This is a genomic window from Bacillus cereus (assembly GCF_007678085.1).
Classification (GTDB): Bacteria; Bacillota; Bacilli; order Bacillales; family Bacillaceae_G; genus Bacillus_A; species Bacillus_A cereus_BE.
This window is the reverse complement of the sequence record NZ_VEDW01000001.1, coordinates 461,372-519,042: the sequence shown is the minus strand read 5'-3', so window position 1 is coordinate 519,042 and position 57,671 is coordinate 461,372. Positions and strand designations below refer to the sequence as shown.

Sequence of the window (57,671 nt, the reverse complement as noted above, 5' to 3'; positions counted from 1 at the left end):
GCAAAAATAACACATCTATATTTGACAACTTTATAACAAAATCAAATCGGAATGATTATTATTTATTGCAACTTTATAAAAGATGTATTATACTAAGTTCGCAAACTAAAACGTAATTATTCCGTTTTGTATTAAAATGATATTTTTCTTCTATAATTGGGGAAAATATATCCGTAAAAAAGAAAAGAGGAGAACTTCATGCCTAAAAGATTGACTATATTTTCATTCTTACTTATTTTCACTTTAATTTTTACTGGCTGCTCAAATAAAAAAGAAGGTAATGCCAAGAAAGACGGAAAGCTAACTGTTTATACAACTATTTTTCCTCTTGCAGACTTCGCCAAAAAAATTGGTGGCGACTATGTAACTGTTGAAGCAATTTACCCACCTGGTGCAGATTCTCATACATTTGAGCCAAGTCAAAAACAAACAGTACAAGTTGCAAAAGCCGATTTATTCGTTTATAACGGTGCTGAATTAGAACCATTTGCTGAAAAAATGGAAAAAGCATTGCAAAAAGAAAATGTTAAAATTGTAAATGCATCAAAAGGTATAGAACTACGTACTTCTACTGAAGAAGAGCATCATGATCACGGAGACGGCCATAAAGAGGATGAACATCATCATGATAAAGACCCGCACATTTGGTTAGATCCTACTTTAGCAATGAAACAGGCAGAAAAAATTAAAAATGCACTTGTAGAATTACAACCTGACCATAAACAAGAATTCGAAAAAAACTTCGCAGCACTTCAAACAAAATTTACTGATTTAGATGATCAATTTAAAGCAGCTGTTGCGAATGCAAAAACGAAAGATATTTTAGTTTCTCATGCGGCTTATGGATACTGGGAACAACGCTATGGCCTAAAACAAATTGCTATTGCTGGCATTTCAGCTTCAGATGAACCATCTCAAAAACAGCTTGCTGACATTACAAAAACAGTAAAAGAACATAATCTACAATATATTTTATTTGAAACTTTCTCTACTCCCAAAGTAGCATCTGTAATTCAAAAAGAAACGGGTACAAAGATTTTACGCTTAAATCATCTTGCTACTATTTCTGAAGATGATGCGAAGAGCAATAAAGATTACTTCACTCTAATGGAAGAAAACGTAAACACATTGAAAGAAGCTACTAATTAATCATTTTTTTAAAGAAGCTGCATATGTCATGCAGCTTCTTTTTAATTTGTTCTTACTTGACTTGACCAAAATAACAAGTAAAATTATCCATATTAGCTTTTAAGCTATATTAATTTAGAAGGTGAGTTGGAATTATGGCCCTTCACATTTGTGAAGTAACAGAAAAAAATTGGCGTTCGGTAGCTGCTTTAAACGTCGCAAAAGACCAGCAGCAATTTATTGAAAGCAATGCGTTTTCTCTAGCAGAATCATTATTCGAAGGAAACGGAACGTCAGTAGGTTTATACGATGGAGAAACACTTGTAGGATATGCAATGTACGGATGGTATTGGGAAAAACGTAAAAGCGTATGGTTAGACCGCTTTATGATTGACGAGCAATATCAAGGAAAAGGATACGCAAAACGTTTCCTTCGCCTACTCATTCAAGTCTTACAAGATAAATTTGAATGTAAAATAATTTATTTAAGTTTACATCCAGACAACAAACTCGCAATGGGATTATACGAGTCATTCGGCTTCCGCTTAAACGGAGATATTGACGACGAAGGCCCAGTTGTAGGTGTTGTAATGGAGTTACTATTAGACGAACATACAAGCCTGTAAAAACAGGCTTTTTATTATCCTTCGTTTTTTTTGCAATCTAGCATTTTCCCATAAAGTACTTAGTTAATTCAAAAAAATAAGCCTGCAATATATGCAGACTTATTTCACGCACTCCTCAAAATGTTCTTGGAACCATTCTTTATTAATATCTTTTCCGATAAATACGACTTCACTCACTCGTTCTTCGTCCTCTTGCCACTCTCTATCATATGATGCAGCAAACAGTGTATGCACACCTTGGAAAACGATACGTTTATCTACTCCATCAATCGATAAAATTCCTTTGTATCGATATAAATATTCACCTAGTTCTTGAACGACAGCTGACATCCACTCGTTTAGTTTTTGTAAATCTAACGGACGCTCTTCGCGTAGTACAAACGATTTTACACCTTCTAGATGATTATGCTCTGTATGAGGATAAATTTGTAACGTATCTTTCGTTTTAAACGTTTGAATTTGTAGTAACGATGGAATATCCACATCACAGTTAGTGGCCTCGATTAACTTTGCAGTTGGGTTAATACCTTGCAGTTCCTGCAATAGATTTTCCTTTTCACTTTCATCCACTAAATCTAATTTATTTACTAAAACGACATCAGCAAATGCAATTTGTTCCTTTGCTTCTAGTCCTTTTTCAAAATGTTTATGTATATGGTAACTATCTACTACTGTTACAACACCGTTAATTTGGTATGCAGACTGAATAACAGGATCTAAAAAGAATGTTTGAATAATCGGACCTGGATTTGCAAGACCAGTCGTTTCAATTACTAATCCATCAAAGTCCATTTTACCTTCTGCTTTTACGTCCAGTAATTGTTTTAAAGCGACGAGTAAATCTTCACGTACAGTACAACATAAACATCCATTCGTCATCTCCATAATCTCTTCTTCGACATTCATAATCAACTGATTATCAATACCAATTTGCCCGATTTCATTTACAATCACTGCTAATTTCTGACCGTGATTCTCTGATAAAATGCGATTTAATAATGTCGTTTTCCCTGATCCAAGAAAACCAGTTAATATTGTTACTGGAATCATTCCTTACATCTCCTTATAGCTATATGTTTCTACATTATAGCATATAGAGAAAATCGTTTTTGTAGCAAAACATATTTATTGTATGTATGACACTGTAACTATATAATAATATGTAGTAAGAAAGCCTTTTCAAAATATTATTCATTCATCAAGGGGGTACATATAATGGAACGAGTTCAAATGGCCGAAAAACTAGAATTTTCTCGGATTATTCAAGGTTTTTGGCGTTTAGCAGAATGGAATATGACAAAGCAAGAATTACTTACTTTTATTGAAGCTTGTATGGATATGGGGATTACTACTTTCGATCACGCTGATATTTATGGCGGTTATACGTGTGAAGGACTGTTCGGAGAAGCATTACAACTTAAGCCTTCCTTACGCGAAAATATGCAAATTGTCACAAAATGTGGAATCGCTCCCCCATCACCGAAATTTCCAGAACGATATGTTGCGCACTACAATACGAGCGCGGAACATATTATAAAAAGCGCGGAGGATTCATTACAAAACTTACATACAGACTATATTGATGTATTACTCATTCATCGACCTGATCCATACATGGATCCAAATGAAGTAGCAGAAGCGTTCTCACGCTTAAAGCAAGAAGGAAAAGTCCGTCACTTCGGTGTATCTAACTTTTTACCTTCACAGTTTAATATGTTAAGTTCCTATTTAGATTTCCCGCTCATTACAAATCAAATTGAAGTATCGGCGATGCAGCTTGAGCATTTTGAAAAAGGGACCATTGATTTATGCCAAGAAAAGCGAATCAATCCTATGATTTGGTCACCTCTTGCTGGCGGAGAAATCTTTACTGGCCAATCAGAACGTGCCGTACGTTTACGTGAAACATTACAAAAAGTCGCTACTGAACTAGGTGTTACTAGCATCGATACGGTTATGTATGCATGGTTGCTTGCTCATCCAGCTAACATGATGCCAATCGTTGGATCTGGTAAATTAGATCGTGTTAAAACAGCCGCTCTTGCTACAAAAGTTAATTTAGATCGTCAACAATGGTTTACAATTTTCGAAAGCTCTAACGGACATCCTGTACCATAATACTCAAAAAGAAGAGCTATTTCTTTACAGCTCTTCTTTTTTATATGTATTTCTAGTCATGGCAAATACACACATATCCCTTAATCCATTTCCATCTACTGCAACACTCGCACTTTCTAATGTACCTTCTAACTTAAAGCCTAATTTCTCAGGTATCGCTCTACTCTTCTTATTTAAAGAATCGCATCGAATTTCTACGCGGTTTGCTTTCAGTTCAGTGAAAGCGAACTCCATTATACCTTTTGCAGCCTCTACCATATAACCCTTTCCACTAAATCTCGAATCGATCCAGTACCCAATTTCAAATTGAGGTATATCCCAATTAATACGATGTAATCCAGCTGATGCAATAAACTCACCTGTTTCTTTCGAAAAAACTAGTAATCTTAAATCCTCACGCTGCAAAAATTGAATATGTGATTTTCTAATGCTCACTTCTACTTCTTCCTCTGTTTGCTCTTTTTGTGCAAAAACCATCCATGGTTTTAATTCTTGCATAGAAGCTACAATTGCATCATAAACAACTTTACCGTCACCAGGTTTTGGCATTCGAATAAATAGCCTATCAGTATAAAACTCAGAAGGAAAATCAAATAATAACGGATTCACTTTCAACACTCCCCATATTTCTTTTATATATAATAATATCCATCTCAAGTTACACAGTAAAGAAATTTCTGAATCTTAAACCTTTTATTCATTTACCTCTACCGCTACACGCACACCAGATTCAATGGCACCTTGAATCCATCCGTGATATAACGTTGTATGATCTCCGGCAAAGTATAGTCTCCCCTCTGGTTTTATAATCGCTGGTTGTAGCTCAGATTCTTGCCCTGCCTGAAATAGCGCAAATCCTCCAAGTGCATATGGATCCAATGTCCAACTTTTTGATATGCCAGACATGAACTCATCATATACTTGACCGCCTAATATTGTCGCTAAATTTTGTAGTGTGTAATAGATACGATCACCTTTTGATAACCCATCCCATAACAACGCATCATAAGACCATGTATAACTACCTAACATCATAGCAGGTCCTTTCTCTCCAATTCCATGACTTGGATAATACGCATAACGTATAGGAAGATCTGTAATAATTCTTCCACCTAATTGTCCTTGTTCTTCCCAAAATCGAGTTTTAAATTGAATTCCTATTTTTGTCGCTGGCATATAATGCAATTCACGGATTGCTTTCCATTTTTCATGAGATATAGAATCAAAGGGGTCTACTTCGACAAAACGCATTGTCGAAAATGGAATTGTAATAATAACTAAATCCCCTGTAATACTACTGTATTCAAAAGTTTCCTCGTTTCGATAAAAAGCTGTCACACCGTTATCATGCTGATGTAGCTTCATTAATTTTTGATTATATATAATATTTTCTTCTAATTGTGGTAAAAAGGACTTTGGTAATCTATCATTTCCTCCTACAATTTCACAAAATCCACTCTCCTCTTGCATAATATATAAAAAGCGTAACGTTTCTACAAATGACCTTTCCAAAAAACCTTCTAAATCTAATAGAACACCAATCATCTCTATTGTTACTGGCGAGAAATACGTATTATATTGATAAGGATGATACTTTAAAAATTGTCCTGTAGAATATCTCCCAAAATCCTTTACTACAATATCCCAATTTTTCTCTGGGTTCTTTTTTATAAAATTTATAATAGGCTGCACCGCTAACAATAATAGCTCCTCAGACGTTTTCCCGACTTCATTCATTTCTACAGGATACTTTAATATACTTGGATCTTTTTCATATTGTTTTAATGTCGTTTTCCGGCCATTTACGTAAATAATATCCGTTTCATTCCTATTAATAAAAGGGCTCACCTGTAGCCCAAATTTTTTGATATATGCCATCGTTAATGTGTGTGAATACGGAATTCTCATTGCCCCTACATCTAAATATAATCCGGTATCTTCCATTCTAACTGTCTCTACGCGGCCACCTACCCGGTTATTCGCTTCAAAAACCTTCACTTCATGTCCTGCAGCTTTTAATAAAGATGACGAAACCAACCCAGCCATACCGGCCCCTACTACTATAATTCGCTTCGGACGAGTCGTCTTCTTTAAACCTTTATTTATAACTTTTAACGTTTCATCCATTTCAGTGTTATACATAATATCTTTCTGCACAATTCCACCCCTTACTTCATAAAGTGAAACTATAATCAGTGGGGGATTCTTCCCCACTGATTATTAGTTGAACCAATCGGGCTTTTATGGGCAGTTAATCTCCCACCTATCTTCTTTGCTCCAGCCGAATTTTGAGGTGGGAGTTTTACCGCCCGTTAATGCGGGATAAAATGGGCATTAGTGGTTTAGTGCATTTTATTCATAAATTCCCATAAACATAACAACATGGAAAGAGGAATATTCACTAAAAGTACATAAGAGTTAGCTTTCACACCTCTTCACGCCTCGTATAATATAGCAACAGCAAAGAAGGAGTGGTTGAAAATGAAACAAACTTACGACTACCACGCTACAAAGAAGTATTTAGAAAAAAAGAAACAACAACTATGCAACAAACTTAGTAGTATGCATCTATCTAAAAAAGAGCGTGAACAACTAAAACTTGAGATTGATAACTACGATTATATTTTAAATTTAGTCGAAATGAATCATTATGAACGAGGCTTTTCTCGTTAAATATAGATAGGTGGTTTATCCACTTTTAATTTTGAGCATTTTATTACGCATTTTTCGTAAGTAAATATATAATAGGATGTACATTAAGATTGAGAGGTATATTCTATGATCAAATTAAGTGTGTTAGACCAATCCCCTATTTCAGATGGTAGTACAGCAGCACAAGCTTTTTCTCATACTGTTACACTTGCACAAGAAGTTGAAAAACTAGGATTCACACGTTTTTGGGTATCTGAGCATCATAATTCCGTCAGCCTTGCTGGTTCAAGTCCTGAAATACTTATTTCTCATATTGCAGCAAAAACGGATCGTATGAGAGTTGGTTCAGGTGGTGTTATGTTACCGCACTATAGCCCGTATAAAGTTGCTGAGAATTTCCGCGTTTTAGAAGCGCTTTATCCAAATCGTATTGACCTTGGTGTCGGCAGAGCACCTGGTGGTATGCCAATTGCAACTCGCGCACTACAAGAAGGAAAGATGGTCTCACTGGATCAATATCCAGAACAAATTGCAGATGTTGCAATGTACTTACATGATCAAGTACCAGAAAACCATCATTATGCAAACTTAAAGGCTACTCCTGTCATTCCAACATCCCCCGAGATGTGGATGCTCGGTTCTAGTGGAGAGAGTGCGATGATTGCTGCAAAACAAGGTGCTTCTTTTGCATTCGCACAGTTTATTAACGGATACGGTGGCCCTGAAGTAATGAAGGCTTATCAGGAACAATTCCAACCTTCCTATTTAGGAGACCACCCAAAATCAATCGTCTCTATTTTTGTTATTTGCGGAGAAACAAATGAAGAGGCGGAAAAAATTGCTTCTAGTTTAGATTTATCAATCTTATTACTAGAGCACGGAAAGCGAACAACTGGTACTCCTTCTATCGAAACTGCACAAAATTATTCATACAGCGCTTATGATTTATTCCGTATAAAAGAAAATCGTCAACGTATGATCGTCGGTGATCCATCTTCTGTGAAAGAACAAATCATAAACTTAAGCAAAGCGTACAATACTGATGAATTTATGATTGTTACAATTACTCATCGATTTGAAGATAAATTGAATTCTTATCGCTTACTAGCAAATGCTTTTAATTTATAAATATAAAAGGGAGATACATCAATTATGATGCATCTCCCTTTCTTACTACTTATTACTTTTGTCGTTTATATATGCAATAGCTTCTTTTAATAGCTCTTCAAAATCCTCAGGATAATCATGATTTAAATTGGGGACAACTTTATACTTATGTTCTATATTCTTATCTCTTAATAACTGTACAAATTGCTGCGTACATTCAAAACAATCTTCATCTTGATCCCCGCACACAATATATCCCTTTATATGTTTATCTTGTAGCACTTCCAATAACTCATTCCATTCTTCAATCTCTGGAAGCCACGGCGCCATAAAAATAAAACCATCTACATCTATATCTTTTTGTAAAATCGTATACAAAGCTACTCTTGCACCAGCAGAAAAACCACCAATTATTACACTTTCTACCGAATGATTTTCTTTAAACGTAACGTAATGCTCTTTTAATTCTTCTTTTCCTCTATGTATATCATCCCAAACAAACCCCTCTGAAAACTGAATTTGCGAAGACTGCGGTAAAGCTAACGTATAATCTTGTTTCAAAACAGATTTCCAATATGGTTCTACTATTCCTATATTTTCTTGATCACCGTGCATTGCAATAAATAGTTTTTCTTTTTTCTTACTTTCTATATATTTCACCTCTGCTCGTTCTGTTTTCTTCGCTAATTCTTCTCTCTCTTTACATAATTGAACCATTTTATGAAACTCTTCAAATTTATGTAGTTGTTTTAAATCATCGTCGGAAATCAAATATTCATTTCCATACCAAAAACCCTTTTCTATAATGGCTTTCTTCATTAAATGCATCGCTTCTTCTTCAAGTCCGGCAGCACCCGCTAGTGCATATTTGAAATTATATATTTGCGCCTCATTTCCCACTATGCCTTTCGCATGCTCCATTATATAGGTGTACGCTTCCAAACTTCCTTTATTTGCATAACGATTTAATGTTTCATTTAATAATTGAATGTAAGTCATACTATTTTTCATACACCCATTCCCCCGTAATCTTTTATCATATTTATTTCTCAAACCTTTATACCATTCTGTAATCACTGTATGTAACTTACGCTAACAATACTTAATCATGACTCCTATTCGTCCAATAAATTTATTATAAGGTTAATAAACTGAAAAATCTATATTTTTAAAACCAAAAAAAGACAACAATATATTTATTGTTGTTTTCCATACATCTATCCACTTTTTTGTTTTTTTCTGTCTGGTTTACTTGAAACTAAATAATGTTTTTCTGAAATATATAAGTCTCTTTTTAATATACGATTTAAATACGGTCCTAATTTCATCCCGCATATAAGACGCTCTTCACTACCTTCAACAATCGGAAACATTTCTTTTTCTGTTACGTACTGATCTACTGCTTTTTGTACGATATCAATTTCTTTAACTAGGTTTAGATTTTCTTCTGTATGTTCAAATACCTCAAGCGTTTCCTTCGTAATAAGAAAACTATTTGTTGGAAATGCAAGTAAATATGGCTTTAACAAATCATAATTTACTGTATAATCATCATTTACTAATACTGTATAAACGATATTAGCATTCTTTTCTAGAAACTTAGCCATCGCTTGTTCTAATTCATCTTTCGTAATTTCACGCTCTTCTTTTCCAGTTCTGAAAAAGCGAAACATCGCATCGCCTCCTTTTTACTATATTATAGCATAAAAGAAAACTGAAAAATTACAAAAAAAGTCATTGAAAGAATTTTTCAACGACTTTTTCTTTATATACTTATATTTATTTTAAGAACGCACTTAACATCCATACGTGTTGTTCTAATGTAGTATGAATTGCTAATAACATGTCCGCTGATGTTTCATCGCCAGCTTCGCCAGCAACTTCCATACCTTCTTTTAACTCTTGAATAAGCGCAGAGTAATCATTCACTAATGTTTGCACCATTTCTTCTGCAGACTCCTTGCTTGTCCCTTCATTCACACTAGATGTTGCAAGATATTCTTTCATTGTCGCTAGCGGTTTACCTTCCAACGCTAAAATACGTTCTGCTAATTCATCAATATTTGTTCCAGCTTCATTATAAAACTCTTCAAATTTCTCATGTAATGTAAAGAAGTGTGGTCCTGTCACATACCAGTGATAATTATGTAATTTCACATATAACACATTCCAGTTTGCTACCTGCTTGTTTAATACTTCAACAACATTTGTTTTCGTACTCATACAATCCACTCCTCTTATCATTTCATAATGTTTATCTTTTAATAGCCTAGTTACATGTTACCATACATTTCCTTTCCTTTCGAAAGATTGGCTCATATGTAACAAAGTTTTAACACCTTTAATACTTCCCTAATATCTTTTCATTCATGTATGTTTTCTACTACTTCTTACGTCTAATTGTCCAAGCTCATACATATGCATAATAGTAAAATCAAGCTCATCGTAGTAGAAAGAGGGATAACATGGACAATCAACAATGGCAAGTAGCAAAGAAAGTCGCTGCTACTTATATTGGAACAGTCGTTGGAGCTGGATTTGCTACTGGACGAGAAATTGTTGAATTTTTTACAGTGAACGGATTATATGGAACCATTGGCATATGTGTAAGCGGATTTTTTTTTATTTGGCTTGGCACAAAGATGATGTTACTTTCATCACAAATCGGTGCATTTTCAGCGCAAGAATTTAACAAATATTTATTTGGGGATGTATTTGGAAATGTTGTAAATACACTATTATTGCTCGTATTATTTGGTGTAACGAGCGTTATGTTATCAGGAGCTGGGGCGGTATTTGAAGAGCAACTTCGCTTACCAAGACAGCTTGGTATTTTCATTACAGTGATCGCCTGTCTCATTATAGGTAGTCGTGGATTACAAGGGGTTTTTGAAGTGAATACACTTGTCGTACCTATTATGATGATTTTTATTATCGGACTTGCTATTACAACTTTTTTTCACGGTACAACTCCTATTAGTAACACTATTCCTGCAGAAAGCTGGAATATGAAGTGGATTACTAGTCCTATTACATATGTCGCCTTAAATCTTTCGCTCGCCCAAAGCGTTCTCGTCCCGTTAGCCAGTGAAGTAAAAGATCGAAAGGCCATTTTATGGGGCGGTATTTTAGGGGGGGCAGGACTTTCTTTAATTTTATTATGTAGCCATTTAGCTATCTTATCAGTCGATCAATTTTATCAATATAATATCCCAATGGCTGAAGTCATAAGAAAGTTTAATGCGACTTTTCACTTTTTCTTTGTTCTTATCATTTTCGGTGAAGTGTTCACCACTTTAGTTGGCAATGTGTTCGGAATGACAAAACAAATGCAATCTATCACCGGATGGAAAAATAACAATATTATTTTCTTTATTTTACTAATTAGTTATTGCTTTAGTTACGTTGGATACAGTGAATTACTCCACATTCTATATCCTATAATCGGATGGGTCAGCATCATTTTACTTCCAATTATTGCTTTTAAACAACTTCAAAAAACATAAAAGAAGCATCCATGTTATTGGATGCTTCTTTTATGTTCATTCACAGTCATTACATACTTCCCAGTACGGCCCCATTTCGAGTGCTAAATATGGCTTTAGTTGCAAGCGAATCATCCGACTAGGCATACGTTCTAAAACGAATTGAATCCCTTCTTCCTCTTCGTCTAATTCAACTTTTGAAATCGCAATTCTTTGCATAGTAGAAATAGGCATTCCATCTTTATATAAAGTGATTTTCACCTCATCATATTCATTAAAATACAATTCAACACTCATTTGATTTTTTAACAGTTCATCAACAATTTCATATTTATCATTTTGTTCCTGGATTATATATTTCCAGCCGCCTCTACCTTCTTCTTTCGGAGCTGCTTGAAATAATGTCATCAAATCCTCGTATAGCATAAGATAACCCCTCTCTTACTAAAAAACGATGGGTATTTTATATACCCTTTATCTCTATCACTATCCATCTGTATTGTACCATATATCACCGTTCTTACCGTATTCATTTGCTTCATAATTACATGTAAACCACCTGATCCTCTTCATTATTATATGAATTGTCTCTTATTTCATTTCTTAATACTTTTTTAAGGCTTTCAAGTCATATCAAACTTAAATAAATGTATTATCCTCCACTTATTATTTGATTGCAACAACAAAAAAGAAGAGTGACTTATATCACTCTCCTTAAAAGAATTTCCCAGTAGCTGCTAACGCTAATACTAGTATTAAAATTGTAAATAATAATGATACAATGAAACTAAAAATAGGTAATGCTTTCTTTTCATTCTTCTTAAAGAGTAACTTTAAACTAAGAACGATGTTTACTGGTACAAGTATAAAATAAAAATATTTAACAATTTGCACCGAACTATTCGAAAGTGTTTTTAAAATAAACACTTCAATTAGAAAAACGATAAAAAATGAAATACTTAACCAAAATGAGACATAACTAAGCCAAGAATGTCTTTTGGTCCCCCAATAAACTCCCATAGTAATCTCCTTTATTTGTATTCTATATGATTATAATTATACACAAAGTTAACAAATACCTCTATTTTTCGACAAATATTATACAAAATATACCTTTCAATATTATAAAGATACTCTCCACCCCATTTAATTTTTCATAATAAAAACAGACTACTCCAATAGCATACTGCTATTTTGGAGATAGTCTGTCCTATGTTAAACTTTAAATCTTTCAATTAACCCTTGTAACTCTTCAGCCATTTGAGATAATGTACCAGCCGCAGAACTAATCTCCTCAATGGAAGCTAGTTGTTCTTCTGCTGATGCTGCAACGTTTTGAGTACTCGTCGCATTATTCTGTGCTGTCATTGCAATTTGACCTACTGAAATAGATACTTCATTTGCACCTTTTGACATTCCATTAGCCGTTTCAACCATCGTTTTAATTTGATCTACAATTTCATTTGTAGATTGTAAAATCTCAGTAAAGTTTTGCTTCGTTTCATTCGCAATAACTAGTCCAGATTGAACTTCTTCATTTACATGACTCATAGATTTTACCGTCTTACTCATGTCATCTTGTATTTCACATATTAATTTACTAATTTCACTAGAAGATACGCTAGACTTCTCCGCCAATTTACGTACTTCATCTGCAACGATTGCAAATCCTCTTCCATGCTCTCCTGCTCTTGCAGCTTCAATTGCCGCATTTAAAGCTAGAAGATTTGTTTGATCTGCAATATTTTGAATTACTTCTAGTATGTCACCAATTTGTTTTGATTTATTATTTAATAACTGTATAACTTCATCTGATTGCGAAACAGATTCTGCAATAGACTGCATTTGATTTACTGTTTTTCCTACCAGTTTCTCGCCATCTTCTGCTTTTTCACGAGTATGAGCAGAAGCCATATTAATTGATGATGAACTATTTGCAACATGCTGAATTCCTTCTGTTACATCAAATAGTAACATTGCACCATTTTCTACACTTGTCGTTTGCGTTGTTGCCCCGCTCGATATTTCATCCATTGCCATTGTAATTTGCTCAGTCGCTTCACCTGCTTGTCTTACACTTGCCGTTAGCTCTTCTGATGCTGCTGCAACATGTCCAGCCGAAGTATTAATTCTTCCGATTAACGTTCGCAATGCATCTGTCATCTCATTAAATCCTTTTGCAAGTTGGCCAATTTCATCATTAGAATGGATATCGATTGTTTGCGTTAAATCTCCCTCACTTATTTCTTTAGAAGTAGCAACTAATCTTTTTAATGGCTTCGTTATAGAAAGTGTTACAAAATAAATAAGTGCCCCGCCTATAACTAATGAAATGAACATAACAATTAACATATTATAAAATACAGGCTGCGCAGCTTCAATTACTTCATTTGAGTACATCGTCCCACCGATTTTCCAACCTGTTTTTACATTTGTAGCAAATACCATTTTCTTTTCGCTACCGTCATACGTATAGGAAAAAGAGCCATGATTATCTTCATAAATTTTCTTCGCCCAAGAATCGGCTGCTTTTTCTCCTGATTTTTCTTGAGGATGTGCAATTATTTTTTGTTTCCCATCTAAAATGAAAGCATATCCTTTTTTACCAATATTAATTAACTTTGTTGTTTTTAATAAATTATCTAAACTTAAATCTACCGCTACAACACCGTTTTTATCTTCTGCTTGTTTTGCAATCGTTACGACAATATGTCCATTTCCTTGTGCCTTATACGGCTCAGTAATTACAATACCACCTTGTTTTGCCACTGCATCTTTATACCAAGAACGTTCTGTTGGATCATAGTTTGCTGCCATTTGTATATTTGGTTCTTGCACAAATTTCTTATCATTCCCAGCAACGTATACTTGTTCAACATCTTTATTCAAATTGATATATTGAGATAACATTCTTCTTAATTCATCTTGATTATCCCCTTGATACATATTACCTTGAATCACCCGTGCGAAATTATTCACATCATTAAATTTTGCATCAATCATTTGATTGATTAAATTATCTAATATTTTTATATTGTCGTGAGCACTGCTCGTAATTTGTGATTCAAAATTCTTTTTAGCCGTTTGATAAGACATGCCTCCGATAATAGATACAGCCGCAATTAAAATGACAAAAAATGAAATTAGTAGTTTTTTTGCTACTTTCATATCACGAAACCAATTTAATAGTCTACCCATTACAAACCTCCTGCTTTTCAATTTCAAAAGTTAAATCTAGTGAATTACAAATATTTCCCATTCCCGAATTATTATTTTCATAACCTATTATGATGAATACTTTGTAAAGTTTAAACAATTAATTTCTCTTTGTCCATATATACGAATAATATTATTATAAAATTTACAAATGCAAAAAAAAGCCAAAGGGAACCACCCTTTGGCTTTTTACATTTTTTTATGCTGCTTAGAAATCTTTTTCCACTTATCACGCTCTGCTCTTGCAAGAACAGCATCTTGTTTTCTCATAAAATACGCCAGTTCTTTTTGTAATTTTTTATAACTTTGCAAACGATTTATCGTAATAATTCCGTTATCAATTGCATGATGCACTGCACATCCTGGCTCATTTTCATGCTTACAGTCCCTAAAACGGCACGTTTTTGCTAATTCTTCAATATCAGAAAATGTTGTTTGAATTGCATCGCTTCCTTCCCATAGCTGCAGTTCCCTCATACCCGGAGTATCAATAACTAAACTACCACTCGGTAATCGGAACAATTCACGATGAGTTGTCGTATGCCTTCCTTTACTATCTTCCTCACGAATATCTCCCGTTTTTGCTACTTCAAGTCCTATAAGTGCATTTAACAAAGTGGATTTTCCAACCCCCGATGATCCGACTAAAGCAATTGTTTTTCCTGAAGAAACAAATTGCTGCAACGATTCAATACCAGTATGTTCTAAACTATCAACGATGAAGATCGGAACACCAATTGCCACAGCTTCCGTTTCTACAATTTTCTGTTCCACATCTTCACATAAGCTACTTTTTGTTAAAACAATAACAGGCATTGCACCACTTTCATACGCTAATAGTAAATAACGTTCCATTCTTCTTACGTTAAAATCATGATTAAGTGCATTCACTAAAAATAGATAATCTACATTTGCTGCTATTACTTGTTCTTCCGTTCGAGTACCAGCCTCTTGTCTAGAAAAAGAGCTTCTTCTCGGAAAAATACGATGAATAATTGCTTTCTTTTCATTCTCTATTTTCTTTATAAATACCCAATCACCAACCGCTGGATAATCTCCCTTCGTTACTGCTTCATGTCGAAACTTTCCAGAAAGCTCTGCCATATATTCACCATCATTACAAATAATTCGATATATATGCTTATGCTCAAGTAAAATACGTCCTACTTCAAAGTTCTCTACAGCTTGTTCCTCAAAAAAAGAATCCCAGCCGAATGATTCTAAAATATTTTGATTCAAATTGATATCCTCCCTAGTTTAAGCTAAGCGGAAGGATCGTGCGCTAACTTATACAGTCTCGCCCTTTCCATCCACCTTTGTATTTGGTTTATTATTCATATAAGTTATTTTCGCCATAATACATCACCCCGTTCTCATTTTAATTACTCTCATTATATGGAATATTTATTTAAAAATCTACTTTATTTAACGTAATTTTCAAATAATTTATGTTTCATCATTCTAATTTGCCCACGGTGATTAATCTCATCTTCTAGCACATGAAACCACAGATAGTGCTGGTTATACGCTACATCGTTAGGCCACTTTCTTTCTGACATGAGCCATTCATCATCTTGTTCACTCAAATACTTCAGAGATTCTTCTCGAACACATTGTAAAAGTTGTACATAATACTGTATGTCATGACCACGAATTGTTTTCCCTGCTTCCCCTAAATACAGTGCGTCCTCCCATATTTCTAATTCTTCTTTTGTAAAGTCGCGCTCTTGAAATGAAATAAGTTGATGAGCTTTTTCTATAGCTGCTATATGTTTTAATAACGCTCCAATAGAATTTCCTCCACTCGGCATAATTAAATCTAATTGCTCAACTGATAGATCTTTTATTTCCTGTAATGTTACAGCCTTCGTATGCTCCAGCATGCTTACTAATTCCCCTATATTTTTTGTATAACCATCCACACTTCTTATTCGATGATCTATATTCATATCACGCACCCCTTTATACATTCATATTAAGGAATAACCGCTTCATATAATAGACTAAAAGATACCAGATTTTTCTGTTATAATTATATTGAATACGTAATAACCCCAAACAAACTTTCTCAATATGCTTCTATGAAATATTAAAAGGAATCAATATAAAATAATCGAATCTTATTCACTAAAAGGAGTGGATTCGATGGAAATGTATCAATGGCTAACTGCTGTTCTCGTTGGTGGCATTACTGGTTTCGTTTCCCATCTAATCAATAACCAAGGCAAGTTATTGCTTCCACGCCGTTTGAAAACTTTTTTTCACTTTGGGTTTTTAACTGATATTTTCACTGGTAGTCTAGCTGCACTTCTTGGACTCGTTTTATTCGATGTCACCTTAATAAAAGAAATTATAAAAGTATCCATTGTGACTGCTATTTCCGGTCAGACTTTCTTACTGCACCAAGCGCTTGGTGGTGAGCAGGCTAAAAATACACAAATTGGGAAAGCTGATGAGAAGATTCAAGAAATTGACAAATTATTACGACGTTAGTGTATACTTTCTTTAAAAATTATTGCTATAATAAACAATAAATATTTTCTATTGCGTCGTTTGTCAGAAGAAAGGGTGTTTCGTATGACAAAAAAGAAAATAGAAGATTTCTTAACAAACACTGAAAAAGAGGAACTGCTAGAAAACTATAAATGTTTACGAGAAGCCCGCACAAAAAGCGAAGCTAACTATTTTGGTGAAGCAGTAAATCATCTATTAAATAAAGCAAAACAACGAATTATTAGAGATGCAGGCATACACGATGAAAATGCAGCAACTGTTCAATCAAAGAAAAAAGCACTGTTTTAGTTCATTAGCTAAAACAGTGCTTTTTATTACGGTATTTTTTCACATCTATTTCACATCTATTTCACAAATATAAGTAGTCCGATATGCTAAACTAAGTATATCCTTTTCCAAGGAACTATATGCCGATATATAAATCCCTATCTTTATAGGGATTTTTTATTTTTGGATTCCTTATAACTTTGTTACAATACATTTCTACTACTATTTCTATACTTTTAGTAACCACTGTAATTAAAAGCACATTCATATATTCACACTCTTATTAATTCTGGTTTGCGAAATATTTACATAGGCTTTATGATGCAATTCCTGTTTCACTATTTTCAGTAAGTTTTTCACTTTTTCTAAACAGAAATAAAGCTACTACATATAATAACGCAGTAAAACTACCTATAAGTATAAAATTGTGAGATGCTGCAAATAACATTCCTGCTATTGCCGATCCAATCATTTGACCAATATACATAGAAGCATTTGCAAACGCTGCTCCTGTTCCTCTTGCTGCACTAGACAGGTTTTGTAAGTGCCTCATCATTAATACAAATAAAATCCCTGTCACAAAAAATAAAACAAAGAATAATAGCTCCACAAATATAATGTTCTTTACATAAGGTAGTAATACATATAGCACTGCTGTAAATATAATTCCACCATAAAAAGAAAGGTTATAACCAATTTTATTTACGATTCTTGGGCCCAAAATATTCCCTGTTAAATTTCCTAACCCTAATACAAGCATAGCTGTTCCTATTTCATGAACTTGTAAACCAAATTGAATGGAAAGCCATACACCGAAAAATGAAAATGCAGCAAAATTACCAGTTTGAAAAACAAAATATGCAAAATAAGAAAGTGAAACCTTTGAATCTGTAAGTAATTGTTTATAGCACTTTAAGATGTTTGTTTTACTTCCACCTATATAAACCGGTTGTATTTCTGGTAATACTACATAGATAAGAATCACAAGTAGTGCTGATAATATACCAATGACGAAGAATGGTGTTGTATAGTGTACCATTGCCAAATACGATCCAACTGGCAACCCTAAAATTTGAGAAATTGCTAATCCTGCTGTTGCAATTCCAATTGCCTTTACAATTTGCTCCTTCTCTATAAGGAGCGGAATAGATGCCCACACTTGTGGAGATACAAAGGCTGCACTTACACCTGCTAAAAATCTAAATGCTAGCATCCATAGAAAACTCGGTGCCATTCCACATAAAAACGTACTTAACGCAAAAAAACTCATTCCTATTACCATCACTTTTTTTCTGTTTAAGCCATCTGATATAGGACCAGCAATAAGCGCAAATCCAGCGTATCCTAAAGCATATGAACTCACCATCCATCCTGATAGCTCAGTTGAAACATGATACACCTGTTGTAATGTCGGTAAAAGTGGTGAAATTAAGAAAGTATCTGTACCTATCATAAACATTATCATAAAGAATACAGCTAGTACTCTTTTCATTTAAACCTTCTCCTTTTATATAAAAAGAGGGAAGTACCCCTCTTCTCAACTAATCTTCTAAAATAGATGCAATCTCTTTCATAACCTTCTCATTCAATGAAACTTCCACCGCTCTTACACTTTCTCTTATTTGCTCCGCTCGTTTCCCACCAGGAATAACAGTATCAATTCCTTTTTTGTTTAATAGCCACGCTAAAGCTAAATGCGATACTTCGATATTCTCTTCTTTAGCTAAGCCTTTTAACTTCTCAACTTTTTTAAAGTTACTCTTATATGTATTTTCTTCAAATAGATTTACACTTTGACGCCAATCCACTTCGCTCAATTTGAAATCTTCTGTATATTTTCCACCTAATATCCCAAAAGCAAGAGGCCCGTATGGAATAAATGAAATACCTGATTCTATACAATACGGCAAAAGTTCTTCCCCAGCAGCACGATCCAACATATTATACGGTAATTGTACAACATCTATCTGTCCGTTCTGATTCGCTTCTTTTAATTGCTCTACGTTTACGTTTGCTATTCCAATTGAACGAATTTTTCCTTCTTCTTTTAGACGAGCAAGCTCTCCAATTGAATCTATGTAACTTGTTTCTGGATTGGTAAAATGTAAATAATATAAATCAATATAATCAGTTTGTAATCTTCTTAAGCTATTTTCCACAGCATTTCTTAAAAAGCTTCGTTCATTATTAATATAAACCTCCCCATTTAATAACGGCTGTAATCCACCTTTTGTAGCAAGTACAAATTCTTGGCGTCTTCCTTTCAATACTTCTCCTACCAATTCCTCTGATCTACCGAAACCGTATGAATCTGCTGTATCAAAAAATGTAATCCCTTGCTGGATAGCTTCTTCTATTAATCGTTTTCCTTCTTCCTCATTCACATCAGCATATAAATTATGTCCCCCTACAGCGTTTGTTCCTAACCCCAACTTTGAAATATGTAGTCCTGCCTTTTGCATTTTAGTATACTTCATTGTTTCTCCCCCTATATTTCTATTGTTCGAATATATTCGAACAATAGAAATATACCACTTTATATGTTATAGTGCAAACTATATGAACTTATACAAGCAGGTGAAAAAATGCGTACTCTCTATCATCCAAATCGAGAAGAAATTCAATTCTCTTCTGTCTTATACGCACTTAGCGATCAAATTCGTTTACAAATTGTAACGATGCTACTAGAGAAACATGAACAATCTTGTGGTGCGTTAAACATTCCCATTGCGAAATCAACTTTATCTCACCATTTCAAGGTTTTACGTGAATCCGGTGTTATGTATACACGCCTTGAAGGAACACAGCGCTTCATTTCAATTCGTGAAGATGACTTACATGCTAGATTTCCCGGTTTATTAGACGTCGTATTACATGCGACAGAACCATACTAAAAAACATCTCATATGAATATGGGATGTTTTTTTATTTTTTCTATTCTTTTTATAAAGTGAAACTTTACTCAGTTTGGATTTTGTTCTTCACCCACTAGAAATATATACGCTTCATTCTTTTTTACTTTATTTTTGTACTGGATCCTTTGGACACTTTAATTATTTGATTACATTTCATACACATCATTAATATAGGGCCACCTATCTGTTTCAATTCCTGTAGTTGCTTATGCTCACACTTCCCCATATTATTACCTCCTTTATCATATAATTAGGTCATTTTGTAATCGTTATAACTACTAAGTCCATTCCTAATTTAAGGTCTGAATAAAACGTTTAAACGCCGATATCCCTTCGTCATCTCGTTTAAAAACACCAGCATCTTCAAGCGCCTGTATAAATTTCCTTCCCACTTCTTCTCTTATAATCTTCTGTACATTTTGTTCATGTATCCGATTGTCATATTTGATTTTTAATTGTTCTGCCCATCGTATATGAGGCGTTGGAATATCATTTGGAATGTTAAGTAAGAATTTTTCCACTTCCTGAAGTTCTGTTTTTAAACGTGCCGGAAGTACAGCTAACCCCATTACTTCAATCAGCCCGATATTTTCCTTTTTAATATGCTGTATTTCCGCATGTGGGTGAAAAATTCCTAGTGGATGTTCTTCACTTGTACGATTGTTTCGCAAAACAAGATCCAATTCGTACATATTATTCCGGTAGCGAGCAATCGGCGTAATCGTATGATGTGGAACATCATTCGTAAATGCAAATATATTTACAGAAGGATCACTATATCCCTTCCACCTCTCTAATATGTACTCCCCTGCATTTACTATTTGTTCTATGTCGTTACTTCTTAAGCGAATAACTGACATTGGCCATTTAATAATAGAACATTGCATTTCTGGAAAGTTAGTGAGTTCAAAAATGAAGTCGTTTGATGAATTTGCCATAGCAAATTCATAATTTCCACCTTGATAATGGTCATGTGTTAGAATAGATCCTCCTACAATAGGCAAATCTGCATTAGAACCAAGGAAATAATGCGGGAATTTTTCTACAAATTTTAACAAACGTAAAAATGTTTGACGGTCAATTTTCATATCTCGATGTTCTGAGGACAATACAATACAGTGTTCTTTGAAGTATATATACGGAGAATACTGTAGAAACCAGCTTTCATCTGTAAGATTCATTCGGATCATACGATGATTCGAGCGTGCTGGATGTCCAGTTCTGCCTCTATATCCTTCATTCTCAATACAAAGTAAACATTTTGGATAATTTGTACTTTCCGATACTCTCTCTCTAGCAATTTGTTTCGGGTCTTTTTCCGGTTTTGATAAATTAATTGTTATATCAATGGCACCATATTCCGTATTTACTTTATAATTAATATTTTTGGCAATTTGCTTCATTTGTATATAGTTGCTGTTTTTACTTAATTCATAGAAGTAATTTGTCGCAGCCTTCGGATTTTGTTCGTATTTTTCATAAAATAGAGAATTGATAACGGACGGTTTGGACATAAAAATATCCATAATTGCACTTGCTAAAATCTCCTTCTCGTCCAGTACTTCCTCGATGACTTTATGCATACAAGCATATTCAATTAACTCTTCCAATAACTCCGAAATTGCCTTCTTTGTAGATGCGGGCGCTGATGCTTCCTCTACAAAGTCATCTAAACGAAGTAAGGAAAGGATTTTATTCCTTGTATATATTGCATCTTCTTTTTCAATTAATTGAACTTCAATAGCCCAATCAATTAACTGCTGAATAGCTTGATATATCATCAGTATATACCTCCTCTAACCTTATAGCGGTTTATGTTGTTACGATGCCAGTTTTATGTCCCTTTATAATTTTATGAACAGACGTATGGGATAACCACCATTCTAATATACGTGTTGCTTTCTCCGAAGGAGCTATTAGCATACTTGAATCGACCGTCTAGTAGGCTATTTTGTTACATTATACGTACGTAAAAACACTTCTACAATCAACATCTTGTCGTATTTTTTAGACATCTTGCTTTTCACTTTTAACATCTCACTAAAAACATAAAAAGGAACATTTTTTGAAGAACGATTTCCGACGATTCAATGAACACAATGAGGCCTACCTCCACCGAGATAGACCTTTAATAATAAACGCATCTGCTCCGGTATCGTCGCCGTTTAATTTTTAATGAGATTCTCAAATAAAATAACCCTAGCTTTATAAACCAGGATTATTTTTTATTTATCTTATTTTCAACATTACAAAAAACAATATTTCTAAAAAACAGAGCAATATCTCTCTTGTGTAAGCGTTTCACAAAAAGTAATCTATGGGTACAGATAGATACTGGAAACTACTTCTGGTTTTAATAGATTCTCAACTACTATACAAGCTTTACATTCTATCAAAATATTAAATTTATAAGGTCATAAAGTGATCTATACCTGTGAAGAACCATCAATATCAAAAGTACCAAAATGAAACCGAGGGGGTACACATGAAAAAATCAAAAAAGAAATTCAGGAGGACGATCGTAACACTTGTATCGGGTTGTGTCGTAGGTTCTACTTGTTTTACAAACGCTTCCCTAATCCAAGCTGAGGGAACCACGGATACTATACAAGCTAAAAATCAAATTATTTCTCAAAGTCCTAATGCGGTTATTTCATCTAATCAAATGAACGTTCTTGTTGATGTGAATTTTCCAAGAGTCATTCAATACGATTTAAAATCTGGAAATGAAGCAGGAAAGACTTTTTACGGACAGACTGAGGCATTAGATACAATCCTTATTAATGACGTAGCAGTAAAACCAAAAGTAAAAACAAAAGTTTTATCAGATAAAGTTGTATATGAAATGACTGTAATAGACACTAATAACAATATTTCTGCGGTTATTACTGCTGAGTTCGTTGTTAAAGAGAATATATTAGAATTCAATCTTACAAAGATCGTCGACAACAAAATCGTAAAAACTATTGAAATTCCAAATCATAATTTAATTTCCGTAAATAACAGTCAAAAAGATGCAGTGCTAGACGGCGTACAGATGTCAACAAATACACGTATTAATGGTGACAGACAGGTAAAGGTTGATGAGAATTTAATTACGAAAGATGAAGAGCAAAAAGGATATATGTATGCTTTTCTTTCTACTGATGAATTAAGTGCAAGTATATGGTCTAATACGGAGAATAGTTTAGTAAAAAAATTAGCTCCAGATTCCTATGCTGCAAAGACTGATGCACAAAGAATTACGGCTAGTGCTACGACTAATAGTGCAGGAAAAAAAACAATTGGTCTAAGTAGTACCTTCTGGACGTATCAAAAGTCAGAAGAACATCGTAAAGAAGATGGCACTCTAGAGCTAAAGGATGGGACAGTTAATAAGGTAGATGAAATGCCGTCTGTGAAGGTGATCATTACCGCTGACGCTAATGATGATAAAAAGATAAATTGGCAAGACGGAGCAATTGCTTATAGGAAAATTATGAACGAACCTCTAGGGGCAGAAAAAGTTCCAGACTTAGTTGGTTACCGTGTTAACATGAACTTTGGCAGTCAAGCCCAAAATCCTTTCTTAATGGCTTTAGACGGAGTGAAAAAGTTTCATTTAAATACTGATGGACTAGGACAATCTATTCTACTGAAAGGTTATGGTAGTGAAGGGCATGATTCTGGTCATTTAAATTATGCTGATATCGGAACCCGAATTGGTGGTGCAAAAGACATGAAAACATTGCTAACAAAAGGTAAAGAATATGGGGCAACTTTTGGTGTTCATGTGAATGCAAGTGAAACATATCCAGAGTCAAAATATTTCCAAGAAGATCGTTTATTAAAAAATCCAGATGGAACTTATAAGTATGGTTGAAACTGGATTGATCAAGGAATAAACATTAATGCTGATTATGATTTAAGAAATGGCAGAGCACAACGATTCAAAGATTTATATGATGCTCTTGGTGGCAAGAAAAATGATTTAGATTTTATTTATGTAGACGTTTGGGGTAATGGACAGTCAGGTGATAATAGTACATGGCCGAGCCGTCAATTAAGTAAAGAAATAAACAGTTTAGGTTGGCGCTTAGGCAGTGAGTGGGGATATGCGAACGAGTATGATTCCACATTCCAACACTGGGCAGCCGATTTAACTTACGGTGGGTATACCTTAAAAGGTATTAATAGTACCATCACTCGTTTCATTAAAAACCATCAAAAAGATGCATGGATTGGTAACTATCCTAAGTATGGCGGCGACGCAGATGCTCCATTGTTAGGTGGCTACAGTATGAAAGACTTTGAAGGATGGCAAGGTAGAAGTGACTACAAAGCGTATATTGATAACTTATTTGCGGTGAATGTTCCAACCAAATTCATTCAACATTATAAAGTAACACAGTGGGAGAATGGCAAAGCAGTTGAAATGAAAGATGATAAACAACAAACTTATAACTGGATACCAGGTATGAAGACAGTATTAAAGGACGAATCTAGTGAAAATACACTTACAATTGAAAGAAAATCAAATGATTTTGCATATGATAAAGATGGCTATCGAACAAGAACTATGACATTAAATGGTAAGCAAATATTTGAAGGTAAACCTGGTGACGAAAAGTATTTATTCCCATGGTCTTGGGATCAAAATGGCAAAAAATTATCAGCAGAGAATGAAAAATTATATCACTGGAACACAAACGGTGGAAAAACAACGTGGACTGTCCCTACTGGTTGGCAAGGTACCGTTAAAGTGTATGAGTTAACAGAATTAGGTAAAGAGAAAATGAAAAATGTTAAAATTGAAAATGGAAAAATCACATTAGATGCAAAAAAATCTACTGCATATGTAATTTATAAAGGGCCAAAATCCAATAAAGATGTTAAATGGAGTGAAGGAATGCATCTTATAGATACTGGATTTAACAGCAATTCCCTAAAAGATTGGAAAATCAAAGGAGACTCAAAAGCAGTTAAGATTACGAAGAGTGAAGGTAATAATAATATGCTAACAATCTCCAATAATAAAAAGAAAGTAAATGTTACCCAAAAATTAACAGACCTAAAACCTAATACAAAGTATGCTGCATATGTTGGTATAGACAACCGAAGTGAAGCACAAGCAAGCATAACAATTACTTCTAACGATAAACAGTATACGAATAGTACTGGTAAATCTATCGCTAAAAACTATGTAAGAGCATACGCACATAATACACTAGGCTCTGAGCAAGCAAAAGCTGATGGTCAAATGACTTCAACTGTAGATGGAACAAGTTACTTCCAAAACATGTATGTGTTTTTTGAAACTGGTAAAAAAACATCCGATGTAACCATTCATTTATCTAGAGATGTTGGAAATGGTGCAAGTTACTTTGATGATATTCGCATCGTGGAAAGTAATGCTGAAAACCAAGTAAGCAATAATAAATTCGTACAAGACTTTGAAAATGTTGTACAAGGCATCTATCCGTTTGTAATTGGTAATATTGAAGGCGTAGAAGATAATAGAACCCACCTGTCTGAATTACATGCACCATACACGCAAAGAGGTTGGAATCAAAAAATAGTAAATGATGTTATCGCAGGTAAATGGTCACTTAAAACGAATGGGTTAACGGAAGGTAATGCTCTTGTGTACCAAACTATCCCTCAGAACTTCACATTTAAACCAGGAGTAACGTATAAAATTACTTTTGATTATGAAGTAGGTAGTGATGGAACGTATGCAGTAGTGACAGGTAATGCTCCATTTGAAGAAAAAGGAGTATTAACTAAGGAAGAATTAAAATCAACCGCAAGTAGTGATAAGAATGCAAAAGCTGGCACATATTCCTTTACTTTAACAGGAGATGGATCGGGGCAAAGCTGGTTTGGGATTTATTCGACTAATAAAGCAGCTAATACTAACGGTGTGAATGGCTCACAAGCTAACTTTAACGGTTATAAAGATATTATGCTTGATAATCTAGTTATTGAAGTAGTGTCAAATAAATAGAATCAGTTGTTATTATTTCAAAAAGGTTGTCTCAAAAGGTCATTGCAAATGATCTTTTGGAGACACCTTATTTTTTTATAATCTATAAACATAAGAGTAACGTTCTTTTCTTTCCATAATTTAGTTGTGATGACATACTTATATCAAAAAGAGGTTAACCCATATAGCTACTCAGCTACTTTTGGGTCAACCTCTTTTCATTCACATTATTACTCAAACGATAAAACTACCTTTATCTTAATAGGGATCTTTACCTCTCTGTCCCTCCACCTGAAGTCACCTTTTCAATACGTAAATTATCTAAAATAAACGTACCTGCTCCGGTATCCCCATTTAAATTCGTTCCATCACTGAAAATTCCAACATAAGTTTGGCCGTTCTCAGAACCTGTCACAGTAAACTGTGCTGTTTTTGTATCAGTAGATGCAGTAAGAGTGTTATTCACACTCAATCCCTTTGCACTCGCAATGTCTCGAACATCAATTTCTTGATCCCCTGAAATAAAGCGGAATGCATTTGCTGTCGTTTGATAGTCAAATGATACTTTATAAGTTACGCCTGGTTCGAAACGATAATTTTGAGGAATAGTACGGTACAGCAAACCTTTATTTCCAGTGTTCACTTTAACGGACCAATTCCCACCTAATACATCATCGACTAATTTTTTACTTGCCCATCCTTTTTGCGTATATGGAGCATGCAGTTCAGATAGATGAATTCTGTTGTCTTCTACTCCTTCTGTGTTACCGATAACGAATGGGTAAATACCTTGTACTACCGATTCAAAATCTTGTTTAAATTCCGTTGGTGAGACATGATTTTTTAAGGATTTTTGAACAATCCGAATATCATCAAATTTTGTGTTTCCTTTTCCAGCATCGCGGCTGAGAGTTAATTTAGCTTTATTCGTTACAGCCGTAAAGCTTACTTGCATGATTTGCATTTTGCTATTGTATCCATCATTTGAAGCATGTGAATCTGCCTTAACATAGTTCTTTTGCAGGCTGCGAAGTGTGTAATTGTTAACGTCTTCTTTCCCACCTGTTACTGTAATTCCGGCCTTTACCTCACTATTGTTTTCAACATACACCTCTGCTACATAATCTTTACCTGGTTCCAAACCAGTAAGGACACGGGAAACAGTCGTATCTTTTGACGGACTATCAATATTCAAGTAGTAATCTCCACTACTTACATTGCGGTTGCTTCCAGTTTGATTCGTTCTAACGGCGCTTATAGCTTTGTTATCTCCCTCAATAGTTGTATATGCACTTACTTTTCCTGTATTGAATCCCGCGTCATATATATGAGCACCTTTGCTCCAATCATAGTCAAGAATTTCCAAACCTTTATCTCTTTTTGGTACAACAACATAAGGAGTTGCCGCACTAGCTGTCAAAGTCACCTTATTATTTACAACCTTGACTTCTTTCATATCTGCTCTACCACGATCTGTCAGTTTGTATACATATACACTAGATGCATCTTTATATTCATCTGGAAGTGTCCAAGTTGTTGTACCACCTTCCAAATTCCAGTGATATAGTTTTTCAGAATTAGAAGTTGGATTTTTAAAATCTTGTTTCACCCAAGGAACTAAATAAGTGTGTCCATCAAGTACAACGTTTCCATTCAGTGTAATCACACGTTCCCTAGAATTGTCTTTTCTCGTTACATCGACAACATCCCCATTACTTGGATCTTTCAATTTTATTTCCTTTTCTAAGTTCGTCTTGCTTTTATCTCCTTCTACCGCTGTCCAATTCGTTACATAATATTTTTGTAAGAATTTAGTAGGTAGATTCGTATCAAATGTCATGCGAATAAAATTATCAAAATTCTTATCAGATTGCCATCCTTCGAAACCAGCTAATTCAAATCCACCAAGCAATGGATGATCAGCAGTTCCTCCTACTTCAGGCCAATTTAACACCCAAGAATCTCTTTGGTGATTGCTAATAAAGCGTAGTACTTCTGAGTTGATACCTTTACTTTCCGGTCCACCATAGTTTTTATCGGTAGCCCAGTGTTGCCACGTTGAATTATTGGCCATAGAACCACCAAATTCCGTTGTTAGCCTCCAGCCCCTATCTTTAAATTGATCTGCTATTCTATTTGATTCCCATTGATTTTGATACCATACATCTAAATAAATAAAGTCAAGATTTGGAACAGCAGTTTTCAATTCATCTAGTCTTTTCGCACGCGCTCCAGTATACAAATCTTTTAATTTATTAATAGTATAAGATTGATCTAGCCATCCCCATCCTAAAGAATTTGGACGATCAATAAAATCATTGTTGAAAGCTTTCGCTTCAGGATAAACTTCTTGTGCATTGATATGGACACCAAATTGGGTATTATACTTACGTCCCTCTTTAATAAGTGTATCCAAATCTTTAACGCCACCCATACGCTCACCTACATTACCGTAATCCGGATGACCACTGTCATGTCCTTCATTTGCATATCCTTTTAATAAAACAGCCTGCCCCAATTCATCTGTAGCAAGAGCAACCTTTTTAATATTATCTGCTGTTTTTAAGAATGGTTGTTGTGCTTGTGATCCGAAATTCATTGCAATACGCATTCCAACATTATTGTTTACATCTTGATATCCTTTAATGTCTTGCATAATATCACGGTATGCAATCGCCGCATCCTGCCAATCTGTCTTATTATCAGTATTCAAATCTTTAGCGATAGCTATTTTAATAGTTGGTTTATTTTTTTGTGGTTCTGGCATAAAATCTCTTTGGTAATAGAGTGCACTAGAACCTATCCCCATTGCCTTAGCACCATTTTTATTTACATATCGATTTGCAACTAAGTTCTTATAGCCATCCACTTCTGAACTAGACCATACACCCGCACTCAATTCGTCAGTTGATAAAAATGCAGTATAATTTTTAGTAGATGTACCTATTTCCTCCATAGAAGAATCTACACTTACATCCACATCTCCTGATTTCCTAACATCAGTACTAATATTCGTTAATTTAGCTTTTGCACCTTTTTGCTCCGAATTTACTGAGATAACGTTCATATCAGCAAACTCAACTGTTTCAATTTTTGCACTACTATTATTTTTAATTTCATCGAAACTATAAATAACTTTATTATCATTTACTTTCAATGATACTTTAAATACAGCATCAAGATTTTTAATTTCATCCACAACTTTTAATGTATATAGAACTTCACTATCGCTTAACTTTTCAAAGCTTACTTTAGGATAGTATAGTGCACCATTTACTTTCAACCCGTAAACAGGTGATTCTTGTCCATTCATTACTTTATCGCCAACTTTGTATTTCACAACCCGCGGGAATACTTGGTCAATAGTGACATCCATATACTTTGACTTTAATGTATCTTCTACTGGTGGAGTATCTGGAGGTTTTGGTGCACTATATTCCTTGATTTTGATATTAGAAATCGTAATATTGGCAGCTCCTCGGCTTTTTTCAAACCCAAGTCCCCCCGCTTGATCTACACCACCTGTTAAAGTCCAAGAATCTACCTTTTTACCATCAATGTATAACGTTGCAACATCGTCCATGAATACTAAACGTAAATGATATGTTTGTTTTGCTTGTAACGGTACGTTTGAAGTCATCGACGTCCAATTGTTTATAGGTCCAAATGTTTCACCAAAATATTGATCGTTCGTATCCCCAGTTCCTACATATGTGTATGCAGATGCATTTTGAACACGATAAATAAATCCAAAACGATTCATCTTATCAGTATTAGTAGTAATATCCGCTTCAAAAACACCATTTTTAATCGCTTTCATTTGGTTGTAGACAATTCGATTCTTTTGGGTAGATGTAACACCGAAAGTTGCTGAACCATCTTGATTATAAGTAACTTTTCCGTCGCCAGAGATAATTTTTAAGTCGCCTTCTTCTAGTTTATTATCCGTAATGTCGACAAGTTTTTCATCTCCTGGATCCGTGCCTCCATCACCAGGTGCAACTCCTAATTCGATGAGAACTTGACTTTTCTTATCTCCAAAAGCACCGAGTTTAACTGCTTCCTTACCTGTAAGGAGGTTATTTACATCATTAGGTAAAGTAACCGGTCCAAATAAATCTTTTCCATCTAATGTAATGTTCATAGTGGTTGCGTTATAATCGATTTTTATGGAATGTGAGCTCCCAGCCTCTGGAAGTGAAACATTCGGTCTCGTTTTTAACCAATCACCTTTTCCTTGGTATTTGTATTCATAGAACCATCCAAGTGAGTCGTAGCCTACAAAAACGAAGTTATTATTGTCAATATAATGAGGATAGAAACCAAATCTAGTATCTTCTCCACTGGTTTCTGGAGTAAAGGTATACGCCATCGTTCCCGATTCTTTAGCGATTTTATTTTGTTCTTGAAAAATTGCAGCTTTAGCCCCGTTATCGTTTCCAGCACCTGCTCCAAGCCTTACATAGGACTTCCCATTTTGTTCTATTATTGCATTGATTTCGTTTCCTCCTGATGAAATTGTGACCCACGGATTAGACACATTTGCTCCTACATGTAATGGTACAATCATGCTCACTAAAAATGTCGGCACAATTAGCACAAGTGCAAGAAGGGTATTAAAAGCTCTCTTGAAATGCTTATTCTCCAATTCTTCTCCCCCTTTAAAATTTAAATTTTAGTTAAAAACAATACCTGCACATTCATTTTTAAAAATATACCAAAATCTGAAAGGTACCGCTTTTACTTATGTTTAGAATAGTTTTTTTCAAGTGCCCACTCAATAAAGATATTGTTTCTTTTTTTAGTTATATTGTCTTTTTAAAACGCTTACAAAATAAGGATATTGTTACTCTGTTAAGTATGTTTTTTATTGATTGTTACTACATTCAATCGATTAGATTTTTTTACAATAATTTTCAGTTTTTTATATGTAAAGGTTGCTCCCCTCCCTTTAGTCATGAACTGTTCTGGTCTTTTAATCTCGGATTTGCGACCATACTGGACGCAACTAAAAAAATGAGCAGACGAATGTCTACTCATTTTTCTTCACTCCATTTAAAAATGGAAGAAAAAATATTTTACTAACTTTGAAGCTCAGCTGTTATTTTTACTTTAGCAAACCATGAGTTAGCTGTCTCTTTTAATACGAGATTCAGTTCTTCAGTATTCCTTCTACCAATATCTTTTAACCAATCACGACCTGCTTGTTCACCGCCTATAGCAAACGGTATAACACCGTCTTTCCAAGTTGCCCGACCACATAACACTCCGTTAAAGGTAGATCCGGAGTCTTTAGCAAATTTTAATGTTTCTTGAAATAATTTTGCGCTTACTCCTGCACTAAGGAAAATAAATGGCAGCTTAGTTGCTTCACTTTGTTCTTTGAAATAGGAAGCTGCTTTTTCTTTACTGTAAACAAATTCACCTTCTGTATATCCTTCTACATAGTTCATATCTACTGGAACTTCTACTTTTAATACATCTACTTTATATTGCGGTTTTGAGAACTCCTTCATGGCCTCAATCACTTTATATGGTTTTATTTTTGCGTATGCTTTACTTTTCACATCATCACTGTCAGCATCATACGTAACAATCTCTAAGAAAAATGGTATGTCTTCAGCTGCACATTCAGATCCGATACGTTCCATATAAACATGTTTATAGTTATTAATTTTTTTATCTTCATCGACATCATAGTAGAGTAAAAATTTAATTGCATCGGCACCTGCATCCTTTAATCGTTTCACTGACCATTCTGGTAATAAATCTGGCAACCGGCCTACTTCTGACGCATCGTATCCAGTTTTTTCATACGCTACGATTAAGCCCGATTCTTTATCGCGGACCTTAGCCGCCGGCAGACCATATTCAGGGTCCAAAAGAATCGCTGTAGCAAATGGTGTTAATTCCTCAGAAACTACTTCTTTGAAACGGATAATGCCTTCATCTCCAACATGACTTGCACCGCCAGACGCAATCATTTTTTTCAATGAGCCACGTTGGTCAATAGCCAATGCACCAATTATGCCATTTTCAGCAGATAAACGTTTTAGAGCTTCCAATTTATTTTTGGTTAGTTCTAACATCAACATTCTCCTCTATCAATCTATTTTTTCAACTTTAACGAGATCAAAGTAATGTTTAAACTTATTCACATTAATATAGCCCGTTCCAGCTTCCATCGTATTTAATATTCCTGTAGTCATCGCCGTTTTAAGAACAGTCTCGACCGTTTGGTTTTGATGTAGTGCTACAGCTAATCCTGCAACTGTTGCATCACCAGACCCTACAGGATTGACCACTTCTATTTTCGGGATCGTAACTCTGTAATAGTCCTCGCCGTGCTTAACAAATGCACCTTCACTACCCATTGACACGATAATCCACTCAATCCCAGTAAATAGTTCATGGTTTAATACTTGCTTTAGATCTATGATTCCCGCTTCCATGTCAATGCCCAACAACTGAGATAATTCCGCTGTATTTGGTTTGATAGCAAATGGTTTTTCTTTATGCACCATCGCTTGTTTCAAAGATTCCCCTGACGAATCCATAATTACTGGAATTCCATTTTTATGACAGATTTCTAACATTTGATAATAATAGTTAGTCGGTAACCCTTTCGGTAAACTGCCCGAAAGGGTTACAAGTGAAGCTGTTGTAAGTAGAAATTCAAACTTTTCTAAAAAACTAACCCCTTCTTCTTTGGATAATGTTGGCCCAGCTTCTAAAATCTCTGTTTGCATCCCTTCATGAAGAATAGCAATACAATTTCTTGATTCTTTTTTGATCTTTAAAAAGTCATTTGGAATATTGACTTTATTTAATTCTTGAATAATGTATTCCCCAATCGTACCACCAAGCACACCTGTCGCTAGGACACCTTCTTCCATTTGAGCGATCACTCGCGCAACATTCAAGCCTTTTCCACCAGCAGTTTTATGAACCGTCTCCACACGGTTAACAACATCTAATTTTAATTCATGAATCGGATAGGAAATATCGATCGATGGATTCATGGTGACAGATAGTATCATTGGTACTCCCTCTTTCAGAAAATTGTTTAAGCTTGAAAACGGCATACACCGTCAAGATAGGTAGCAGTTACATCCATCTCTGGTGTCATCACAATAAAGTCAGCATCATATCCCTCGGCAATCTTCCCGCATTCGCCATCGAGCTGCATACTTTTAGCTGGTGCCGTACTCGCCATGTAAATTGCTTCCTCATGTGTGGCAATTCCCCACTTGACGACATTTTTGACAGCATCTTTTAATTGCAAAATGCTCCCTGCTAAACTTCCGTTTTCCAAACGAGCCATCCCATCTTTTACTTTCACAGGAAATTCTCCCAGCTGATACGTTCCTTCAGGCATACCTCCGGCCATCATACAATCAGAAACCAAAACAATCTTTTCTCTGCCACGGATATTCATCAAAATATGTGATGCAACAGGATGAACATGATGTCCATCACATATGATTTCGGCAAAAACATCTTTCAGGTTCATGGCAGCTCCGACCATCCCCGGCTCACGATGATGCAATGGACTCATTCCATTGAAAGTATGAATAAAAATGGAAGCTCCTTTTTCAACCGCTTGCTTTGCTTCTTCATACGTTGCGTCACTGTGGGCCAACGCCACTGCAATCCCTTCTCCTACAGCATATTCAATAAATTTCGTTGCCCCTTTCCTTTCAGGTGCAATCGCGATTTTTTTGATGAAATTATTTGATAATTCCTGCCAAGTTTTCAACATAGAAACTGATGCGTCACAAAAATATTTCGTGTTTTGTGCTCCTTTATGCTTTTCCGTAAAAAACGGCCCTTCTAAAAAGATCCCTTTAATTTTTGCACCTTGTACTTTCTTGTAATTGGCACCAATTATTTCAACGACGTTATTTAGCAATTCTATTGAGGATGTTAAAGTTGTCGGTAAAAAGGATGTAACGCCACATGAAAGGAGTCCTACCGAAATTTCGTTCAGTCCCCCAAAACTATTGTCCATAATGTCGTGATTTCTAAATCCATGAATATGTGTGTCTACTAAGCCCGGAGCAATCCAATGTCCTCTATACTCAATAATTTCTGACGTGTCCTTTGGCCTATTTTTTGAAAAAACACCGAATTTTCCGTCTTTTATTTCTAAAAATCCAGGCCCCGTAACCATCTCTTCAAGAAAAAACTTATCTGCAAAGATAAAAATAGACATATATGTTTCTCCTATCCTAGTTACTCATATTCGTAGATGGTAACACCTTTAACGACACGGTTCACTGTTCCTGTCGGTGAAGGTGTATCCGGTGTATTTCCTACTTTCACGGAAGCTAACAGTGAGACAGTCTGCCCAATCATAACAAAAGGTAATGCTAAGTATGCATCTGGTACAGACTGAGCCTCGCTGCCGAATACAAATCTGTTCCCAGCATAATTCGTTTCTCCATCAACCTCGATGGCACAAATGTAACTGGCAATGTCGTCCTGCTGCATTTCTTTTAACATATCCAAATCATATTGACGTGTATACGGATGGTTTGAAACAAACACAAAAACCAATGATTTTTCGTTTACAAATGATTTTGGGCCGTGCCGGAAGCCAAGCGGTGAATCAAATGCGGTAACTATTTTCCCCGCTGTCAGTTCTAATATTTTTAATTGTGATTCTTTCGCTAAGCCTTCTAAACTACCAGAACCTAAGTAAATAATTCGGTCAAAATTAAAATCTACTATCTTTTGAATGACGCCTTCTCTTTGAATGACACTTTCACCCATTTGATGGATTTTTTTCACTATCATCGATTTTTCTTCTGTAGATATAGAATCAAAAACAAGTAATGCCGTTAACGCCATGCAAGTATAACTTCCTGTCATTGCAAAACCTTGATCATTTGATTTTTCTGGCATCAATAGCAATAAATTTCTTTCATTACTCACGGCCCGTTTGGCTAATTTTCCATCTTTCGCACAAGTAATCGTTATTTGATACAAATCGGTTACTATTTGCTCAGCTAATTGTACAGCAGCAATACTTTCCGGACTATTTCCGCTTCTAGCAAACGAAACGAGTAAGGTGGGAAAATCCTTTTTGAAAAATTGGTAAGGATTTGAAACTAACGTAGTGGTCGGAATACTTAGTACTTCCCACTGTTGTTCATCGACTTTTTCTATTAAATAAGGGGTGACTGTATCACCGACATAGGCAGACGTTCCAGCGCCTGTAAAAATAACTCGAACCCGGTTGTGTTTCGTTACTATTTTTTGTAAAAACTCATCAATCCCCTCGCTTTTCTCCTTATACAAAGTAAAAGTTTCATCCCATAAATCAGGCTGTCGTCTTATTTCCGCCGTTGTTATCGATGCGCCTAACGAAACTAATTTGTCTTGACTTAATGTAAACATATTCGTCCACTCCTCTACCTATTTGCCATCATGCTCTCCATAAAAGAAGACCGGCGCGCCCCATTACATACCTTCAAATACTCGTAATCCTGCACCAGTAACTCCATTATTTTGTGCCAATGTACTGATGCTCATCTGCTCCAAAAGATGTTGTTGCTCTGGAAGCTGATACCTTTTCAGATTCTCTTTAATCAACTCCAGTAGAAATGGATTTTTCACAATGACACTGCCACCAAAAACCATTTTATGTGGATCTAATAAACAGGAAATCTTATAAAGACCTTGAGCTAAATAATCAGTTACCTCATTGATGATGGCTTGATATTCTGGTACCCCATTTATATAACTAGCAAAAACATCCTTTGTTGAAATTGTATCTACCTGTAAGTCCCTTTCGACTATTCTCTGAATCCCTGGCCCAGCAGCAATTTTTTCTAATCGTTCATTGCCCCCTCTCGTGAGGACAGGAATCAAACCCAGTTCTCCAGCAAATCCTGCCCCCCTAAAAAATGAGCCTTTATGAATGATAGAACAAGATATTCCCGTACTTATAGTCACGTAGACAAAGGTTTCATCCTTTTTTACATGTGCTGCTCTCCATTCGGCATAAGCCGCCATATAAACATCATTGTCAATCGTGATTCGTTGAATACCAAATTCCTCTTGCAAACGGACCAAAATAGGAAACTGCCTCCAAGGTAAATTGTTTTGAAAAACGGCAATTCCCTTCTCGAAATCCACTTTTCCCGGTACCCCAACTCCAATCCCCTCGATATCACCAATGGAAATTGATGATTTTCTGAGAACTTGTTCCACAGCTTCTACAACTTTACCAAACATTTTTTCTCGGTCTGAAGGATCACTTTTTATTTCCGCTCGTTCAAGCAGTTCGCCTGTGTCCGAAATGATTCCCGCTGCGATCTTCGTTCCCCCAATATCAATGCCGACTGCCTTTTTCATTTGTCCGCACCCCTAGGTTTGTATTTGAAGTATTGAGTAATTTTCTATGATTATTATCGTTGAACATATATGTGCGATTCCTTAATCAATTCACTTGCCCTGGTTGCTTTATACGTATTTCCGATTGTAGTCATAAAGTAGCCCTAAGAGACCAGCTAATCCAATCAACATCATACCTAATTCGAATTTACCAGCCGTCTTTTGGTAGATGATAATTAAAGACAGGCATACGATAAACACAACAATTTTAATAATGAATAAAATATTAGTCTTCATTCGGAAAATCCTCCCATCTGATTTCACTAGGTGCCAACGTCACTTCTTTCCTGTTTCCTTGTCCGTCGTAGACTGCTGTTGTTTGTTCGATCATTGAATTGTTAACGATCGCCATTTTTTGAATGGATGGATATGCATGGACTTCACAATAAATGTTGCTCGCATGATATTTTTGGAATTCTCCTTCTTTATTGGCAGCATAGTATAACGCGCGCATCAACAGACGTGTATTTTCTTCGCTGTATGGCAGCCCTGCTATATACACAGCTCTACCTTCTCCAAACGGATGACTAGAAATATGAACTTCACCATTTGAATATTCGATTATTTCGGTTTTGTCTGATAACGCATAAATATTTTTCATTCCTTCACCAAAATCAAATTGGGTGCTGTCAGCAGAAATAAAATGATTTTCGACAGGATTAATAAAATATTTATCTGTTGATAAGCTAAATCCTAATTCTTTGTCAACACCTAAGACGTTCGCCAATTGAAAATAATGTCCTTCATGCTGATAGGCTGTCGGTTCACCAATACCTATGAAGCCTCCACCGTTATACATCCAGGCCCTAATTGTAGTGACTAACTTTTCATTAATCCAATTAGCCCCTCCGGAAAAAGCCGTGCCTACATCGCCGGCATTAATGATAACGTCAATATCCTCAGGTATCCCCTCGTTAATGACATCATCAAAACTAATGAATGAAACTTCCACAGCAGCCCCACTCAAGGATTCCAAAACACCTAAATAAGAATAAATTTGTTTATACCATAGAGCGTGAGCAACCATATGGGTTTGCCAAGTTCTCAACTTACCCCAAGAATTCAAAATTGCAACTTTAAGACCGCTGTATGGTTGAACACCTTTAATCGTTTCATGAATTTCACGAAATTCCTCGGTAACTTTTTCAATATAGGAGATAAATTCTGGGAATTGATAAGCTAGACTTAAATAACCGCCATAGCCGATACGATCAACAGGGTTCCGTAGTAAAGCTCTTCGCGCCGTTAACCAGTTTTCATTCGCTTCAATCGTCGGGTTGTTACCTTCGTAAAAAGTGTCTGGGAAGAAATAAGGTAAGAAACGCCCTTCTGTGTAACGAACATGTGGTATATCTGCAATCATACGTAGTGTGGCTCCGCCTCCCACACTGCCTACAACTGCGTCCAATCCGATATTTTCAAAGTATTTCCCATATGGTTCCGTACCAATCCAGTTATCACCAAGGAACATCATTGCTTCTTTTCCACTTTCATGGACAATATCCACAAGTTTCTTTGCTTCCTCAGCAACGAACTTATGAACAAAATCTATATAATCTAAAAATGCGTTAGTTGGAATTCTAAACGAAGTATTATAATAACCTTGATCAACAATGTCCTCTGGTCTTAAGCGATAACCCTTTTCTTTTTCAAAAGCATCTAAAGCAGCAACTGAAACACTAGCACCATATCCGAACCAATCGACAAATTTCTCTTTGCCAAGATTATTGAATACAAGAGTAAAATGATAGAAAAACGTTGTAAACCTGACCACATCTGTATCTGGATTTTCTGTCAGCCATTGTTTTAAATAGGTTTTCATAAATTTATTGGAATGTGGCTGCCTGACATCAAAAGGAATATCATGTGGCTTATCGCCCCAATTATTAGTAATATGATTGTACATTTGGGTTGGATCCCAAATCGCATGAACTAGGAATGAAACCGTATATTCATGCCAAGGAATCGCATTAGTAATCAAGACACGATTTTCCTCTTCGTTTACTTCCCAATCATTAACGTCAACAATTTCTCCTGTTGTCCGATCAATAACCTCCCAGTATTTTTTAGGACTGTGAATGTAATCCGGCTTTAATTGTTCCTCAAAGTAGCCTTTCATAAAATCAATTTCAAGGATGTTAGTAAGCGCTGTATTGAATAAGCTCATTAAATAAAGTTGCTGGCATTCATCCATGTGCTTCTCTGCAAACTCATTGTGAGCTCGAGCAACAAAATAGGTCGTATAAATTTTCGCATCCAATTGTTTAATATCATCGTCTAGTTTCGTTCCATCACTATCACGAATCGCATCCGCGCCCCATCGTTCCATCAATTCTTTTGTTTCCTTAAGAAAATTTTCTTCACTCGGTAAAGTAACACGGCCTTTTTTCTTTTTCATGTAAATCCTCCTCTAATCCTTTAAACCACCAAGGGTCATTCCTTGTGTTAATTTTTTTTGAACAATGATGTATAAAATCAAAGTTGGTAGCATGACAAGAACCATTCCTGCATACATTTGACCATAGTTTGCAGCAGATTTTTGAGCTGCCATCAAGTTCATTAACCCAACAGGTAGCGTTTTATTCGGTCCTGGGATTAATGTTAAGGCAATAATGTATTCGTTCCAAAAGGCAAGAAAATTAAATAAAATGACAGCAATAATACTTGGACGAGCTATCGGAATCATGACTGAAATCATTGTTTTGAAATATCCGGCACCATCAACCAAAGCTGCTTCCTCATACGTAGATGGAAGTGATTGAAAAAAACTAGACAGCAAGTAAATAGTAAATGGTAACGCCGTCGCCGCATATACCACCGCTAATACAAATAAATTGTCTAGTAGGAATCCATCACCCAGTTGGCCTCGTAAAAAGGTATCTCCATCCAATAACATCAAGAAAATCGGAACAACAATGTAGTTCACATTGATGAATAATCCAGCTTTAAAAAAAGTATTTATTAATTTACTTCCTCTAAAGGTATACCTTGCTAAGACATAGGCTGCTGGTAAAGCCACAATCAATAAAATAAGCAGAGCCAACGCAGTTACCATGATTGAATTCAGCATATAGGTACCCATGTTTGCCTTTTGGAAAGCATCAATAAAGTTTTGAAAATAGAAGCTTTTCGGCATGGCCCAAGGACTTCCATAAAACTCCGAGTTTTTCTTCACTGAGGCTAAGAAAACCCATGCAACAGGAATAATAATAGAAATTGCTAACGTAATCAGTGCTACATATATAAAACAGCGATATAATACTTCTGTAGTCATACTTTTTTGGGGCTTAACTGTTTTTGGGGCTTTATAAGCTGCTTCTACAATCATTTCTTTTTCGGTTTCCATCTTTTTTGGATCTCGATAAGCTGTTTCTGTAGTCATTTTTTTTTGTGTTTCCATCGTTTTGGACCTCCTTAATACTCCAACACTTCCCTTTTAGTGACACCACTTATAATTGCAGATAATGCGAATGAGAATAGGAAAATGACCACCCCAATAGCCATACCGTAACCGTAAGAAGAATTAGTGTAAGCCTGCTTATACATGTAGCTTAAAAACACTTCCGTCGATCCGTCAGGTCCCCCGCCAGTCATTGCTTGAACGAGTAGAAAACTTAAATTAATCGTACTAATAACGAAGAAAGTTAACGTCGTCCGAATGTTATTCCAAATTAATGGTAAAGTAATACTGAAAAATTGTCTGATCCGGCCAGCACCTTCCAAAGCAGATGCCTCATAAAAACTTTCCGGTATACTTGCCATTGCCGCCATATACATGACCATATAATAACCAATGGCCTGCCAAATGAGTGCCCCGCCAATGCTGTAAAGAGCAATTTTTTGATTACCGAGCCACATCTTTTGAAGGTTTTCAAGGTTAAATAAAGCAAGTATATTATTTAACAATCCTGTAGTCGGATCATAAACTGCAGAAAATATTCCCGCGATAACTACAACTGATAAAATATTAGGGAGATAAAAAATAATTCGAAAGAAGCCTTTACCTTTTATTTTTTCTCTTGTTAACAAAGTGGCAAATAAAATCGCCATCACCATCGTGATAATTGTAACAATAACAATTAATACGATACTGTTTTGGAGAGATCGAAAGAAATTCATATCATTCCATAAAATTTTGAAGTTTTCTAATCCAACAAATACCTTATTATTAGAAAATCCTCCCCACTTATATAGGGACATCCTGAATACCTCAATCGTAGGAATAATCATAAAAATGGCTAACAGGAGTAGTGCGGGTGCAGTACAAACAAAAATAAAAATTCTTTTTTCTGTTGTCTTATTCATGCCATCACCTCAGTTAATATGTACAATGGTGAGACTAGCGGCTCACCATTGTACGTAGTGAAAACTAATTTATTTTAATGCCGATCGTAATTGGTCACTCACTTTTTCAACAGAGCTTTGCCAATCTTTCACCTTTTTATCACCAGAAATAACACTGTCAATCGTTCTAAATAATGTATCTGGCATACTTACACCTTCAACGGCTTTTGTTGCAGCAAATCCACCTATTCCCACTTTCACTCCATTATCATAGATACTATAGAATGCTTTATTTTCACCTGTCAGCTTATTAGAAAGGCCTTTGATAGGCTGAATCGCACTCGATTCAGCAAAAATTTCAGCTGCCTTATCCGAATAAACAAACGTCATGAAATCTTTAGCAAGTTGTTTGTTTTTAGCTGCCGAAGGAATCCACATTTGTTCAAAGAAAGTAAATGCATAACGGTCGCTATTAGTATCAATTGTTGGTAAAGCCATCATGCCCCATTCAAACCCTTTAGATCGAGGAGCTTCTTTCATTTCACCAACTACCCATGTACCATTTGGCATAAACAAAGCTTTGTTATCGAGAACCAATTGTTGATTTTTCTTGTAGTCCTTATCATTTGCATTCGCAACAGTAGTTGGTTCTGTATATTTTCCTAATTTTCCGATAATTCCAAAAGATTTTGTTGCTTCAGAAGTTTCCCAAACACCATCTGTATATTTCATAGCTTTATTAAATAACTCAGGTCCACCCACCCCTAGTAGTAAAGAGTAAAAGAATGTATCAAAGTAGCCTGTAGTAGGATAAGTAAATAATGAAATTCCTTCTGCTTTCGCTTTATCTCCCAAAGCCCACATTTCGTCCCAAGTTTTTGGTACTTCCCAACCTTTTTCCTTAAATAAACTAGCATTATAAAATAATCCAGTTGGACTATAGAACATCGGTGCCATATAAATTTTACCGTCATTATAAGGATTAGTCGCAGGTGTACCAGTAAGCCCTGGTACTAACTTGTCTTTGACTTTAACATCTTCACCATAAACATTTTTATCAAAAACATCGGTAATGTCTTCTAATGCTTTATCTTTAATCAAAGTTTCTGTTAGTGCCTGTTTTCTCCCGGTTGCCAACAATACAACATCCGGATATTTTCCTGCTTTCATATTTGAGCCTATGACATCCTCAAGATTTTTGTCCACTGTCAATTTAACATCAACTTTTGGATTAGCAGCTTCATATGCGTCAATCACTTTGCTCCACATCTCTTTACCATAAGCCGATTCAAGTGTTGCCACATGAAGGGTTTGTTTTTCACTGGAGCCTTTACCATCCTTAGAGTTATCAACTTTTGTAGTATTACCTTGGCAAGCTATTAAACTAAAAGATAACAAAGCTGTCATTCCAGACAACAATAACTTTTTTTTCATCTCTATTTACCCCCATCTCCTAATCTTCCTTTCATAATTAAAGAATACAAAATAGGTAACGCTTTCACAATAAACATCTTGTTCTGTTTTTTAGATATCTTGCTTTTTACTGAATATCCCACTAAAATCTTTATAAAATAGATAAAAAGTCTACGAAGGAGGGATTCATTTGTCCAATGAAGTATATGAGATTCCACAATTTCAGCGAAACCATCTTCCAGTAAAACTTCTTTATATAACAAAATCAAAATATGATAAAGATTGGCATAGTACCATTCATGCGCATCACTTTACAGAGCTATTGTATATTACCAAGGGCAAAGGAAATTTTATCTTTTACAAAGAAGAAATCCCTGTCCAAGAACACAATTTGATTATCATCAATCCAAATATCGAGCACACGGAAAAATCTGATACGAATTATCCACTCGAATACATCGCACTTGGTATTCAAGGTCTGTCCTTTTCATCCATAGAAAATCCTAGTCCAGTCACTATTCATAATTATAGCCAGGATCAAAAAAACTTTCTCTTCTATCTTCAGCAATTAGTCGAGGAAGTGGAAAACCATCAAGAAGATTACGACTTAATTATACAAAATATTCTGGAAATATTACTACTTAAAATGATGAGAAAAAAATCTTTTAATGTAGAAAAAACATCTACTCAAAAAATCAATAAAGATATTGAATTTATTAAAAATTATATTAAGCAGCATTTTCACGAAAATATTAGCTTGGATACATTAGCACGAATTAGTCATATAAATAAATATTATCTATCCCATTCTTTCAGGAAATTCGTCGGCGTTTCGCCTATTGAATACTTAATTCAGACTCGTATTAGAGAAAGTAAAATATTGTTAGAAACTACCAACTATTCGATTTCTAATATTTCAACTATTACTGGATTTTCTTCCCAATCATTCTTTGCACAATCATTTAAACGAGAAACCAATCTATCTCCTTCACAATACAGAAACGCTATCAATTCTAGCAAAAACATACCAGATTCTAGTGCGAAAATTTAAAGATAATTGCAATGAATCTATACTTATTTAAAATATTGTTACTATTATTTTTGAAAGGGGAGTGTTCCTATGATTCAGCAATTAAAAACATATTATGGTGAGGATATAAAAATCAATGAAGCTGTGTTATCAGAAGATTATAGCTGGTTTTTAGTTGAAGGAAACAAAGTCGGGATTCGAAAAATCCGATTACATCAAAGGGAACATCAATTGCTTTCATCCATCTTAACACCCATTCATACTGATACATTTTATAAAACAGAAAAAGAAAAATCATGGCACGAAGCATTATTCAAAAATAACAATATTTCTATACTATCAGTTCGTTTTTTACACTTTTTCACAACACAATCTATTGTAGAAAGAGAAGAATTTCAAGATGCTTTACAGTCTATGTTTTCTTTTACTACTACAATGATATGGGAAACTTCGCATGCCGGTGTCCTCATATTAGAAGAAAATGTACCTGAGTCTATATTGCAAGCAGCCCTTGACACACTAGAAACAGATTTTTTTATATCCCTATCCTTCTTTATTGGAAGACGCTATACGCAAACAACTGAATATGCTTATCTGTATCAATGGGAGCGAAAATTATTTTCTATTCTTTCTCCCTATTTATCAAAAAAAATTACATATATTGAACAACTGCTCCCCTATCAATTAATGATTTCGTTACCGAAAGAAGAAAGAAAAAAATACACGAATCAATTATTGGCACACATTTCTAATGACAAAGAACTAATAGATAGTATTAAAGTATTCTTCCAATGTAACTTAAATGTATCTCTTGCAGCGAAACAATTATATTTACATCGTAATACTTTGCAGTATCGAATTGATAAATTCATTGAAAAAACAGGGATTAATATAAAAACTTTTGAAGGTGCAGTAGCAGTTTATATGGCATTTCTTTCTTTAGATATCTCGTGAAACTCTTATGAAAGACGATACAATAGTCATTTTTTATACCGTCATCTTTTTTATAGTCTCTTGCATGATTAAAAAACTCTTTCCACTTATTTTTCCTATCTATAGATGAACTTAAGCTCTACAGGCGCTTCCTCGTATCTTAAATCTGTAAACTTGCATAAAAGCTCCTCATTCTTTTGTGCAAAATGCCAATTTACTTACGCTTTTAATAATCTTATAATTCAATCAATTACACAATAAGGAGTGAATATGTATGGCCGAACTTGTATTAGATCATATTTTTAAAGTGTATGATAATAAAACCACTGCTGTTTCTGACTTTAATTTACATATTGAAGATAAGGAATTTATCGTATTTGTCGGTCCTTCTGGATGCGGAAAATCAACAACTCTACGCATGATCGCAGGTCTAGAAGACATTTCCGATGGTTCGTTTTATATTGATGGAGAACGTATGAATAATGTCGCTCCAAAAGATCGCAACATTGCGATGGTATTTCAAAATTACGCACTATACCCGCATATGACTGTTTATGATAATATCGCGTTTGGCTTGAAACTACGCAAACTTCCAAAAGATGAAATTAATCGTCGAGTAACGGAGGCATCGAAAATATTAGGGCTCGAAGATTACTTACAACGAAAACCGAAGGCATTATCAGGTGGACAACGCCAACGGGTTGCACTAGGAAGAGCTATCGTCCGTGATGCAAAAGTATTTTTAATGGACGAGCCTCTATCGAATTTAGACGCAAAATTACGTGTAAGTATGCGTTCAGAAATCTCCAAACTGCATCGTCGTTTAAATACGACCACTATATATGTGACACATGATCAAACAGAAGCAATGACAATGGCATCACGCCTTGTTGTTATGAAAGATGGGCTCATTCAACAAGTCGGTACTCCAAAAGAAGTATATGATACTCCTGAAAACATATTTGTTGGCGGATTCATAGGTTCTCCAGCTATGAATTTCTTTACCGGAACATTACAAGATGACTATTTTCACATGGAAAATATCCGCTTCAAAGTACCAGATGGCCAACTAAAAACATTAAAACAAAAAGGATATAATGGACAAAAAATTATACTTGGTATTCGTCCTGAAGACATTCATGATGAACCAATCGTTCTTCAATCTTCTCCTGGATCCACAGTCGAAATTACAGTAGAAGTTGCTGAATTATTAGGTGCTGAAACGATGATTCATGGAAAACTTTCAAATCAAAACTTTATTGCGCGAATTAACGCTCGTTCCGAGATTAAGGCTAACGATACACTTCTTTTAGCTTTTAGCTTAGCAAAAGCACACTTTTTCGATATCACTACCGAACAACGGATACGTAATAATTGACGGATATTCAAAAAAATTTCGGACAGAATGGTCTCGTACTTGTAACAGAACCGTACTAAAAAACATCTCATATGAAAATGAGATGTTTTTTAGTATTCTTCTATTCTTTTAATAAATCTATTAATCCATTCCCTTCAGATGTACGTTCATATCCTAAAGGTACAGTTCTTTTAATAAGTTGTGCATATATTTCTGGCTCTGATAACTTTCTACCATATTCTCTCTCACACTGCTTAATGAGCAATGCTAGCGCTCCAGCGATATGCGGTGTCGCCATAGAAGTTCCACTTAATACCGCATATTTTCCCTCGGGATACGTAGATAATATTTCATCACCTGGCGCCACTAAGTCAATTTCTTGATTCGAATTACTAAAACATGCGATTTTCCGTTCTAAATTGACAGCGCCGACTTCAATTACTTCTGAGTACGCACCCGGGAAGTCTAGTTCCTCCGTGCTATCATCACAATCTCCATTATTCCCAGCAGCACATACGACGAGAACATCTTGCTTTACCGCGTTTTGAATTGCTTCATGTAATTCTGGAACATCTTGCGGACCACCAAGTGACATTGAAATGACTCTAACTCTTTCTTTATTAGGTCCTCTCCAATTTACAGCATAATGGATCGCCTCAATAATTTGCTCATAACTTCCAGAACCATCTCCCGCTAAAACCTTTAACACTAACATTTTAGCAAGTGGTGCGACTCCTAAAACACCGACACCATTTTCAGTCGCTGCAATTGTCCCCGCTACATGAGTACCGTGTCCGTTATTATCAAGATAAATATTCGGATCCCCTTCGTAATCTTTCGTAAAATTTCTTCCACCGATAATACGATCCTTTAAATCTATATGATTCACATCACAACCTGTATCTAATACGGCAACAACAATATCTTTTCCTTTCGCACTCTTCTCCCATACTTGCGGAGCATGAATGAGTTGTACACCTGGTGGAATTTCATTTACTTGTTCAACCACCTTATTTACTGTAAAAGGAATCAATTGTATACCTTTTTGTTTATTCGCTGTACTACTATTCATCGTAATCCCTCCTGAAAATATATTATTTTCATTTCAGACCACTTTTGAAAAGGTTTAAATGTAACATTCGTTTTATTCGTTTCGTTTTCCTTCCTTAAAAATATTTCTCAATATAGCTTACTAATTTTATCCCGCATTAACGGGCAGTAAGACCCCCACCTCAAAATTCAGCGGAAGCAAAGAAGTTAGGTGGGGGATCAACTGCCCGTAAATGCCCGATTGGTTCAACTAATAATCAGTGGGGGATGCCCCCCCACTGATTAAAGTTTCACTTTATACTACTCTTTTATTTATCTCGTAATTTTTAGACACGAAAAATTACGAGATAAATAAAAGGACCAATTTAATGGTCCTTTTATAGTTTTTAAAGAATGATATGAGATTTTAAAAATAAAATAAATTAAGACTAAGCTTCACTCTTATTTAAAAACTTCTCTATTTCTTTTATTAAATGTTTCGCTCCATCTATACTAACAGTAATGTTTCCATTTGCTAATGATATGTTTTGATTTGAAACATCACCTGTTATTTGACAAGCATTGTAAGGTTGATATTTTTGTAAAATGACTTTATCTTCTTCTACGAAAATTTCAAGTGGTGATTTGATTTGTATTCCCAATACATCACGTAATTCTTTAGGAATAACAATTCGTCCTAATTCGTCTACTTTTCGAATAACTCCTGTTGCTTTCATATTACTCCCCCCTTACTTTCTATTATTTTTTCCACCTCGCTCTTTCCATTTTATCACTTTTTGGTAATACTTGTCTCTTTTTAGAAAATTTTGTACTCAAGTTAAAAAAACACATTTAACGAATACGTAATCTCTCTTTCAATTGTTTTAAATAACGAGATCGTATCAGTAAAAAGTAACCAACTTGAATTCCTACGAAAATACTTAATACAATCGCATTTTCTTTAAATAGTGAGTACTCAAACATCTGTCCCAGTGCAGTTAACGCTACTGCTCCATGTAATGTTGCAACACCTATTGGAACGAAGAATAAAAGTGCCAATCGAATTGTAACTACTTTCGATAATTCCCCGCTTGTTAAGCCTACTTTTCGAATCATTTCAAACAAACGAGTGTCATCCTCCAAATCAGAAAACAAACGGAAGTAAAGGAAGCTTCCTGCACAAACGAAAAATACTATACCAATAAAGAAACCTACAAATAGAATCGGTCCTGCGATTTGTAAACTTTGGTTTTGTTCATACTCTTCTGCACTAAACATTGCATGTTCTTCATAAGTCTTCATTTGATGAGTAAGCTCTTTACCAACCTCTATTTCATCTTTCGTTCCTTCTGTTTTGTACACATAATCTTTTTCCTCTTTAAATCCATCTTGTAATGCATCATATTGATTTTTAGAGATTACATAGACGTTACCTCTTAGTATTTTACTTAATGAAGAAGTATTAACTTTTTTTACTTTTAAAGATTCATTCAAATGTGGTAAAGTAATTTCTTTTCTTTCCTTCATTGGTGGTCCTGGTATATTGACTGCTAAAAATAAAACTTCTTTATTTGCTACATTTTGAAATGCTTCTCCTGTTAACTTCGCATATTTCTCATAATCTGATTCTTTTATGAAAACGGCATTTCTTAACGACTGCTCCTCCGCCTTTTTCGTTGAAATATTCGTTTTAGAAGCTGCTATACTATGTTTCTTTAATCCTTCGTCAATCATCTTCAAATGCTGTGATTCATTACTATTTCCCTGCTTAGAATGATACTGAAACGCAATAGGTCTCTCCATAATATCTTTCGTCATTGACGTAAAACCAACTAATGTACCTATTGCTGAAAATGCTACAGTTGAAATAATAGTTACAATAAAGAACATTCTTGCGTTATCTCTCATACGGTAAGCTAAATCTGACAACGTAATAATATTTGTCTGTGTCCAATAGAAACGTTTACTTTTTTTACATAGTCTAATAACAAAGACACTCAACTGCTTGTACAGCAAATACGTAGCAATAATGACTACCGTTGTAACAGGAATCATCATGACAAATACCATTGCACCGTGTGACATAAGTGCTCCTGCATATCCCGCACTAAGCAATATAACCGCTAGTATAGAAGAAATAACGGATGCTTTCGGTTCCGGCTTCGCTTCTGCTGATCCTCTAAACAATTTCATAATTTTATTTTTTTGAATCATTCCTGCACTAAATAATGAAATACTCATGAATAATACGAAAAACATAATACTCGTTACAACAATGGCTTGCATTGGTATGTAATACGCTAAAGAAATATCTAATTTTAATATCATCGGAGCTACAAATATTAATATTCCGGAAAATGTCATTCCAGCAAGTATTCCAAATATAATGGCCCCTATCCCAATCATAATATTTTCAAAGAAGATAAGACGCTTTAATTGATATTTCGTCATACCTAACATCATTAAAATTCCTAATTCACGCTTTCTCGTTTTTAAAAACATTCCCATTGAATATAAAATAAAGAAAAACGTAAATAAGTAAATAATGGACTGTGCAAAAGACATACTTACGAATACATACCGTCCCACTTCTCCAGCGCTTAATGCCGGATGAAACGCAAAAAATGAGTACACAAAAAAGGCCATAATTGCAAATGCACTACTTAAAAAATATGCTGAGTATGTTCGTCTATTTCGCGTTACATTCCTGTATGCGAGTTCTCTAATGTTCATATTACTTCTCCGCCCTTCTGCTAACTATGTTCTTATATTAGTAAAATGCGGAAATAGCTTCCATCGATTCAAATGACAAAAACCTTACATTATTGAAAGGTTTCAAAAAAATTGCTTAAATGAAACACTTTCATTATAATGACTACATTCATATTCATACACGCATCCTATTGTATATTCGTTAGTTTTGCGAAATAATAAAGGATAGAAGTATGTACCAATATACATATAAACTTAATTACCGCTTTAATATGAATAGGAGGAAACATAATGACATTACAAGAACAGATTATGAAAGCATTACATGTTCAGCCTGTAATTGATCCGAAAACAGAAATCCGTAAACGTGTTGATTTCTTAAAAGATTATGTAAAAAAAACGGGTGCAAAAGGATTTGTACTTGGAATTAGTGGCGGGCAAGACTCTACATTAGCTGGACGTTTAGCTCAGCTTGCAGTGGAGGAAATTCGTAATGAAGGTGGTAACGCAACGTTTATTGCCGTGCGACTTCCTTATAAAGTGCAAAAAGACGAAGATGATGCGCAATTAGCATTACAATTTATTCAAGCTGATCAATCTGTTGCATTTGATATCGCTTCAACAGTTGATGCTTTCTCAAATCAATACGAAAACTTATTGGGTGAATCATTAACAGATTTCAATAAAGGTAACGTGAAAGCACGTATCCGTATGGTTACGCAGTACGCAATCGGTGGTCAACAAGGATTACTTGTGATTGGAACTGATCACGCTGCAGAAGCTGTTACAGGATTCTTTACAAAATTCGGAGATGGTGGTGCAGACCTTTTACCATTAACGGGATTAACGAAACGTCAAGGACGTGCTCTATTACAAGAATTAGGTGCGGATGAGCGACTTTACTTAAAAATGCCAACAGCTGATTTATTAGATGAAAAACCAGGTCAAGCTGATGAAACTGAGTTAGGTATTACGTATGATCAACTTGATGATTATTTAGAAGGTAAAACAGTTCCAGCTGACGTAGCAGAAAAAATTGAAAAACGTTACACAGTGAGCGAACACAAAAGACAAGTTCCAGCATCAATGTTTGATGATTGGTGGAAATAATTAAAGCATAAAAAAGAAGCTAATCTCATTAGCTTCTTTTTTGTTAACGATATACCCCTACTCTTTTCTCTAGTAAGTCCTGCAAACAATCCTCATGTTGTTGATTAAACAATGGTGGCATTTTATTTAGCGGGAAAAACTTCAAATCCAACGTTTCATCACCGTCTATTTTTTTCTCTCCCCCGGTAATTGAAAATAAAAAGAAAATTAAAATTGACTGGGCTTTGTCTCCATTTGGATATGCTTGAAAATATTTTGTATACACCCCGATAAGCTCATTTATTTCTACATCATAACCTGTTTCTTCTTTTATTTCTCGAATTGCGGTTTCTGCGGCAGATTCTCCAATTTCCATTGCACCGCCAGGAAATCCCCAAGCGTTAAAATCACCTCTTTTTTGCAGCAATACTTCTCCATGTTCATTCAACACACAACCACCCGCAAAATTTATGAGAACACAGTCGTGACCTACTTTTTCACGTAATTCTTTTATATAATTAGCCATCCTCTTCCCCTTTTCATACATTTTCTATCGTTATTTCTTATCTTTTTCAAGCAATTCAATAATTCGATCTAGCTTCTCATTCATATGCATCACTTGTTGTTTTTTTGCAGCGCTGTTTAGAAATACTCTTCTAATAAACAAAGTAAATGATAGGAAAAACAAAACGATAAGTCCAATTACTAAACAAATATATATCAATGTAAATATATTATTTTCGAACAAATCCATTTAGATTCCACATCCTTCCTTTTTATTTTATCACACAATTCTGTTTTTTAAAGTGGTACATAAAAAAAAGAGCACCTTTTACAGATGCTCTTTCCATTACTTAATACGTAAATGTAATTGTCGCTAATGAATAATCTGCCATCGCACTATATGGTGCTACTTGATAAGAAACACGTTTTGCACCTTTTGGCCAATTTATTTCATTTAACACTTTCTTTATATCTTGCATTGTTCCATCCATAGATTGCTTATATCGTACTTCTACCTTTTCTGGTTTAGAAACGAATTGTTGCTGTAATTTTTGCTTAAATTCTCTATAATTCTCTGCCCCGTATTGTGCAGACAAATATTTTAAATTTGTTTCTTTTAACATTTGTTCATACGCAGCAGTCTTTGAACTACCCGCTTTTATTTTGTTTGTTAATTCATTAAAGTAACTTGTAGTTGCTGCTGGATATTTACTGCGATCCCAGTCGTGATCTTTACTTAATTGCTCATCAGACATATTAAAATATGAATATGTTACGCGCCCAGCTTTATCGGGTACTGGATCATCGAATGTAGTATCAAGATGATACCATTTGTTTTCAATGTTCACTAAATTCCATGCGTGAGCTTGTCCATTTCCTGTACCTGTTACAATATGGTTTTGGATACCCGCTTCTTTTAGCAATTCATATGTTAATAACGTATATCCTTGGCAAACGGCAGAACGATTTGCTAATGCTTCATATGCTGTATACGCTTTATAAGACGTATCATACGATACATGTTTTACAACGTAATCATGAATAGCTTTTACTTTCTCATGCTCATCCATTCCAGGTTTTACAATTGAACCGATAATTGCTTTTGCCTGAGATTTTACATATTGTGTTTGCTCTTTTGATTCACGGTATTTCACTTGCAGTGTAAACGTATAGTTTCCTGGTAGCCCTTTAATAGAATATTTAGTAGAGGCTACATTATATTTTACATACTCATCTGCATCTACAATTTTATTAAACTCGCCATACAATTGATCCATAACATTTCTAGCATTTCTATCTTTTGTTTTATATGTGATTGTAATATTTTCTTCTCGATTATCAACCTGTTTTTTTAATTCTTTTCTAAAATCATTTAACAACTTTGCATCTGATTGTGTTGTCGCTACAGTCGGATTCGTAGCCGCATAAGATACAGATGACGCTTGTAAGCCCCCCATTACTATAGTTGAACAAAGCAGGGTAGCTGTCACGTACTTACTTGTCTTTCCCATCTTGTCACTCCTTACATTCTATAACTATACGAAAAAGTATCGTATAGTTTCAGAGTATACAATACTTTTTCGTATAGGTCATATGAGATTATGCATATTTAACATTGTAAAAAGGTTGTTCTTTTTACAAGAACAACCTTTTTCATTAACAAGTTTGTAATACACAACATGCATTTTCAAAGCGTCGATTTTTCAAGTCTTCATTTCCAATACAGAAATAAAGCATCCCTAAATCTCCCCACATCATATTACAATTTTTAGCATCTGAATCAATCTGGAATAAAAGCGTCATTTGCTGCGGGTCTATTTCCATATATTGTCCAGTTTCGTACAATACCTCATCTTGTACAGAGAATGGCTCACCAAACATTTGATGATTATCGTAGTTATCTGGAATTAACTCTTCAAGCAATTGTAAGAATCGATCTGAATCCGCCTCATCTTCAATGAAAAGCTCTGGCAATTTATATGTCAGTTCAAAAGTAGTTGCACACTGGTTATAATTCGTTTGCAATTCATCTGCTCTTCGTAATTGCTCTACAGGAACATCATAATAAAGCACACGCCCCGCTTCAGTTGGATTCACATCTTCTTCAAAGTAATTGTGAACGCTAAAGAAATATAACATCCCTGTCTCAGGGAGATTGTGATCTATACCAACATTTTGTAAATCATTTAAATTAAATTGAGCGATAAACTGTAACGGATTTCCTTTATGCGTTGGGTATTCAAATGTAGCTGGTAAATCAGGAACTCCTCCCATTTTCGAACTACCTATCGCAACGGTTTCCTCCTGCTTTGGCACAACTTTTACACAAGAAAATACAGTATTCATAAGTTCCTCTTTTAAATGTGTCAGCCCATATTTATCAATTAATACTTCAATCTGTTTATTCATAAATTCTCCTTACATTTACATACTTATTTGTATCATCGCACAAAAATTATACTCTATTCTATGTAAAAACAACAAGCCTTCAAAAAAACGGGCTCTTCCATCATACGCGAACAAGTTTAAAAAAGCATAGTATACATTGTTCCTACAAACACGATAGTTCATTATTTCTTCCAGTACATTTTCCCCTCGTTCATTTTTATTTTTAATTTAAGGAGGAATTCCACATGGGTTACGGATATAGTTGCTGTGGTTACGGATACGGTGGCGGCGGCGGTTGTGGTTATGGAGGATTCGCTTTATTAATCGTTTTATTTATCCTTCTAATCATCATCGGAGCTAGCTGTTGGGGCGGCTTTGTAGGCTGCTAGTAAATTTAAAAACTATTGTAAAAAAGCACGTACAATACGTGCTTTTTTGCCATTTTCAAATCTTTTATGTGAAAGGAAGTATGATTAATGAAGATTGATGGTGTTTTTGAAGGAGGCGGTGTACGCGGAATTGCGCATGTAGGGGCAATTTGCGCGTTAGCTGAAAAAGGTTATGAATGGGAGCGTGTAGCTGGAACATCAGCTGGTTCCATTATCGCTGCGCTCCTAGCAGCAGGATATTCTTGCTCTGAGTTAAAAACGATTATAACTGATATCGATTATGATAAATTTACGAAGAGAACCTTTATTGACAGAATCCCCTTTATCGGAAAAGGACTAAGCGCATGGACTACTCTTGGTGTTTACTCTAATATATTTATAGAAGAATGGATTGAAGAATTACTTCGAAAAAAAGGAGTCCATTTATTTACAGATTTACCTGATTTAAATAAGCTGAAAATTATCGCTTCTGATATAAGTAATGGTAAAATGGTTATCTTTCCTGATGACTTACCAAACTATGGATTTTTAAATTATCGCTTCTCTATTGCTAAAGCTGTAAGAATGAGTAGTACAATCCCCTTCTTCTTTGAACCGGTAAAATGGAGAACCCCTAAATGGAAGCAACCCTGTTATATGGTTGATGGAGGGATTTTAAGCAATTACCCAATTTGGATTTTCGACTCACCTACCTCTCCTCGCTGGCCGACTTTTGGCTTTCATTTCGTAAAAGATGAGATTCAAGCTGATCCTGCCCACTATAACGAGCCTATCTCCATGTTCAAAGGACTTTTTAAAACAATGATGCAAGCCCACGATTTACGTCATTTAGATAAGGAATCAAAAGCAAGGACAATTATAATTCCAACAGGAGCCATTACTAGTACAAACTTCGATTTAACAAAGGAAGAAAAAGAGTGGCTTTACAATTCTGGTTATAACGCCGCAAATAAGTTTTTACAATCTTGGAACTTCAGACAATATATTGATGACTATAGAAACGGAAATCAGGACCGAAAAACAAATCGGTATTTCCGTCAACTTGACTCATAATACTATTATCGTTCATACGAGAACACGTTACGCTTTCAAAAAAAATAAGCCTAGTAATATCATATATTACTAGGCTTATTTACTTCCTGCATCATTATTCTACGTTACTTAAGGATACGTTAACCCTTGTGCTTCCTCCGCAGTAATAACGGTATATCGATTTCCCGTTCGTAATCCTAACAATTCTGCTTTTTCAATTGCTTCCTGCTTCGTCTCCGCATAAGCAGCTAAATATTTATCTCCATTGATAATTTGGCAAATTACATATTGTTTCATTACTTTCTCCTCTTACTTTTTCATTAGTTGTGCAAGTTTTTGGATGCCTATTTCAATTTCTTCTAACGTTGCGTATGAATAAGATAGACGCAAAAATTGATTTGCACTTCTATCATACAAAGTACCTGGATTTAATAAAATCTTTTCTTTCAAAGCTTTGTCAAATAAGCTACGGTTCGAAACGGATACGTTCATATGTAACCAAATATAAAAACCACCTGTCGGCTCATACCATGTTGCTATATCATGACAATATTTCTCTAACATTTGTAACATAAAATCTCTGCGTTTTTTCAACTTTGTTCTTACAAACTGTAAATGTTCATCATACAATCCATTTGTAAACCATTCCGCTGCAATTTGCTGGGATATAGAACTCGAGCCATAATCTGTTTGCATTTTTATGTCTGCCAATCTTTGAATGACAGGCTCAGATCCGACAATCCATCCAATTCTTAATCCTGGACTAATGACTTTAGACATACTCCCGATATGTAGTACAATTCCATTTTTATCATATGCTTTTAAAGGCTTTACAACAGGCTCATCAAACCATAAGTCTTGGTACACGGCGTCTTCTATAATAGGCAACCCAATTTCGTTACATATTCCCATCACTTCTATTCGTTTTTTCACATTCATACTAACGTTCGTTGGATTATGAAAAGACGGGATTGTATATAAAATAGATGCATTAAATTGCTTCTTATATTTCGTAATATATGATGCATGTAAACCGTTCTCATCCATTGGCATACCAATTAAACGCATTCCTGCTGATTGAAAAACATTAAGAGAATATAAATAAGATGGTTTTTCTAATAAAATGGATGCTCCTTTTGGAAGAAGCCCCATAGAAATAAGTTGCAATGCTTGAATTGCTCCTGAAACAATTAATATAGAATCAGGAGTTACATCTATACCATGTCCTTTTAAATAGTCCGCAATCTTTTCCCTTAAAGAGAGATTTCCTTTCGGCTCTTCATAACCAAGTGTCACCTTTGATGCTAAAAGCCTATTCATAATATCTTTCATCTTTTTTTCAGGTAAAAGACTTGGCGCGAGCTCACCTGTTCCTAAACGAATTACATGCGGATAAAATTCGGCTTGATTAATCTCTTGAATAGCAGGCAAATTCGGATAATGAAGTCCTGTTTCTACATAAGACTGCCAATTAGGCGGGGGTGCGTATGTTGAAGCATTCTCATTATTATTTACAACAATTGTTCCTTTCCTGCCATTCCCTTCAATGTATCCCTTTGCCACTAGCTCATCAAAAGCCATTACAATTGTACTCCGGTTCACACCAAATGTATGTGCCAAATCTCTTTGTGAAGGTAATTTCGTTCCAACAGTCCATTCTCCATTAACGATTCTTTCTTTTATATACGTTTCTATTTGTTTATACATAGGCGTCGCTAGAGACGTATTCGGTTTCCAAACGAATCTTTCCATCATATCACCTTATATTCTTTTTGGTTGGTAACCTCCCCAACCATATGGATGGATACAAATTTTCATTTCTTCTATACAATATACACTATCATAATGAATTAAAATAGGAGGTAATATGATGAATGAAGCAATTATTCATGGGATCATTCTTGCATTTGGTCTTATCATTCCATTAGGTGTCCAAAATGTTTTCGTCTTTAATCAAGGTGCGAGCCAACCAAACATTTGGAGAGCAGCTCCTGTAGTATTAACTGCCTCTATATGTGATACGCTACTCATATTAATTGCGGTGCAGGGTGTCTCCCTTGTACTCCTTACTTTTTCTTGGCTAACTAACACGCTATATATAATTGGATTTTTCTTTCTCCTATATATGGGCTTTGTTATTTGGAGAAGCAACCCTTCCAACGATATAAAACAAGTAAACAGCATGCCATTAAAAAAGCAAATCCTTTTCGCTGCATCAGTTTCTTTATTAAACCCACATGCAATTTTAGATACAATTGGTGTAATTGGAACAAATTCTATTCAATACATAGGAAGTGAAAAATGGGCTTTCACACTTGCAACTATTATCGTTTCTTGGATTTGGTTTATAAGCTTAGCTTTAGCGGGGAAATTTCTAAAAAGAATAGACTCAACTGGAAAAACAATCGTATTATTAAATAAATTTTCAGGTCTCATCATTTGGGGTGTCGCGCTTTATATGTTAACACAAGTTATATACTCTTAATGAACGAAAGAGAATTGCATGTTCCTTAATACATCATGCAATTCTCATGCAAATTATGAAGTAGGTTCTGTTTTCTATTTTACCGTCTTTGCATCTTTTGCTGGTTTAATCCAAATTATCGCTATAACAGCACCAATACCAGCGAAAATACTTGTTAAATAAAATACTTCATGGTCAGCACCTTTCATAAAAAAAGAATATAGAGGTGGTCCAGCTGCTACACCGATAAATCGCATTGAACTATAAAATGACGTAACCGTCCCCCTTTGCTCCTTTTCAATTCCTTGCGTAATTAAGGCGTCTAAACATGGGAGTGCCATACCAATTCCTACCCCCATAATAACGAGACAAAGGAGTAGTAAATAGATCCCTTTTATAAATAAAGGAATGATGACTGATGCAGCTGCCATTAAAAAACCAATGTAAATACACTTCTTCATCACATTTTGATTGTCTCCAATTTTTTTACCCGCCATATATGAACTAAGTGACAGTACAAGTAACGGGATAGCGAGTACACAACCTTTCCATATACCATGTATGTCATACTTTGATTCCAGTATAGTCGACAAATAAAAGAGAATTCCGAATAAAATAAGCATAATAATTGCACCTAATACAAAAATGGCAAT

General features: G+C 35.0%; 51 protein-coding genes and 2 pseudogenes (1 of these 53 cut by a window edge). 17 read left to right on the top strand and 36 right to left on the bottom strand.

What is annotated here, in order from left to right:
- The first annotated feature begins 198 nt into the window (after nucleotides 1–198).
- Together FS742_RS02590 and FS742_RS02585 are read left to right on the top strand one after the other, a co-directional pair.
- Nucleotides 199–1,149 (top strand): metal ABC transporter substrate-binding protein, encoded by a 951-nt coding sequence (locus tag FS742_RS02590; RefSeq protein ID WP_001126161.1) that lies wholly within the window; start codon nucleotides 199–201, stop codon nucleotides 1,147–1,149.
- A gap of 134 nt (nucleotides 1,150–1,283) precedes the next feature.
- Nucleotides 1,284–1,754 carry a GNAT family N-acetyltransferase gene (locus FS742_RS02585; protein ID WP_144611080.1) on the top strand — a complete coding sequence of 157 codons (471 nt, stop codon included), beginning with the start codon at nucleotides 1,284–1,286 and terminating at the stop codon, nucleotides 1,752–1,754.
- Between the two features lie 99 nt (nucleotides 1,755–1,853).
- Here FS742_RS02585 and FS742_RS02580 read toward each other — a convergent pair whose 3' ends face one another.
- Nucleotides 1,854–2,804: a CobW family GTP-binding protein gene (locus tag FS742_RS02580; protein WP_144611079.1), complete on the bottom strand. Its 951-nt coding sequence runs from the start codon at nucleotides 2,802–2,804 to the stop codon at nucleotides 1,854–1,856.
- 165 nt (nucleotides 2,805–2,969) lie between these two features.
- Between FS742_RS02580 and FS742_RS02575 the strand changes: the two genes are divergently transcribed.
- A complete protein-coding gene (locus tag FS742_RS02575; protein WP_144611078.1) occupies nucleotides 2,970–3,872 on the top strand; it encodes an aldo/keto reductase in 903 nt (300 codons plus the stop codon).
- A 24-nt stretch (nucleotides 3,873–3,896) separates the two neighbouring features.
- On the opposite strand, the gene FS742_RS02570 is transcribed toward FS742_RS02575, so the two are convergent.
- Entirely contained in the window at nucleotides 3,897–4,481 is a 585-nt protein-coding gene (locus FS742_RS02570; RefSeq protein WP_144611077.1) for a GNAT family N-acetyltransferase, read from the bottom strand.
- 84 nt (nucleotides 4,482–4,565) lie between these two features.
- The gene (locus tag FS742_RS02565) at nucleotides 4,566–6,029 is read right to left on the bottom strand and encodes a flavin monoamine oxidase family protein (RefSeq protein ID WP_144611076.1); all 1,464 of its coding nucleotides are present in this window, start codon (nucleotides 6,027–6,029) and stop codon (nucleotides 4,566–4,568) included.
- Nucleotides 6,030–6,353: 324 nt separating this feature from the next.
- Here FS742_RS02565 and FS742_RS02555 point away from each other — a divergent pair, with 324 nt between their 5' ends.
- Both FS742_RS02555 and FS742_RS02550 read left to right on the top strand, forming a co-directional pair.
- A complete protein-coding gene (locus FS742_RS02555) occupies nucleotides 6,354–6,545 on the top strand; it encodes a DUF3896 family protein (protein WP_144611075.1) in 192 nt (63 codons plus the stop codon).
- A 105-nt stretch (nucleotides 6,546–6,650) separates the two neighbouring features.
- Complete coding sequence (locus FS742_RS02550) at nucleotides 6,651–7,652, top strand: LLM class flavin-dependent oxidoreductase (protein WP_144611074.1); 1,002 nt, start codon at nucleotides 6,651–6,653, stop codon at nucleotides 7,650–7,652.
- Between the two features lie 45 nt (nucleotides 7,653–7,697).
- Here FS742_RS02550 and FS742_RS02545 read toward each other — a convergent pair whose 3' ends face one another.
- The 3 genes from FS742_RS02545 to FS742_RS02535 form a co-directional block, all read right to left on the bottom strand.
- On the bottom strand, nucleotides 7,698–8,642 hold the full coding sequence (locus FS742_RS02545; protein WP_144611073.1) for an alpha/beta hydrolase: 945 nt from the start codon (nucleotides 8,640–8,642) through the stop codon (nucleotides 7,698–7,700).
- Nucleotides 8,643–8,848: 206 nt separating this feature from the next.
- On the bottom strand, nucleotides 8,849–9,304 hold the full coding sequence (locus FS742_RS02540) for a DUF3939 domain-containing protein (RefSeq protein WP_098102941.1): 456 nt from the start codon (nucleotides 9,302–9,304) through the stop codon (nucleotides 8,849–8,851).
- A 106-nt stretch (nucleotides 9,305–9,410) separates the two neighbouring features.
- Entirely contained in the window at nucleotides 9,411–9,854 is a 444-nt protein-coding gene (locus FS742_RS02535) for a Dps family protein (protein WP_000105194.1), read from the bottom strand.
- Between the two features lie 242 nt (nucleotides 9,855–10,096).
- Here FS742_RS02535 and FS742_RS02530 point away from each other — a divergent pair, with 242 nt between their 5' ends.
- A complete protein-coding gene (locus FS742_RS02530; RefSeq protein ID WP_144611072.1) occupies nucleotides 10,097–11,137 on the top strand; it encodes a YkvI family membrane protein in 1,041 nt (346 codons plus the stop codon).
- Nucleotides 11,138–11,173: 36 nt separating this feature from the next.
- Here FS742_RS02530 and FS742_RS02525 read toward each other — a convergent pair whose 3' ends face one another.
- From FS742_RS02525 to FS742_RS02505, 5 genes are all read right to left on the bottom strand, one after another.
- A complete protein-coding gene (locus FS742_RS02525) occupies nucleotides 11,174–11,542 on the bottom strand; it encodes a DUF3979 family protein (RefSeq protein WP_144611071.1) in 369 nt (122 codons plus the stop codon).
- Between the two features lie 288 nt (nucleotides 11,543–11,830).
- A complete protein-coding gene (locus tag FS742_RS02520; protein WP_144611070.1) occupies nucleotides 11,831–12,136 on the bottom strand; it encodes a hypothetical protein in 306 nt (101 codons plus the stop codon).
- Between the two features lie 195 nt (nucleotides 12,137–12,331).
- A complete protein-coding gene (locus FS742_RS02515) occupies nucleotides 12,332–14,314 on the bottom strand; it encodes a HAMP domain-containing methyl-accepting chemotaxis protein (RefSeq protein ID WP_144611069.1) in 1,983 nt (660 codons plus the stop codon).
- 207 nt (nucleotides 14,315–14,521) lie between these two features.
- A complete protein-coding gene (gene rsgA, locus FS742_RS02510; protein ID WP_144611068.1) occupies nucleotides 14,522–15,571 on the bottom strand; it encodes a ribosome small subunit-dependent GTPase A in 1,050 nt (349 codons plus the stop codon).
- Nucleotides 15,572–15,753: 182 nt separating this feature from the next.
- A complete protein-coding gene (locus tag FS742_RS02505; protein ID WP_144611067.1) occupies nucleotides 15,754–16,281 on the bottom strand; it encodes a DinB family protein in 528 nt (175 codons plus the stop codon).
- 196 nt (nucleotides 16,282–16,477) lie between these two features.
- Here FS742_RS02505 and FS742_RS02500 point away from each other — a divergent pair, with 196 nt between their 5' ends.
- Together FS742_RS02500 and FS742_RS02495 are read left to right on the top strand one after the other, a co-directional pair.
- The gene (locus FS742_RS02500; RefSeq protein WP_000426320.1) at nucleotides 16,478–16,825 is read left to right on the top strand and encodes a DUF4257 domain-containing protein; all 348 of its coding nucleotides are present in this window, start codon (nucleotides 16,478–16,480) and stop codon (nucleotides 16,823–16,825) included.
- 84 nt (nucleotides 16,826–16,909) lie between these two features.
- Nucleotides 16,910–17,134: a hypothetical protein gene (locus FS742_RS02495; RefSeq protein ID WP_000162607.1), complete on the top strand. Its 225-nt coding sequence runs from the start codon at nucleotides 16,910–16,912 to the stop codon at nucleotides 17,132–17,134.
- A gap of 45 nt (nucleotides 17,135–17,179) precedes the next feature.
- On the opposite strand, the pseudogene FS742_RS28170 reads toward FS742_RS02495, so the two are convergent.
- The 3 genes and pseudogenes from FS742_RS28170 to FS742_RS02480 all read right to left on the bottom strand — a co-directional run bounded on the left by FS742_RS28170 (nucleotide 17,180) and on the right by FS742_RS02480 (nucleotide 19,590).
- Nucleotides 17,180–17,381, bottom strand: a pseudogene (locus FS742_RS28170) (hypothetical protein).
- A gap of 48 nt (nucleotides 17,382–17,429) precedes the next feature.
- On the bottom strand, nucleotides 17,430–18,605 hold the full coding sequence (locus FS742_RS02485) for an MFS transporter (protein ID WP_144611066.1): 1,176 nt from the start codon (nucleotides 18,603–18,605) through the stop codon (nucleotides 17,430–17,432).
- A gap of 49 nt (nucleotides 18,606–18,654) precedes the next feature.
- Nucleotides 18,655–19,590, bottom strand: a complete 936-nt coding sequence (locus FS742_RS02480) for an aldo/keto reductase (protein ID WP_144611065.1) — start codon at nucleotides 19,588–19,590, stop codon at nucleotides 18,655–18,657.
- A 108-nt stretch (nucleotides 19,591–19,698) separates the two neighbouring features.
- On the opposite strand from FS742_RS02480, the gene FS742_RS02475 reads away from it, so the two are divergent.
- A complete protein-coding gene (locus FS742_RS02475) occupies nucleotides 19,699–20,007 on the top strand; it encodes an ArsR/SmtB family transcription factor (RefSeq protein ID WP_001259913.1) in 309 nt (102 codons plus the stop codon).
- A 311-nt stretch (nucleotides 20,008–20,318) separates the two neighbouring features.
- Here the strand turns inward: FS742_RS02475 and galT are convergent, their stop codons facing one another.
- Nucleotides 20,319–21,809 carry a UDP-glucose--hexose-1-phosphate uridylyltransferase gene (gene galT, locus FS742_RS02470; protein ID WP_144611064.1) on the bottom strand — a complete coding sequence of 497 codons (1,491 nt, stop codon included), beginning with the start codon at nucleotides 21,807–21,809 and terminating at the stop codon, nucleotides 20,319–20,321.
- Nucleotides 21,810–22,513: 704 nt separating this feature from the next.
- Here galT and FS742_RS28335 point away from each other — a divergent pair.
- Nucleotides 22,514–26,014 (top strand): annotated as a pseudogene (locus FS742_RS28335) (endo-alpha-N-acetylgalactosaminidase family protein).
- Between the two features lie 250 nt (nucleotides 26,015–26,264).
- On the opposite strand, the gene FS742_RS02460 reads toward FS742_RS28335, so the two are convergent.
- The 11 genes from FS742_RS02460 to FS742_RS02415 form a co-directional block, all read right to left on the bottom strand.
- Nucleotides 26,265–30,641 (bottom strand): endo-alpha-N-acetylgalactosaminidase family protein, encoded by a 4,377-nt coding sequence (locus FS742_RS02460; RefSeq protein WP_144611063.1) that lies wholly within the window; start codon nucleotides 30,639–30,641, stop codon nucleotides 26,265–26,267.
- A 433-nt stretch (nucleotides 30,642–31,074) separates the two neighbouring features.
- On the bottom strand, nucleotides 31,075–32,082 hold the full coding sequence (gene lacD, locus FS742_RS02455) for a tagatose-bisphosphate aldolase (protein ID WP_144611062.1): 1,008 nt from the start codon (nucleotides 32,080–32,082) through the stop codon (nucleotides 31,075–31,077).
- 15 nt (nucleotides 32,083–32,097) lie between these two features.
- Nucleotides 32,098–33,033 (bottom strand): tagatose-6-phosphate kinase, encoded by a 936-nt coding sequence (lacC, locus tag FS742_RS02450; RefSeq protein ID WP_144611061.1) that lies wholly within the window; start codon nucleotides 33,031–33,033, stop codon nucleotides 32,098–32,100.
- Nucleotides 33,034–33,059: 26 nt separating this feature from the next.
- Entirely contained in the window at nucleotides 33,060–34,208 is a 1,149-nt protein-coding gene (gene nagA, locus FS742_RS02445; RefSeq protein WP_144611060.1) for an N-acetylglucosamine-6-phosphate deacetylase, read from the bottom strand.
- A gap of 20 nt (nucleotides 34,209–34,228) precedes the next feature.
- Nucleotides 34,229–35,395 carry an SIS domain-containing protein gene (locus tag FS742_RS02440; protein WP_144611059.1) on the bottom strand — a complete coding sequence of 389 codons (1,167 nt, stop codon included), beginning with the start codon at nucleotides 35,393–35,395 and terminating at the stop codon, nucleotides 34,229–34,231.
- A gap of 63 nt (nucleotides 35,396–35,458) precedes the next feature.
- Nucleotides 35,459–36,355: an ROK family protein gene (locus tag FS742_RS02435; protein ID WP_144611058.1), complete on the bottom strand. Its 897-nt coding sequence runs from the start codon at nucleotides 36,353–36,355 to the stop codon at nucleotides 35,459–35,461.
- Nucleotides 36,356–36,463: 108 nt separating this feature from the next.
- Complete coding sequence (locus FS742_RS27420; protein ID WP_170956859.1) at nucleotides 36,464–36,631, bottom strand: DUF6903 family protein; 168 nt, start codon at nucleotides 36,629–36,631, stop codon at nucleotides 36,464–36,466.
- A complete protein-coding gene (gene gnpA, locus FS742_RS02430; protein ID WP_144611057.1) occupies nucleotides 36,621–38,792 on the bottom strand; it encodes a 1,3-beta-galactosyl-N-acetylhexosamine phosphorylase in 2,172 nt (723 codons plus the stop codon). Before gnpA ends, FS742_RS27420 begins: the two co-directional genes overlap by 11 nt.
- Before the next feature lie 12 nt (nucleotides 38,793–38,804).
- Nucleotides 38,805–39,794: a carbohydrate ABC transporter permease gene (locus FS742_RS02425; protein ID WP_144611056.1), complete on the bottom strand. Its 990-nt coding sequence runs from the start codon at nucleotides 39,792–39,794 to the stop codon at nucleotides 38,805–38,807.
- 14 nt (nucleotides 39,795–39,808) lie between these two features.
- Nucleotides 39,809–40,699: a carbohydrate ABC transporter permease gene (locus FS742_RS02420; protein WP_144611055.1), complete on the bottom strand. Its 891-nt coding sequence runs from the start codon at nucleotides 40,697–40,699 to the stop codon at nucleotides 39,809–39,811.
- Nucleotides 40,700–40,768: 69 nt separating this feature from the next.
- Nucleotides 40,769–42,112, bottom strand: a complete 1,344-nt coding sequence (locus FS742_RS02415; RefSeq protein WP_144611054.1) for a carbohydrate ABC transporter substrate-binding protein — start codon at nucleotides 42,110–42,112, stop codon at nucleotides 40,769–40,771.
- Between the two features lie 169 nt (nucleotides 42,113–42,281).
- On the opposite strand from FS742_RS02415, the gene FS742_RS02410 reads away from it, so the two are divergent.
- From FS742_RS02410 to FS742_RS02400, 3 genes are all read left to right on the top strand, one after another.
- On the top strand, nucleotides 42,282–43,142 hold the full coding sequence (locus tag FS742_RS02410; protein ID WP_144611053.1) for an AraC family transcriptional regulator: 861 nt from the start codon (nucleotides 42,282–42,284) through the stop codon (nucleotides 43,140–43,142).
- A 69-nt stretch (nucleotides 43,143–43,211) separates the two neighbouring features.
- Complete coding sequence (locus FS742_RS02405; RefSeq protein ID WP_144611052.1) at nucleotides 43,212–44,075, top strand: PucR family transcriptional regulator; 864 nt, start codon at nucleotides 43,212–43,214, stop codon at nucleotides 44,073–44,075.
- A 253-nt stretch (nucleotides 44,076–44,328) separates the two neighbouring features.
- Nucleotides 44,329–45,432, top strand: coding sequence for an ABC transporter ATP-binding protein (locus tag FS742_RS02400; RefSeq protein ID WP_144611051.1), 1,104 nt, complete (start codon nucleotides 44,329–44,331; stop codon nucleotides 45,430–45,432).
- Between the two features lie 100 nt (nucleotides 45,433–45,532).
- On the opposite strand, the gene FS742_RS02395 is transcribed toward FS742_RS02400, so the two are convergent.
- The 3 genes from FS742_RS02395 to FS742_RS02385 all read right to left on the bottom strand — a co-directional run bounded on the left by FS742_RS02395 (nucleotide 45,533) and on the right by FS742_RS02385 (nucleotide 49,173).
- Nucleotides 45,533–46,483: a serine protease gene (locus FS742_RS02395; protein WP_144611050.1), complete on the bottom strand. Its 951-nt coding sequence runs from the start codon at nucleotides 46,481–46,483 to the stop codon at nucleotides 45,533–45,535.
- Nucleotides 46,484–46,889: 406 nt separating this feature from the next.
- Entirely contained in the window at nucleotides 46,890–47,177 is a 288-nt protein-coding gene (locus FS742_RS02390) for an AbrB/MazE/SpoVT family DNA-binding domain-containing protein (protein WP_000648329.1), read from the bottom strand.
- Between the two features lie 115 nt (nucleotides 47,178–47,292).
- Nucleotides 47,293–49,173 (bottom strand): FtsX-like permease family protein, encoded by a 1,881-nt coding sequence (locus tag FS742_RS02385; RefSeq protein WP_144611049.1) that lies wholly within the window; start codon nucleotides 49,171–49,173, stop codon nucleotides 47,293–47,295.
- 270 nt (nucleotides 49,174–49,443) lie between these two features.
- Between FS742_RS02385 and nadE the strand changes: the two genes are divergently transcribed.
- Nucleotides 49,444–50,262, top strand: a complete 819-nt coding sequence (gene nadE, locus FS742_RS02380) for an ammonia-dependent NAD(+) synthetase (RefSeq protein ID WP_144611048.1) — start codon at nucleotides 49,444–49,446, stop codon at nucleotides 50,260–50,262.
- Nucleotides 50,263–50,305: 43 nt separating this feature from the next.
- On the opposite strand, the gene FS742_RS02375 is transcribed toward nadE, so the two are convergent.
- The 4 genes from FS742_RS02375 to FS742_RS02360 all read right to left on the bottom strand — a co-directional run bounded on the left by FS742_RS02375 (nucleotide 50,306) and on the right by FS742_RS02360 (nucleotide 53,154).
- Nucleotides 50,306–50,767: an NUDIX hydrolase gene (locus FS742_RS02375; RefSeq protein WP_144611047.1), complete on the bottom strand. Its 462-nt coding sequence runs from the start codon at nucleotides 50,765–50,767 to the stop codon at nucleotides 50,306–50,308.
- Nucleotides 50,768–50,797: 30 nt separating this feature from the next.
- Nucleotides 50,798–50,995: a DUF4083 domain-containing protein gene (locus FS742_RS02370; protein ID WP_144611046.1), complete on the bottom strand. Its 198-nt coding sequence runs from the start codon at nucleotides 50,993–50,995 to the stop codon at nucleotides 50,798–50,800.
- 100 nt (nucleotides 50,996–51,095) lie between these two features.
- On the bottom strand, nucleotides 51,096–52,256 hold the full coding sequence (locus FS742_RS02365) for a transglutaminase domain-containing protein (RefSeq protein WP_144611045.1): 1,161 nt from the start codon (nucleotides 52,254–52,256) through the stop codon (nucleotides 51,096–51,098).
- A gap of 145 nt (nucleotides 52,257–52,401) precedes the next feature.
- Nucleotides 52,402–53,154, bottom strand: a complete 753-nt coding sequence (locus FS742_RS02360) for a YwqG family protein (protein WP_144611044.1) — start codon at nucleotides 53,152–53,154, stop codon at nucleotides 52,402–52,404.
- A gap of 224 nt (nucleotides 53,155–53,378) precedes the next feature.
- Between FS742_RS02360 and FS742_RS02355 the strand changes: the two genes are divergently transcribed.
- On the top strand, nucleotides 53,379–53,522 hold the full coding sequence (locus FS742_RS02355; protein ID WP_000540420.1) for a YjcZ family sporulation protein: 144 nt from the start codon (nucleotides 53,379–53,381) through the stop codon (nucleotides 53,520–53,522).
- Nucleotides 53,523–53,609: 87 nt separating this feature from the next.
- Nucleotides 53,610–54,575, top strand: a complete 966-nt coding sequence (locus tag FS742_RS02350; protein WP_144611043.1) for a patatin-like phospholipase family protein — start codon at nucleotides 53,610–53,612, stop codon at nucleotides 54,573–54,575.
- Nucleotides 54,576–54,683: 108 nt separating this feature from the next.
- Here the strand turns inward: FS742_RS02350 and FS742_RS02345 are convergent, their stop codons facing one another.
- Both FS742_RS02345 and pdxR read right to left on the bottom strand, forming a co-directional pair.
- Nucleotides 54,684–54,851 (bottom strand): DUF3933 family protein, encoded by a 168-nt coding sequence (locus tag FS742_RS02345; RefSeq protein WP_144611042.1) that lies wholly within the window; start codon nucleotides 54,849–54,851, stop codon nucleotides 54,684–54,686.
- A 12-nt stretch (nucleotides 54,852–54,863) separates the two neighbouring features.
- Nucleotides 54,864–56,306, bottom strand: a complete 1,443-nt coding sequence (gene pdxR / locus FS742_RS02340; RefSeq protein ID WP_144611041.1) for a MocR-like pyridoxine biosynthesis transcription factor PdxR — start codon at nucleotides 56,304–56,306, stop codon at nucleotides 54,864–54,866.
- Nucleotides 56,307–56,424: 118 nt separating this feature from the next.
- Between pdxR and FS742_RS02335 the strand changes: the two genes are divergently transcribed.
- Nucleotides 56,425–57,039, top strand: coding sequence for a LysE/ArgO family amino acid transporter (locus FS742_RS02335; protein WP_144611040.1), 615 nt, complete (start codon nucleotides 56,425–56,427; stop codon nucleotides 57,037–57,039).
- A 74-nt stretch (nucleotides 57,040–57,113) separates the two neighbouring features.
- On the opposite strand, the gene FS742_RS02330 is transcribed toward FS742_RS02335, so the two are convergent.
- A protein-coding gene (locus FS742_RS02330) for a bacillibactin exporter BcbE (protein WP_144611039.1) crosses the window boundary here: on the bottom strand, nucleotides 57,114–57,671 show its 3' portion. The gene runs 651 nt beyond the window's last position; 558 of the gene's 1,209 nt are visible here — the last part of the coding sequence; the start codon falls outside the window, past its right edge; its stop codon occupies nucleotides 57,114–57,116.

Excerpts from the sequence above, each read along its gene's own strand:
- FS742_RS02590 (WP_001126161.1), top strand. The coding sequence starts at position 199 with ATGCCTAAAAGATTGACTATATTTTCATTCTTACTTATTTTCACTTTA.
- FS742_RS02585 (WP_144611080.1), top strand. The coding sequence starts at position 1,284 with ATGGCCCTTCACATTTGTGAAGTAACAGAAAAAAATTGGCGTTCGGTA.
- FS742_RS02580 (WP_144611079.1), bottom strand. The coding sequence starts at position 2,804 with ATGATTCCAGTAACAATATTAACTGGTTTTCTTGGATCAGGGAAAACG.
- FS742_RS02575 (WP_144611078.1), top strand. The coding sequence starts at position 2,970 with ATGGAACGAGTTCAAATGGCCGAAAAACTAGAATTTTCTCGGATTATT.
- FS742_RS02555 (WP_144611075.1), top strand. The coding sequence starts at position 6,354 with ATGAAACAAACTTACGACTACCACGCTACAAAGAAGTATTTAGAAAAA.
- FS742_RS02550 (WP_144611074.1), top strand. The coding sequence starts at position 6,651 with ATGATCAAATTAAGTGTGTTAGACCAATCCCCTATTTCAGATGGTAGT.
- FS742_RS02545 (WP_144611073.1), bottom strand. The coding sequence starts at position 8,642 with ATGAAAAATAGTATGACTTACATTCAATTATTAAATGAAACATTAAAT.
- FS742_RS02540 (WP_098102941.1), bottom strand. The coding sequence starts at position 9,304 with ATGTTTCGCTTTTTCAGAACTGGAAAAGAAGAGCGTGAAATTACGAAA.
- FS742_RS02535 (WP_000105194.1), bottom strand. The coding sequence starts at position 9,854 with ATGAGTACGAAAACAAATGTTGTTGAAGTATTAAACAAGCAGGTAGCA.
- FS742_RS02530 (WP_144611072.1), top strand. The coding sequence starts at position 10,097 with ATGGACAATCAACAATGGCAAGTAGCAAAGAAAGTCGCTGCTACTTAT.
- FS742_RS02525 (WP_144611071.1), bottom strand. The coding sequence starts at position 11,542 with ATGCTATACGAGGATTTGATGACATTATTTCAAGCAGCTCCGAAAGAA.
- FS742_RS02520 (WP_144611070.1), bottom strand. The coding sequence starts at position 12,136 with ATGGGAGTTTATTGGGGGACCAAAAGACATTCTTGGCTTAGTTATGTC.
- FS742_RS02515 (WP_144611069.1), bottom strand. The coding sequence starts at position 14,314 with ATGGGTAGACTATTAAATTGGTTTCGTGATATGAAAGTAGCAAAAAAA.
- FS742_RS02505 (WP_144611067.1), bottom strand. The coding sequence starts at position 16,281 with ATGAATATAGATCATCGAATAAGAAGTGTGGATGGTTATACAAAAAAT.
- FS742_RS02500 (WP_000426320.1), top strand. The coding sequence starts at position 16,478 with ATGGAAATGTATCAATGGCTAACTGCTGTTCTCGTTGGTGGCATTACT.
- FS742_RS02495 (WP_000162607.1), top strand. The coding sequence starts at position 16,910 with ATGACAAAAAAGAAAATAGAAGATTTCTTAACAAACACTGAAAAAGAG.
- FS742_RS02485 (WP_144611066.1), bottom strand. The coding sequence starts at position 18,605 with ATGAAAAGAGTACTAGCTGTATTCTTTATGATAATGTTTATGATAGGT.
- FS742_RS02480 (WP_144611065.1), bottom strand. The coding sequence starts at position 19,590 with ATGAAGTATACTAAAATGCAAAAGGCAGGACTACATATTTCAAAGTTG.
- FS742_RS02475 (WP_001259913.1), top strand. The coding sequence starts at position 19,699 with ATGCGTACTCTCTATCATCCAAATCGAGAAGAAATTCAATTCTCTTCT.
- galT (WP_144611064.1), bottom strand. The coding sequence starts at position 21,809 with ATGATATATCAAGCTATTCAGCAGTTAATTGATTGGGCTATTGAAGTT.
- lacD (WP_144611062.1), bottom strand. The coding sequence starts at position 32,082 with ATGTTAGAACTAACCAAAAATAAATTGGAAGCTCTAAAACGTTTATCT.
- lacC (WP_144611061.1), bottom strand. The coding sequence starts at position 33,033 with ATGATACTATCTGTCACCATGAATCCATCGATCGATATTTCCTATCCG.
- nagA (WP_144611060.1), bottom strand. The coding sequence starts at position 34,208 with ATGTCTATTTTTATCTTTGCAGATAAGTTTTTTCTTGAAGAGATGGTT.
- FS742_RS02440 (WP_144611059.1), bottom strand. The coding sequence starts at position 35,395 with ATGTTTACATTAAGTCAAGACAAATTAGTTTCGTTAGGCGCATCGATA.
- FS742_RS02435 (WP_144611058.1), bottom strand. The coding sequence starts at position 36,355 with ATGAAAAAGGCAGTCGGCATTGATATTGGGGGAACGAAGATCGCAGCG.
- FS742_RS27420 (WP_170956859.1), bottom strand. The coding sequence starts at position 36,631 with ATGAAGACTAATATTTTATTCATTATTAAAATTGTTGTGTTTATCGTA.
- gnpA (WP_144611057.1), bottom strand. The coding sequence starts at position 38,792 with ATGAAAAAGAAAAAAGGCCGTGTTACTTTACCGAGTGAAGAAAATTTT.
- FS742_RS02425 (WP_144611056.1), bottom strand. The coding sequence starts at position 39,794 with ATGGAAACACAAAAAAAAATGACTACAGAAACAGCTTATCGAGATCCA.
- FS742_RS02420 (WP_144611055.1), bottom strand. The coding sequence starts at position 40,699 with ATGAATAAGACAACAGAAAAAAGAATTTTTATTTTTGTTTGTACTGCA.
- FS742_RS02415 (WP_144611054.1), bottom strand. The coding sequence starts at position 42,112 with ATGAAAAAAAAGTTATTGTTGTCTGGAATGACAGCTTTGTTATCTTTT.
- FS742_RS02405 (WP_144611052.1), top strand. The coding sequence starts at position 43,212 with ATGATTCAGCAATTAAAAACATATTATGGTGAGGATATAAAAATCAAT.
- FS742_RS02400 (WP_144611051.1), top strand. The coding sequence starts at position 44,329 with ATGGCCGAACTTGTATTAGATCATATTTTTAAAGTGTATGATAATAAA.
- FS742_RS02395 (WP_144611050.1), bottom strand. The coding sequence starts at position 46,483 with ATGAATAGTAGTACAGCGAATAAACAAAAAGGTATACAATTGATTCCT.
- FS742_RS02390 (WP_000648329.1), bottom strand. The coding sequence starts at position 47,177 with ATGAAAGCAACAGGAGTTATTCGAAAAGTAGACGAATTAGGACGAATT.
- FS742_RS02385 (WP_144611049.1), bottom strand. The coding sequence starts at position 49,173 with ATGAACATTAGAGAACTCGCATACAGGAATGTAACGCGAAATAGACGA.
- nadE (WP_144611048.1), top strand. The coding sequence starts at position 49,444 with ATGACATTACAAGAACAGATTATGAAAGCATTACATGTTCAGCCTGTA.
- FS742_RS02375 (WP_144611047.1), bottom strand. The coding sequence starts at position 50,767 with ATGGCTAATTATATAAAAGAATTACGTGAAAAAGTAGGTCACGACTGT.
- FS742_RS02370 (WP_144611046.1), bottom strand. The coding sequence starts at position 50,995 with ATGGATTTGTTCGAAAATAATATATTTACATTGATATATATTTGTTTA.
- FS742_RS02365 (WP_144611045.1), bottom strand. The coding sequence starts at position 52,256 with ATGGGAAAGACAAGTAAGTACGTGACAGCTACCCTGCTTTGTTCAACT.
- FS742_RS02360 (WP_144611044.1), bottom strand. The coding sequence starts at position 53,154 with ATGAATAAACAGATTGAAGTATTAATTGATAAATATGGGCTGACACAT.
- FS742_RS02355 (WP_000540420.1), top strand. The coding sequence starts at position 53,379 with ATGGGTTACGGATATAGTTGCTGTGGTTACGGATACGGTGGCGGCGGC.
- FS742_RS02350 (WP_144611043.1), top strand. The coding sequence starts at position 53,610 with ATGAAGATTGATGGTGTTTTTGAAGGAGGCGGTGTACGCGGAATTGCG.
- FS742_RS02345 (WP_144611042.1), bottom strand. The coding sequence starts at position 54,851 with ATGAAACAATATGTAATTTGCCAAATTATCAATGGAGATAAATATTTA.
- pdxR (WP_144611041.1), bottom strand. The coding sequence starts at position 56,306 with ATGGAAAGATTCGTTTGGAAACCGAATACGTCTCTAGCGACGCCTATG.
- FS742_RS02335 (WP_144611040.1), top strand. The coding sequence starts at position 56,425 with ATGAATGAAGCAATTATTCATGGGATCATTCTTGCATTTGGTCTTATC.